This window comes from Campylobacter sp. JH23 (assembly GCF_017846595.1).
GTDB lineage: Bacteria > Campylobacterota > Campylobacteria > Campylobacterales > Campylobacteraceae > Campylobacter_D > Campylobacter_D coli.
This window is the reverse complement of the sequence record NZ_JAEQBP010000007.1, coordinates 57672-111699: the sequence shown is the minus strand read 5'-3', so window position 1 is coordinate 111699 and position 54028 is coordinate 57672. Positions and strand designations below refer to the sequence as shown.

The following is a 54028-nucleotide window of genomic DNA, read 5'->3' as shown; positions in this document are numbered from 1 at the left end:
CTTAAATTTCGCTCTTTGGGCGCTACAGCTTTAAGCATTGCTTATGCTCCATATTTTAGCTTTGTTTTAGTTTTAGGAAAAACTCGAATCTTTGATACTGCAGGAGCTTTGATATTGTGTAAAAATTTATATATAGAAAACAATGAAAATTTCCTTCTCATAAGTAAAGATAAGAAAATTTTTGATATAATCTTGGAATTTTTAAAATAATTAGGTGAATTATTATGAATTTTGCAGATATTTTTTCAAAAATCAGAAGACAACAACCTAGCACCAAAGAGGCTCCAAATCATTGGGTAAAATGCCAGAGTTGCCATGCTTTAATGTATTATAAAGAAATAGAATCTTGTTTTAATGTATGCCCTAAATGCTCTTATCATATGAGAATTTCTCCTATGGATAGAATCAAGCTTTTAAGTGATGAAAATACCTTTGTTGAGTATGATGCAAATTTAGAAGCCATAGATCCGCTCAAATTTGTTGACAGCAAGTCTTATAAAAAACGCTTGAGCGAAGGCGAAAGCAAAACCGGTAGAAAGTCTGCAGTCATTAGCGGAGAATGTCTTATAGATGGACTTAAAATTCAGCTTGTGGTGTTTGATTTTTCTTTCATGGGAGGATCTTTAGGCTCTGTAGAAGGCGAAAAAATCGTTAGGGCAATCCAAAGAGCTATCACAGATAAAACTCCTGTTGTTATCGTAAGTGCAAGCGGTGGAGCTAGAATGCAAGAAAGTACTTATTCTTTGATGCAAATGAGTAAAACAAGCGCTGCTTTAAAACTTTTAAGCAAAGAAAAACTCCCTTATATCAGCGTATTAACCGATCCTACTATGGGAGGCGTGAGCGCTTCTTTCGCTTGGCTTGGAGATTTAATCATCGCTGAACCAGGCGCTTTGGTGGGTTTTGCAGGAGCAAGAGTGATTAAACAAACCATAGGTGCAGATTTACCCGAAGGCTTCCAAAAAGCTGAATTTCTACTCGAACATGGACTCATAGATGCAATAGTAGAGCGTTCAGATATGAAAAAATACCTTAGCGATACTCTTAAATTCTTTTGTGGAAAATAACTTGCAAGTTAATATTTTTCACATACAAAAAAACGATGAATTTAAAATTTGGGGTGAGAAGTACGCAAAACTTATCTCCAAATTTGCAGATCTTAAAGAACACAATCTCTTTAATAAAAAAATAGCTGCTGCGCAAAATTTAAATGCACAAGCTGCTAAATTAAGCTATGAAGAGGCATTTGCTCCTTATACAAAAGGCTTTTGCATAGTTCTTGATGAAAGAGGCAAGGAGCTTACAAGCGTAGAATTTGCAAAACTCATAGCAGATAAAAATAATTTAAATTTTTTTATAGGTGGTGCTTATGGCCTAAGGGATGAATTCAGCCAGAGTTTAGATTTTAGACTTTCATTAAGCAAACTCACCTTAGCACATCAATTTGTAAAAATTTTACTTTTAGAACAAATTTATCGTGCTTTTTGTATCAACTCAAATCATCCTTATCACAAATAAAAGGTTAAACAATGAAAAAGAATGAAATACAAGTTTTTAAAACTATCTTAGAAAATAGAAAAAAAACTATATTGGAAAATTTGCAAAGCAATTCTAAAGAAATTGAAGCCTTACATAATAGCGTCCCAAGTGATAGTGTGGATTTTTCTGTTATTGAAACAGGATCGCAAATTGATTTTGCTATCAGTGCTAATTTAAAACAAGAATTAGAAGAAATAGAAGATTCTTTAGAAAAAATCAAAGATGGCACTTATGGAATATGCGAATCTTGCGATGAAGAAATCACCATAGAAAGACTTAAAATCAAACCTCATGCAAAATACTGCATCGTATGCCGCGAAAATTTAGAAAAAGGAGAGTTATGAGAATTAGATTATTTTTTATAGCAAGCTTTATTTATATAGCTCTTATATTTGCTCTTGCTTGGTATTTAGAATTAGGAAATTATACTTTAAATTTCAATACATATAGCTTCGAGCTACCTATAATGATATGGCTTATTTTACCTTTGATACCTTTAGTGTTTTTTGCCATCATTCATATGGGTTTTTATTATTTTTTACTCACTTTAAAATTTAAGCATTTTTTCAAAGATTCTACCAAATTTGAAAATTTTACCCGCGACCTTCTTTTGGAAAAAGAATCAAATATCAGCTTTCAAACAAAGGAATTTAGACAAGTAGCACAGCTAGCTAAAACCCTAAAAACACATGAAAAAATCCCTAATGCAAACAAAATCAATGAAATTTTAGATCTTATAGACGGCATTAAAAAAGAAGAATACTTCAATCTTAACAAATTTAAACTCGAAAATAATAATATCTTATTTCTAGAAAATGAAAAAAATCATATCAAAAATGATATAAATTATGCTTATTCCAAAATCAAAAACCTTAGTCAAACTCAAGACGAATTCCAAGATCTGGCTTTTGAAAGTTTGATAAAAAAAGGAACTTATGAGCAAATTAAAAATATCAAAATCACAAAAAAACCTTGTCATATCCTTACACTCATCAAGCGTTTTAAAGAAGGAAATTTAGAGCTTAATGCTGCTGAATATGAAGTTTTACTTTCTCACAATATCCTTAGTGAAAAAGACTATCTTGATATAGCAAAACTAAGCATCAAGCTTTTAAATCCTGACGCAGTTATAGGAATTTTTAACAAAATCAAAAATGAAAAAAGTGAAGCTTTAAGAGCGTATTTATATCTTTTAGCTGAATTTGGACTTTTAGATGAACTCAGAGAACAAATTCATAATGATGACAAAAAATTCAATGATTTTAAAGCCTTTTTAGCCTTGCGTGAAAAAAATATCAAAATCGATTTAAATCAGCTTATACAATGATAGATTTTAGCAAAAAGCCTTTATTTTTAGCTCCTATGGCGGGTTTTTCAGACCTGCCTTTTCGCAATGTGGTAAAAAAATTTGGTGCAGATATCACAATAAGTGAAATGATAAGTTCCAATGCTTTAGTTTATGAAAGCTCTAAAACCTTACATATGCTAGAAAGAGCTGAATTAGAAAATCCCTATATAGTCCAAATTGCAGGGGGTGATAAAGAAGTGCTTAAAAAAGCAGTTCAAATGCTTAATGAAATGGATTTTGTAGATGGCATTGACTTTAATTGTGGTTGTCCTGTAAATAAAGTCGTCAAACAATGTGCAGGAAGTGCTCTGCTAGAAAATTTAGAGCTTTTTAAAAGCCTTGTGGGAGTGATTAAAGAAAACAATAAAAAAAGCCTTACAAGTGTTAAATTTCGCTTAGGCTTTAATGAAAAATATCCCGAAAAAATGGCTAAAATTTGCGAAAGCTTGGGGGTGGATTTTGTAAGTATTCATGGACGCACAAGAAAACAGCTTTATAGTGGAAAAGCGGATTATGAATCCATTGCCAATGCTAAAGCAAGCGTGAAAATTCCTGTGATCGCAAATGGTGATATCAATGCTCAAAATGCTAAAGAGGTTTATGAGATCACAAAATGTGATGGACTTATGATAGGGCGTGCAAGTGTGGGAAATCCTTGGATATTTTATGAAATCAAAAGTGGTAAAAATGTAGATGAAAAACTCAAAAAAGAAATCATACTCACTCATTTTGACGAAATGATAAAACACTATAAAGATCAAGGTGTGAGTATATTTCGTAAACATTTACACGAGTATTCCAAAGGCCATAAAGATGCTTCAGCCTTTAGAGATAGTGTTAATCGCATCGACAATGTCGAAGAAATGCGAAAAAAAATAGAAGAATTTTTTTAGTTTAACTTGATTTTTATAATTTAAAAAATCTTAAGCCTTAATATCTATAATTTTTGCCGAAGTGTTTTGAGAAAGAAATTTATTAAATTCTCCTATATCATCATCGCTAAATTTCATACCAAAAAGAAGTTCTAGCTCATCGCTTGTGCCAAATTTAGTTTCTAAAAGCTTTTTTACAAGCTCATTCATTTTATTATCATCTTTGTAAGTTTCGCTTTTACTTTCTGCTTGTATAGGTTTAAAAGGCTTTTCTTTGCCTTCTTCTGAAGTTTCTTGCGATGAAACAACTTCTTTTTTGTTTGCTATCTCGGTTTGATATACTTCTCCCATTTTATCACTTTTGGCTTTCATTTCTAGCCATTGTTTTTTAAATTCATCTATATCAGTTATTGTATTTCTAAGTTTGGTTATATATACACTATCTGCAAATACATCTCCTGTTATACTCCATTCGATAGGATTTTGATTTATAAATTCGTTTAAATCTTCCACTTGACTTTGGCTCATATTTTTATCATAGCCAAGAAGCTTTCCCTCTATAGTTCTTTCACCTTCTATAAGAGGATTTTGTCCTGACATACCTGCAAAGAATGCCATTAAAACACCACCTTTGCTTATAGTGCCATTATCATTTTTATAAAATGATGCTCCGATATTTATATGAGAGCTTGGATCAAATATATCGCTATTTTTTTTAATATAATCAGCAGGAGCTTTTTCTTTCCAGCTTGGGAAACTTAGGGTTAATTGCTTAGGATTTTGATAGATTTTTAAGTCATCTTCAAAACTTAAAGCACTCTCAAAATCTTTTTCGGAATAATAAATATTTGTTACTTGAAAACTTTTTTTATTATAAGAAAATCCCAAAGGGATTTTGCTTAAATCTTCAGTAGTAAAATTTCCACTCGGTTCATCAATAAGCTGTGAAAAAACCTTATAAGCATTACCTAAACTTTTGGCAATATCTATATTGGTAAAAGATTTAAAATTAAGGTTAGTGATATAATTAACAAAATTTTCAGCACCTTTAGCATAAATCTTATAATCTTTTGGAATTCCTGCTGCTTTATTAAATTCACTTGTAAAAAAGCCATCTTTATCTACTTCATAACCTAAGACTTTATTGCTTGTTTTAGTAGCGTCTTGGGTGTCTTGTAAATTTTTTACATTAGTATTTGAATTTAAGGAAGAGTTGTTATTGTTTTTAATATTAAGATTGACAAAGGAGTTATTGAAAGTTGAGTTGATACCTATCATTTTTAATCCTTTTTATAATTTAAATTTTTATATTTTTAAGCCTTAATATCTACGCTTTTTGGTGCAGAATTTAAAGAAAGAATTTTATTAAATTCCCCTGCATCATCATCGCTAAATTTCATACCAAAAAGAATTTCTAGCTCATCACTTGTGCCAAATTTAGTTTCTAGTAGTTTTCTTAAAAGCTCATTCATTTTATTATCATCTTTGTAGGTTTCGCTTTTACTTTCTGCTTGTATAGGCTTAAAAGGCTTTTCTTTGTCTTCTTCTGAAGTTTCTTGCAGTTTTTTCTGTGATGAATCAATATTGTTAAAATCAACAAAATATTTTTTTTGAAGCTTAAGATATTTTTCTTTAAATTCATCTATACTTTTGCTTGTGTGAAAAATTTTAACATAAGCTTCATCATAACTCACCCCATCAATATGCATCCAACGAGGGTGTTTGGAATTTTCATCCATCCATTTAAATAAACTTTTAACTTCTGATTCTGGTAATTCATTGTTTCTAAGTTTATCTTCTATTGAACCCTCGACTAATTCTATTTTATCGCTGAATTTTTTAGAAATCTTATACAAATCTATCAAATCATTACCTAATTCTTCTCTTTGTTTTTTTGCAAGCTCAGGATTTCCATTTTCAATACTTTCATCTCTTATTTTGGTAAGTGTTTGCAAAGGATTGTTTCCAAAATATCTATTAAAAGAGCTTAGAGGAAATACTATCATCTTTATCACCTTGGAATAGATTTTATTCTAAAGTAAATCGGCAAAAAATGATTTTTTTAATATTTTTACTCATATATTTAAAATATAAAGCGCAAGTCTTCTAGCCCTTGAAAAAATCTTACTTAATCTTCCAAAGTCCTTATAATCAAACTTTTGGGCAAATTAAAGTGTTCTATAAGTTCTTTTTCTTTTTCTCTCATTTCTCCATTATCTACCTCATGATCAAATCCAAGCAAATGAAGCATGGCATGGATAAAAAGCAAGCTTACTTCCTCTTCAAAACTATGTCCTAACTCTTTAGCCTTCTGCTTTGCCAAATCTATATTAATCACAACAGAACCCAAAGGCAAGCTCTCATCGATATTTTCAAGTGGAAAAGAAAGCACATCGGTGGTTTTATCTTGCTTTCTTTGCTCTAAGTTAATCTCTTGCATTTCCTTACTTTCTACAAAAACAAGTTCCACATCCTTAGAGCTTAAAAAACTTACTATAGGCTCTAAAAATTCGCATTTTTCATCACTTAATATCATAAACCCTCCTTGATCAATTGATACAAATTCCCTATTTCTTCATCACCAAAAATCGCACAATTTTTACTTTCATAAAAATTTTTTAATTTCTGCTTTTCAAATGCATAACCTAAAGCACAAGTGTGATGCGAAGGTAAAAAAGCACGAATTAAAGTGATGGGATTTTCTATGCTTTCATCACAAGCAAAACATCTAAATTCTTGATGGAGTCTTCCCTCAAATTCTAAAATCTTAAGATAAGCGTCCACAATCACGCGCTTGGGATTTTGCTTTTCAAAACGCTTTACACATTCATCTAAAAGCTCAAAATAAAAACTTTCAAGTACTTGAGCATCTTTTAAATGATGATACAGAAGACGGATAAATTCCTGCCAAATCAGCATTTTTTCACGATCCATAATCCATACAAAACCCAAATGCAAAACATCCTTAAGTCTTGGCAAAAAGCTAGGATTTTCATCTAAAGCAAAATCAATTTTATAACCATTTAAAATACTAGAATGTCTAAGCCCATAAAAACGATACGCCTTGATAAGCTCTTTAGGGCTTAAAATATAAACAATCAAATCCTCATCTTTTACTTTTTGCGTATGAAGTATAAAGCCTTGCATTAAAGTATTTCAATGCCATAAGCTCTAAGTAGATCAAAAGCGGATTTTTCTAAATTTTCATCAAAACTTGCACTTAAATTTTGATGGAGTATAAGTCTTGAATTTGGCTTCGCGCTAAAAGCTAAAATGATATTACAAAAGACGCAAATATGGGAAACAAGTCCTGCAAAATGGATTTCTTCGTATTCACTTTTTGCGATAAAATTTGCAAATTCTAAACTTCCAAAAGTATTTTTATGAAAAACCTTATGAGCTTTTTGCAAAAAGGGAGTAAAATCTTTAGGCATTTGCCAACCCGAGCTATCTTTTATACAATGTTCGATAGGCAAATTTAACCCTTCCTTGCTCTTTAAATAATCCTCATCATGAGTATCATAAGTAAGAAGCAAATGCGTGTTATTAAAATCGATTTGATTTAAGGCTTTAAGAATATTTTCTTTGATCTTTAAAGCCTTATCAAAACCTAAACTTCCATCAATAAAATCATTTTGATAATCCACTAAAACAAAAGCTTTTTTCATATTTTTGTCCTTTCTAGCCAAAAACTTTCTGTGTGTAAATTTGTAAAAGCAGTTTTTAAGCTTGTAAAAAGCTTAGGATGATCTTTTTCTAAATTAGCTAAAAGTTGCTTTGCTTCTTCTCTTGCATGTGGAAATTTTACATTTTTTTCGCTTAGCTTCATACCAGGGCAAAATTCATTTCCTATAACCTGAAGTTCATTTTGTGTAGCATTATCCCTAAGTTGTCTTTCGCGCACAAAAATCAAAGGGCGTATAACCGTAATACCTCGTTTGCTTTGATAAATAGGCGCTAAAGTTCTTAAAGCTCCATTATGGATAAAATTCATAAAAAAGCTCTCAGCTGCATCATCTAAATGGTGTGCGATAGCTAATTTGTTAAAACCTTTTTCAAGAGCATAAGTATACAAAGCACCTCGGCGCATTCTTGAAAAATAACTACAAAAGCTTGAATTTTGTCTTATCGTATCGCCTGAAACTTCATAGATATTTGAATCAATCACGCTGTGTTTAATCCCATGCTCCTCACAATGTGCATGAAGCCCTGAGTAATCCTCACCCATACCATAGCTTAAAGTCGCTGCTTCAAGCTCGAATTTAAAAGGTGCGTGAGCTTGCATTCTTTTTAAAAGATGTGCTAAAGCTAAAGAATCTTTTCCGCCGCTAAGCCCTAAAAGAACCTTATCTCCATCTTTAATGAGTCCAAATTTAGCATTAGCTTGTGCAACTTGACGGATCAGTTTTTTACTAAGATTTATCATAATTTCTCGCACATTTTAAGCACAAAATTGGCTGAAATTTTAGCTGAATTGATCACAAATTCATCAAAATCAAATTCAGCCTTTTCCCCTGCTTTATCACTCATAGCTCTTAAGATAAAACAAGGCACCTTTAAAGCATCACAAACCAAAGCCACACTTGCGCCTTCCATTTCACAAGCATCAGCATTAAAAATCTCTCTGATTTTTGCTTTCTTTGCCTCATCACAAATAAATTCATCACCCGTTGCGATAATACCTGCACGAAGTTTGATATTTAATTCTTTTGCGACTTCTAAAGCAAGATTGTTTAATTTATCGTCTGTCTTTATAAAAATTTCATTTCCTGGAACAAAACCCAATGGATGTCCAAAAGCAGTGATATCAAGATCATATTGTGCTAATTTCGTCGCATAAAGCAAGTCACCAATCTCAAGCTCAGGATTAAACGCTCCTGCAACACCTGTAAAAAGTAAAACTTGCGCGCCAAATTTTTCTATCATTACGCTAGCACTTAGGGTAGAATTTACCTTGCCTATCTTAGAATAAGCAAGAATAAGCTCATGATTTTTATAGTTTGCAAAATAATAAGTATTATTAGCGTGTTCTATTTTTGTATAATTTTTAAGTGTTTCAAGCAAAGGAGTGATTTCTTCACTCATTGCACCTAAAATTGCTATTTTCATTTATATTACCTTTAAAAATTCTTCTATATCATTCATATTTGTTAAAGCATAAGTTTCTTTTGAAGTGATTTTTTTATTCAAACCTTTAAGCACACTAGCGCCAAATTCTATAAAACAATCTGCTTCATTTTCACAAGCCTTAATGCTTTGTTTATAAAGCACAGAAGCTACAAGTTGGGTTTTTAAAAGCTCAAGAGCTTCTTGTTTGCTCGTATAAGCTTTAGCTGTAGCATTAGAAATTACAGCTTTAAAAGTAGGCTCTAGTATTTTTTCAAGCTCTATGCAAAGTTTATTAGACGCGTTTTCTAAAAGCGGACAATGGCTTGCCACGCTCATATTTAAAAGCATAGCTCTTTTAGCGCCTGCTTCTTTAAATGTGCTTTCATAGCTTGCTAAATCAGGTTTTAAACCTGCAACAACGATTTGCCCATCGCAGTTATAATTAGCTGCAAAAATTTTTTTATCCTCATCTCTAGCTTTTTGACAAAGCTCTTCCACTTTTTTATCATCAAGCCCTAAAATTACCATCATACCCGCTTCAACTTTTGCACAATCTTCTTGCATAAAAAGTCCTCTTTTATGCACAAGCATAGTTGCTTCTAAAAAGCTAAAAGCACCATTGATCGCCAAAGCTGAAAATTCACCCAAGGAATGACCCAAAGCAAATTTAGCCTTAATATCAGGTTTTAATTCACTCAAAGCACTATAAGCCATTAAAGAATTTAAGAGTATAGCAGGTTGTGTAAATTCACTTTTGTTTAAATCATCATTTTCGTTAAACAATAAATTTTTAAAATCAATTTTACAAAAATCGCTGGCATTTTCTAGAAGTTCTTTTGCGGTTTTGGAGTTTTCATAAAAATCTTTACCCATGCCAAGACTTTGAGAGCCTTGACCTGGAAAAATAAATACAGCATTCATCTTAGTGGCAACCACATCCGCCGCCACCGCCACCGCAGCATCCGCCACCGCCATGCCCGTGATGATCATGTCCATGCCCATGTCCGCTTCCACAACCACAACTATGGCTTCCTGCTATAATGCCTGTAAGAAGCTCATCTTCACTTGCTGCTCTGGCATCTACTATATTTAAAGAAAAAAGCAAATCACGACCTGCATAAGGATGATTGTAATCAATAGTTACATCATTATCGCTGATTTCTTTAATAGTTACGCGAACGGTTTCTCCGTTTTCACCCTCGCCAAAAAGCTCCATACCTATTTTTAAATCAATGCCTGCAAATTGCTCTTTTGGTAAAACTTGCACTGCATTTTCATCGTATTCGCCCAAGCCTTTATCTTTTTTAATCACGACATCAGCATTGCTAGGGCAATCAAGCTTCATCACTTCTTCTTCTAAAGCTTCTAAAATTTGCCCTTTGCCTAAGATAAAAGAAATCGGTTGAGCATATAAATTTGATTCTAAAACTTCATTTGTATTTGCATCTTTTAGTTCATAAAACATTGAAACTACGCTATTTTTTTCTATAGCCATTTTTTCTCCTTGATATTATTTTCTATTGGGGGAAGCTTTTGCTTCCGGTGAATTAGGATAATTTGTCTTTAAAGCCTTATAAAACCCATTAGCTGTTTTTGGATCTCCTATCTTATCAAGAGAAATCGCTGTGTGATATAAAAGCTTTGGAAAATAATCCCCTTTGGTGCTCAAAGCAGAACTTTTTTTATAATAAGCAATAGCATTATTGTATTTCTTTTGCTTATACTCAATTTCTCCTAACCAAAAATTTGCCCTTGCAGGTTTGTATTGTTTTGATATGAGATAGTTTAACTTAATTTTGCTATTCTCATAAGAATTATTATTTAAATCTTTGATAGCCAAGTCTAAAATTTCGTTATTTTTTTTCTTTTTCCAAGAATCATCTATTTGTTTAACTTCTTTTTCTTGCACTGGAGCAACACTGGCATTGTTTTCATCGCTAGAAGTTATGTTTTTATCATCGATCGATAGAGGTACAACAACTGTATTTTTGATACTTAAATTCGTACTATTTAAGTCATCTTTAGACACATAATTTGCGTTAATAGAATCAACCAAAGAACTTAATTCGGTTAAAATTTTCTTAATTTGCTTATTGTTAGTATCTTGAATTTTTCTACTTTCTTCAACATAAGCTTTTAAATTTTGAAGTTCTGTGCTTAAATTATTTTCCATAGCTTCAAAACGGGTTTCAAGTTGCGTTAATCTAGAATTGGATTTGGCATACTGCGAATTTATACCCTCTAAAGTACTTTGCAATCCTTCAACTCTTTGTTCAATCTCATTAATTCTAGAATTTGCTTGAACATTATTATTGCTTAAAGTATCTAATTTTTCCTTGAGTAATTTTTCACTTGATGTTAAACCATAGGGGGAATTACTGGTTAAATCTCCTGCACCAAAAGCAGAGCTTTCTGCATAAAGTAAAGTAGCTCCGATAAGAGCTACTGAGAATATTTTTTTCATCAATTATCTTGATAGTTTAAATTCTGCACGACGATTTTGAGCATCGCAAGCTTTTGTTTTTTCTGTGCATACTGGATTTGTTTCACCATAGCTTTTAACAGCAATTCTGTCAGAATTTACACCTTGAGCAATTAAAGCTTCTTTAACTGCTTTTGCTCTTTTTAAACCTAAAGCTTGATTATACTCATCTGTTCCCCACTCATCGCAATTACCTTCAACAGTAATGCTTACACCGCTTACTTCATTGTTGAAGATATTAGCATTTGTATTAACAACATTTTGCATATCTGGGCGGATATTAAATTTATCAAAATCAAAATATACTTTTCCTAAAGTATCATTAAGTTGAGAAATTTTTGAATCAATATCCCAACCATCACTACCACCTGTTCCACGATTCGAATCTACACTTGTATCACCACTTACGCTAGTGCTTTTTGTGCTACAACCACTGATAACCAATGCAAATGCTGCAATAGAACTAAAAAGAATTTTTTTCATTTATGACCTTTCAAAGTTAATAAATTGTTAGCATTATATCTAAAATTAATTAAATTTAACCAAAAATTACAAATTTTTACCAATCAATAGACTGAATTTTCCCAACTTTTAATGGAAAATAAAAAGTCTTGTTTGCATTAACACGAATAACACCTAAAGCACTCTGTGCTCCGAGATATTTGATAAAAACTATACTACCACCATCACTTGAAAATCTAGGAAATAAATTCTTTCCATTTGCGGTAAATTGACGAATACCTGTGCTATTGATTGACATTAAATAAATATTAAAAACACCTACTTGATTTGGCTCACGACTAGAATATACTAAAAAATCTTTATAGGTTGAAACTGCAGAATTATTTTTACCATGAAAAACTGCTTGTTCGGCAGATCCATTATTGAGATTTTGTATAAAAATATTAGGATAACCCAAGCGATCGCTAACAAAAACAAATTTACTATCATCTACGCCTATAAAGTTTCCATTTACATCTATGCCTGAATAATTCGTAAGTTGAGTTAAATTTTTAGAATTTAAATCATACAAATAAACATCAGGTTGATCTTTTGGAGCCATAGTCACAAGTAACTTACTACCATCTAAGCTTACATCGCTTGCTACAACCATACCTCCACTTGCTAAAATTTTACTTGCTTTATTAGTTCTTAAGTCATAGCGATAAAGCGTTGGTCTATCATGATCGTATGCGGTATAGTAAAAAATACTTTGCTCTTTATTTCCCCATTTAGGAAATAAATTCAATCCTCCATCAATGATTACTTTTTGATATGTTAAAGTATAATCGGCCATGATAATTTGACTTTTTTTAGAGCTTGAATTTCTGGCAATTAAAATTTTATGATCCATCCATTCAACAGGAGCAAGTCCTAATGCATTTACCGAAGCTTTTACGCTTTTGTGGGCCAAAAAAGGATACTGCTCTACACTATTTAAAGCATAGGTTTGACTTGATTTTTCCAAGCCTCCTGCTTTGATCTTAACATGCAAATTTAAAGCATTGCCATTTTTACTCAAATCGTATTCAAAAGTGTAATTTGCAGCTTCTGAACTTGCATCACTTACAACTTCAAAATTTGAACTTACTTTCAAGTCATTTACAATGATATTATAAAAACTACGCTTTAAATTAATATCACTTAAATTCGAATTGTCTTTAACAATGATTTTTGGTAAGACTACGCCTGAATTTACGACATCAATCACAGGATCTTCTGCCCAAAGTATTCCTAAAAAAATTAAAAATACTGTTACAATTTTTTTCATTTTTACTCCTCAATTATTTTTGAATTTGCGCCTCATCTTTTAAATTCATAGTAATACTTATGCTTTTATTTTGAGGTGGATAGGCTATAAATTTACCTTTTTGGTTTTCTAAAAATTCGGCTACTTTTGCGTCGTATAAAGAATTTCCGCTTTTTTCGACTGAAGTATAGCCAAAATTTCCATTTTCATCAATAAAAATTTTTACCTTGACTGAAATATTTTCACTATTAGGATGATATTGTCTCCATCTTTGGGTGATGGTGCGCACCACCTTTCCCAAAAACTCATCATAAATCCCTGTCTTTTGATTTTTAATACTTTCGCCTTGATTGATACTTTCTTCTTCAAGTAAGCTATCGTTTAATTGCTTTACAAGCTCTGAAGCTTGAGTTTTTGAACTGCTTGTTGTTTCTGATTTAGCGCTTGATTGTATTTTAGTAGTTTTTTCCTCTTGTATCTCTTTGATACTACCAAAAAGCTCATTAAAATTGCTGGCTTTTTGATCCACATCTTCAGTTTTTACTGCTTTGTTTGTAGTTTGTGCAAAAAGTTTTTCAATATCAAGCTCTTGGGCAGGTTTTTGAATATCTTTAGGAGCGCTTTGCTCATTTACGACTTTTTTTGAGGGTTCCATAAGCTCTATGTCGATAAAACTATCTTGAATATCCGTATATTGGATTGCAGGTTGTATGTGGGTTACGAGTCTAAAAAAAATAAGAATTATAATAAAAACATAAACCGCAACAGCAAGCAAAAATGAATTTATCTTGCCTAGACCATATTCTTTCATAGCTTATTCTGTTTGCAAGGCGACTTTATTAAAGCCCAAATTTTTAATACTTTTTAAAACAAAAATAACATCATCGTATTTTAAACTCTTATCAGCCCTAATAAATACCGGTTCGTCGGTATTAAATTGTGCTTTTTTTTGCGCAAGATTATCTGCAAAGCTTACAAAACTATATTTTTCTTGATTTAAAAATATCTCTTTTTTAGCATTAATACTAACAATTAAGCTTTTAACACTAGGAGCACTTGTGGATTTTTGACTTCCTTGAGGAAGATTGATTTTTTCTTCATAAGTAATGCTTGGAGCTGTTACCATTAAAATAGCCAATAAAACAAGCATGATATCAACCAAAGGAGTTATATTAAGCTCTGGCTTCTCATCGTCAAATGGCATATCTTAAATCCTATTTGTTAGAACTAATAACTTTAATCTCACTATCAATTATACTTAAGAGCTCAAAAGCCTTTCTTTTAATAATAAGATGAAAAGTATAAGCAGGAATAGCAACCAAAATACCACAGCCTGTGGCAACTAAAGCTTCACTGATCTTAGGTGCAATAATACTTAAAGAATTTTGCGTCCCTAAACCACCAAAAGTCTCAAGTATAGAAATAACAGTCCCAAAAAGTCCTATAAATGGAGAGGTTGAAGCTACTATACTAAGCCAAGTAAGCCCATTGGATGCGCGACGACTTGCTAAATTTTTGTAAATCTCAAGATGTGATAAACTAGTATCTGTGCACTTTCTTAAAATAGAACGCGTTCTACTCAAATCTTTTTCTCCCAAGAGTAGAGCTTCTAAACTTTCTTTTTCTTTATTTTTCCAAGCTGCCAAATAAGTCACTCTTGAAAAAAGTATAAAAAAAGAAAGTATAAAATATAAGGAAAGCCAAGCTAAGACTATATAAGTAATTATGCTTGAACTTCCAAAAAACTGAAATATCGCTTCAAAATTCATCTACCTAACCTTTGCATTGTCAAGCTTTGAAAAGGTAGCAGCTAAAGCTGTATTGTCTGAACTCATAGATTTGATTAATTCTTTAGCGCTTTCAAGATTTTTTTCGATTTCGCTTTCGCTAGAACCTGAAATCCAAACCGCGCCCTTAGCCAAAACACTGATCTTATCTTCATCTACCTTAGCATGACCTGCATCAATTGCGATTAATTCATGATTTAAATCAGCTTTTTCTATATCAATTACACCAGATTTTAAAGATGAAACTAAAGCAGCATGTCCTTTAAGTACTCCAAATTCTCCTTCACTTCCTGGCAAGGTAACTGATTTTACCTCCCCTTGATAAATCACACCCATAGGTGTAACTATTTCAAAACTGATTAAATTGTCCATAAATTAACCTTTCAGTTTATCTGCTTTTGCAATAGCTTCGTCAATATTACCCACCATATAGAAAGCATTTTCTGGTAAGTGATCGTATTTACCTTCTAAAATTCCCTTAAAGCCTGCAATGGTTTCCTCAAGAGAAATATATTTTCCAGGGCTACCCGTAAATACTTCTGCAACGAAGAATGGTTGTGATAAGAATTTTTCAATTTTTCTTGCTCTTTCAACGATCAATTTATCTTCTTCGCTTAATTCATCCATACCCAAAATTGCAATGATATCTTGCAAATCTTTATATTTTTGAAGTACAGATTGAACACCACGCGCAACTTTATAGTGCTCTTCGCCAATAATTTGAGGATCAAGCATTCTTGAAGTTGAGTCAAGTGGATCAACCGCAGGATAAATACCTTTTTCAGCAATAGATCTATTTAAAACAGTTGTAGCATCTAAGTGAGCAAAAACAGTTGCTGGAGCTGGGTCTGTTAAGTCATCTGCTGGAACATAAACTGCTTGAACTGAAGTAATTGATCCTTTTTTAGTTGAAGTAATTCTTTCTTGGAATTTACCCATTTCACTTGCTAGGGTTGGTTGATAACCCACAGCTGATGGAATTCTTCCTAAAAGTGCTGACATTTCAGAACCTGATTGTGAAAATCTAAAGATATTATCAATAAACATAAGCACATCAAGACCCATTTCATCTCTAAAATACTCAGCCATTGTTAAACCTGTTAAAGCAATACGATTTCTTGCCCCTGGTGGTTCATTCATTTGTCCATAACATAGAGCAACTTTGTCTAAAACATTACTTTCTTTCATTTCATTATAAAGGTCATTTCCTTCACGAGTTCTCTCACCTACACCTGCAAATACAGAATAGCCGCTATGTTTAAATGCAACATTGTGAATAAGCTCCATAATAATAACAGTTTTACCAACACCTGCACCACCAAAAAGACCTACTTTACCACCTTTTGCATAAGGAGCAAGTAAATCCACAACTTTAATCCCTGTTTCAAAAATCTCACTTTTTGTGCTTTGATCTTCAAAAACTGGTGGATCTCTATGAATTGCCCATTTTTTATCAAAAGAAATTTCTTCACCTTCATCGATCAAATCTCCCGTAACATTAAAAATTCTTCCTAAAACTTTTTCACCCACAGGAACGCTAATAGGAGCACCCAAAGCTTCTGCTTTAAGTCCTCTTACCAAGCCATCTGTCATATCCATAGCAATAGTTCTAACTCTATTATCGCCCAAGTGTGCTGCTACTTCTAAAACAAGTTTTTGTTTTTTGCCTTCACTTTCAAAATTTACAACAATGGCTTCATTAATTTGAGGCAAATAGTCGTTAAAATCTACATCAACAACTGGACCTAATACTTGTGAAATAAATCCTTGCATTATTTATACTCTCCTTAAAAATTTTACTATTTCATTGACTCAACACCACTGATAATTTCAATAAGTTCAGTAGTGATAGATTCTTGTCTTGCTTTATTGTAAGCTAAATTAAGCTGTTTAACCCTAGCTTTTGCATTATTGGTGGCATTATCCATAGCCTGCATTCTCGCACTATGTTCTGCAGCCAAAGAATCAATTAATGCATAATACATATTGTATTCAAAATATGTTTTCATCAAATCTCCCAAGAGATCTGTATCTTCAGGTTCAAGTTCTAAAAGCGAATTCGAGTTTCCTTCAATTTGCTTTGGCTCTACTGGGATTAGATGAGAAATTTTTAATTCTTGTGTGATCATATTTTTATATCCATTATGCACTAGAACAACTTCATCAGTTATTCCATTTAAATAATCATCTACAGCAGCTTGAATAACAGAGCAAGCTTTATCATAATCAGGACTTGAGCTCAAGCCAAGATATTTTTCTAAAAGCTCTATTTTTTGAAAATTAAAATACTCAATTCCTGTTTTTCCAATAGCTCTTAAGCGAACATTGATATTTTTTTCTTCATATTCTTTTAAAAGTTCGCTTACAGCCTTTAGGGTTTTGATATTAAAACCGCCACAAAGTCCTTTATCTGCTGTTATAAAGATCAGATCTACATTTTTGATTTGATTTTTCTTATGAAATAAAACAAATCTTGAATCCTCTTCATTGTGAACAATCTTATTGACTTGAAAAGAAATTTCACTTAAAATCTCATCGATTTTTTGCGCATAAACTCTAGATCTTTTTGCTGCTTCTTCTGCCTTTTTTAATTTGGCAGTAGAAACAAGCTTCATCGCATTGGTTGTTTTTTGCGTATTATGGACGCTTTTTATTTTTCTTTTAATTTCTTTTAAATTAGACATAAAAGAACCTTATAAATGGTTTGCTTTAAACTCGTTTATTGCTTTAGCTAATTTCTCTTCTAACTCTGCATCTAAAGCTTTTTTCGAACGAATTTGCTCAAAAAGATCTGGATATTTTGCTTCTATAAATGGATAAATTCCATCTTCAAATTCTCTGATTTTTGAAACAGCTACATCATCCAAATAACCTTTTGTTCCCGCAAAAATTAAAACCACTTGTTTTTCAACACTAAGTGGAGAATAAGGAGGTTGTTTTAATAACTCAACCATTCTTTGTCCGCGTTCAAGTTGTTTTCTACTTGCCTCATCCAAATCACTTGCAAATTGAGCAAAAGCTTGGAGTTCTCTATATTGTGCAAGATCAAGTCTTAGAGTTCCTGAAACTTGTTTAGTTGCTTTAATTTGAGCCGCACCACCCACACGAGAAACCGATAGACCCACATTGATAGCTGGACGAATTCCTGAGTTAAATAAATCAGTTTCTAAGAAAATTTGTCCATCAGTGATCGAAATAACATTGGTTGGAATATAAGCTGAAACATCGCCCGCTTGAGTTTCGATGATTGGTAAAGCTGTTAAAGAACCCGCACCTAACTCATCATTTAATTTACTAGCTCTTTCTAAAAGTCTTGAGTGAAGATAGAAAACATCACCAGGATAAGCCTCGCGACCTGGAGGACGGCGTAAAATCAAAGACATTTCACGATAAGCCACAGCATGCTTACTCAAATCATCATAAACAATTAAAGCGTGTTTTGCATTATCTCTAAAAAACTCACCCATAGTTACACCTGTATAAGGTGCTAGGTATTGAAGTGCTGCTGGATCCGAAGCACCCGCATTTACAACTATAGTATAATCCATAGCTCCATGCTCTTCAAGTCTTTTTACAACTTGAGCCACTGTGCTTTGCTTTTGTCCTATGGCTACATAAATACAAACAACTCCTTGTCCTTTTTGAGAAATGATAGTATCTACAGCTACAGTAGTTTTACCTGTTTGTCTATCGCCTATGATGAGCTCTCTTTGGCCACGACCAATTGGCACCAATGCATCTATAGCTTTAATCCCTGTATGTAAAGGTTCATGTACACTTTTTCTAGCCATGATACCTTTAGCTTTTTCTTCTACAAATCTAAATTCATTACTATTGATAACACCTTTAGCGTCAATTGGTTCACCAAGTGCATTCACCACACGACCGATAAGAGCTTCCCCTACTGGAACTTTAAGAAGTTTTTTAAGGCGTTTTACAGAAGTACCTTCTTTTAAGCCTTCTCCTTTTCCAAGTATAACTATACCCACGCTACTTTCTTCAAGGTTTAATGCCATACCTTTATCGCCATTGTCAAATTCTACCATTTCACCGGCCATAATATTTTTAAGACCATAAACCTTAGCCACACCATCAGCTACTGAAATAATTTTTCCTGTTTCTTCAATCTCTAAATTTAAATCAAAATTTTCGATTCTTTCTTTTATGATAGAACTGATTTCATCAGCTTTAAATTTCATTACACATTCTCCTTAAATAATTTTGAGTATATATTCGCTCATCTTGTTTTGAAGAGCTTTCATTGAAAAAGAAATTTCATAACCTAATTCTTCTAGTGAAATTTTCACACCTTCATTTAAACCTACTTTATTTTGTAGTTTAATTTTAACACCAAACTTAGTACTAAGTCTATTTTCAAGCTCTTTGATATTATCTTCGCTTAATACTTCTTTAGAATAAACAGTCCCTAAAAAAATATTTTCTTTAAAAGATTTTTGTCTTTCAAGCTCTTTAGCAATTTGAGGAATGCAAGAAAGTCTTGAATTTTCTGCTAATAGTTTTAAAAAGTTGTTAAAACTAGGACTAGCTTTTTCTATTAAAGAAATAACAAATTCTAATTTTTTTTCTTTTTGAATTTGATTTGATTCTATGATATTTTTAAATTTAGGCGAAGCAAAAGCCGAACTTAAAACAAACAAATTATCATAAAATTCTGAAATATCTGCTCTTAAGGCTATAGCTTTTGCGTATCTTTTAGCTATTAGATCATTCATTAAGACACCTTCTTCATCATAATATCAATGATTTCATTCTGTTTTAAAGCAATATTTGAATCTTCAAAAATCTCTTTAAGAGTTAAAGACACAACCTCTTTTTCCATTTTTCTAAATTCATAGTCTTTTTGCTCTTCAAAATGCTTCTCAAGTAAAGCAAGCTCATTTTGAGTTTCTTCTTTAATTTTTTGAGCAAGCACCTCTGCTTCTTTTTTTGCCACAACTAAAGCTGCTGCTGCATTTGCTTTAGCTTCTTCAAGCTTTTTCATTGTGTCAAGTTTTTTTGCCTTGCTTTCCAAAAGCTTCTTTTGAATTTCGTCTAATTTTAAAGAAATTCTTAAAATTCTGTTTTTATAAAAAGCTTTAAAAGGATTTGCTACAAAATAATACAATATAGCTACAAAAATTAAGAAATTTATTGTTCTTGGAACAATATCATACTCTCCGCTACCATTAGATGCACCAAAGGCACATAAAGGCAGTAAAAAAATAAAGTAAAATAGCTTTTTCATCTTTCTCCTTAATTAGTGCTGTTTAATATTATTTTGCAAAGCTTGTTTAAGGTCAGGCAAGTGTGCTGACAAATGATCTTGAAGTTCTTTTTTTTGAGATACTAATTCAGTATAGAAGTTAGCCATTTTACGCTCTAACTCTTCCTTTTTAGCTTTTATAGCTTGTTGAGCTTCCTCTTTGGCTGCATTGATGGCATTTTGTTTGATTTTATGGATTTCTTCTCTTGTACTCACATGAATTGCCTCAACCTCGTCGTTTGCTCCTAACATTTCTTGTGAATTTTCTTTGACTTTGTTTTCGTCGTTTTTTATAGAATCATTTCTTTCATCCATAAATTTCAAAAGGGGCCTGTATAGCATAGTGTTTAAAATCACTATCATAGCTAAAAAAATAGCCATAGTAGCAAGCATTATGGAAGGATGCATATCTTCAAACATAGATCTCCTTTGGGGTATTATAAGTCTTTTATTGTAACAAATAAAAACTAATACTTTGTTAAAATTTATTGAGAATTTCAGTCAGTTTTTTAATTTTTTCAATATTGTCCAAACGAATAATGAGTTCCTTTTTATTGTTTTTAGATGCAAATCCTAATTTATTTAAAGTCTGTTTTAAACTTTGCATAGAATTTTCAAATTCTACATCTTCTGTGTTTTCTTTATTCTTAACCTTTTGAACAAGTCTTTCCGTGTCTCTTACGCTGAGTTTTTGCCCCAAAATACTGTCTACAAGTACTTTTTCATCTTCTTTATCTAAGCCTACTAAAACCTTAGCGTGTCCTTGTGAAATTTTACCACTTGCTATGAGATCTTGAGTTTTAGGATCTAAATTTAAAAGTCTTAAAGTATTTGTGATTTGGGTTCTGCTTTTATGGATAAGTTCGGCTAAATTTTCTTGAGTGATATTATAAACCTCTATTAAGTCTTTGTAAGAATTTGCAAGTTCGATAGGATTTAAATTTTCTCTTTGTATATTTTCTATGAGTGCTAATTCTCTAAGCTTGCTCTCATCGCTGTCTGACACAAAGGCCAGTATATTTTCTTTGCCTAAAATTTGAGTAGCTCTAAGCCTTCTTTCACCGGCTACCAAGATAAAACTATCATTTTTTTTAAGTACGATTATAGGTTGTATTAATCCATGCTCTTTTATAGAATTTGCAAGTTCATTTAAAGCTGCTTCATCAAAAGTTTTTCTTGGCTGAAAAGGATTTGGAGTAATTTTTGAAATTTCTACAAGACTCACTTGGTTTTTATCAAGACCTAGTTCTCTACTATAAACTTCTCCTACATCCCCCATTAAGGTGCTCAAACCTCTATTTTTATTAAGACCCATTGTTTTATCCTAAAATCGAATATGCTAAATTTTGATAAGCCAAAGAACCAGGAGATTTGATATCATAAAGTATGATAGGCTTTCCAAAGCTTGGGCTTTCAGCTAGTTTTACATTACGAGGGATAACAATAAAATCATCTTCATTGCCATTTATGGTAAAAAGTTGCTTTTTAAAATTTTGCTTTAAATCCTCTACAACATCTTTAGAAAGATTATTTTGCGAGCTATACATAGTCGGTAAAAATCCTCGCACTTTTAATTTGGGGTTGATAGTTTTTTTAATAATTTTAATCGTATTTAAAACCATTGCCACACCTTCAAGCGCATAAAACTCGCATTGTATAGGTATGATAACACTATCGCTAGCAACAAAAGCATTGATAGTGATACTTCCAAGTGCGGGCGGAGAATCGATGATAATAAAATCATACTCATCAAGTACTTCTTGAATTTGGTTTTTGAGTATCATTTTTTTTTCGTTATTTTCGCCTTTTGCAAGTTCTTGCTCTATGCCTACAAGACCTATATTTGAAGGAGCTAGATGAAGTTGGGGTAATTCTGTTTTTAAAATAATATCAGAAAGTTTTTTTCTACCTATAAAAACATGATAAATATTATATTCATAATTATTGCGATTAAAACCCAAGCCTGTTGTAGCATTTGCTTGTGGATCCACATCAATTAAAAGAACTTTTTTTTCAGCTACCGCCAAAGATGCCGCTAAATTCACAGCTGTTGTAGTTTTACCTACTCCACCTTTTTGATTTGCTATAGTAATAATCTCACTCATCTTAAACTATACACCCTTTTATCGCCTAGTAAAATTGATCCATCCTCATATAAAAAAGCATTTTCAAGTGAAAATACCTTACCTTCATAATGGACACTAAATTGTCTTGATTTTTCAAATTCTAACATATACTTGCTAAAAATATGCTTCCATAAAAATTTTTTCTCTAGTCTTTGTAAAAACTCTTGTATCAAATCTTTAAGCAAAATTTCAACATCACACAAAGCTGCATCATGGGGAGCAAATTTTAAATTTAAACCCATGCCGCCCACTATAAAATCTGAAATTTTAGTGCTTATTACCCCTCCCACTTTTTTATCATCTAAATATAAATCATTGGGCCATTTAAGCCAAATTCTAGAACCTTTTTCTTGTAAAATTTCCTTTAACAAATAAGCAAAATAAATACTCACAGAAGCCAAGGGCAAATCGCTTGGCAAATCGCCTTCTTTAATGCAAAAAGAAAGATGTAAATTTCCGCTAGAACTTTGCCATGAATTTTCTCTACTACCCACACCCTTTGTCTGATTTAAGGCATAAAGGGCAAAATTTTCATTGATTTTGCCACTGCGAATTTGCTCGCATAAAAAAAGATGGGTAGAATCAATACTTTCAACACAAGCTATCTGCACTTTTAAGCCTTTTTCCATTTAAATAAGTTCTGCCATCAAGAGCTTTTTTTCCACTTTCTTGAAGTTTTTTAATGCGTAAAATTCCTTGTTTGCAAGCAAGTAAAAAGCTTTCCTTTTCAAGTTCTAAAATTTCGCCCATTTTGGCATTTTGCTTCAACTCATCCACAAGCTCAAGTTCTATAAATTTCAAACCATTTTCTAAAAAAACCCCGGGCCAAGGTGTAAAAGCTAGATATTTTTGATAAATTTCTCTTGCATTATCTAAACTCACAAGCCCATCTTCTTTTTTGATCTTTTTACAATGTGTAGCTAAGCTTTCATCTTGTTTTTTTGGAAGGAGTTTTTCATAATTTAAAAGAGTAGAAAGAGTAAGCTTTGCTGCTAAATTTGCTAAAATTTCAAAAACTTCATTTACATTTTTATCTCTTATATCGCATTCTACGCTCTCAAGCACAGCTCCTGTATCTAGTCCTTCTTCCATAAGCATCGTGCAAACCCCGCTTTTTTCATCAGCATTTAAAATCGCGCTTTGTATTGGACTAGCGCCTCGGTATTTAGGCAAAAGCGAAGCGTGTAGATTGATACAAGGAGCTATATCTAAAATAGCCTTAGGTAAAATTTTTCCATAAGCAGCAACTACTATAAAATCAGGCTTTAAAGCACAAATTTGCTCTATAACGCTCTCATCCTTTAAAGAATTTGGGGTAAAAATAGGAATTTGTGGAGCTTTTTGAAGCAAAAATGCTTTAGTATCACTTGGTGTTAAAATCTGCTTTCTACCCACAGCTTTATCAGGCTGAGTAAAAAGCGCTAAAAGCTCAAAATTTTCATCTTCTAAAAGAGCTTTTAAAATACAAGTTGCATAGCTTGGTGTGCCCATAAAAATAATTTTTTTCATCATTTCGCTTTATATAAAATTCAAGGTTTTGATTATAACAAATTTGATTTTAAAGCTAACTCAATCCAGTCAAAACGGGGTGAATCTTTATAAAAATTTTGTAAGGTTAAATGCGGAAATTGCCGAATTTTTTAAGGGAATTTAGGCCTTAAGATCTGTTTTAAAGAAATTTTGTGTAAATTCTTTTTGCAAATCTTGTTTTTGATGATCTTGATAATTGTGTGTGATTCTTTGCTGATTTTTAAGTTTTAAAAGTTTTTCTTTTGTAATATTGGGATTGTTTTGTATCAAAGCTCTAAATTCAGGAAATTCATTAAGCAATTGCTCTTTTTCATTTTCTAAATCATTACTTGGTAAAATTCTTGGTTCTTCAATCACTATATTTAAAAAACCAGAAGCAGAAGTTCCACTCGTCGCTCTAAAAGGATTATCATAGTAAGCCTTAACCTCATTTAATGTTTTGCCTGCATACGAATGCCAAATTTTGCTTGTAGGATCGACAACTAAATGAATTTTTGGCTTTATCGCTATCATCTAAAATATCATTTAAAGCATCTATAGCCCAATTCGTATAGCCTTGCATATCTGTACCGCCTTTAGCAGAATACTCAAGCCTCGTAATAATCCCATCAAAATTTCTATCACTTTTTATACTTTCATCTATAAGTGCTTCTATACTTAAGCTTTTATCGCTAATTGTATTTTCAACATAGCCTGTTGTACTTTGAGTCATTCTTAAAACAACTGCCCCAAAATTCTTACTTAAATCTTGATTTTTTGCGACATCTTCTACTGAATTTTTTAAAGATAAATGCTCGTTATTTTCTATTCTGCCATTTTTATCCCTATCGGCATTTAAAAAATTTCTATTTATCATAATATCTTTATACCAGCCTTCTACAAAAGCGGCTGCTTTTCCGCTTAAGCCTATATTTCCATTAGAAAGTTTTAAAAAATCATTTGCGCTAAAATGATTTGTCAAAAGTTCCATGCTTTCATTGCTTAAATTCAAAGAAATTTCTTTATCATCACTAAAAAAATACACGGAATTTTTTGTATTATTATCAGTATTAAAATCTGCGACATTTCTTTTTATATTTTCACTTTTAGAAGCTGAAAATACAGCTTCATTTTTAGTAGAATAAAAAGTATCTACAGCATTTACTAAAATAGACATTAATAATACTCCACACAAACAGGCTCGCCATTTACTCTAACATTAGGTAAAGCCTAGCAAGCATACTCATCATTAGGCACTAAATTAGGATTGCAGCTACCTGGATTAATTAAATTTTGCAAAGAGCAAGTATAAGGATCGTATGCAAAAGTAGCAACTGAAAGAAGTATTTTTACTGACTTTTTCATCATTTCTTCTTAATATTATGAATTATGCGCATAATTTATTTTACTCTTCAAAACTTAAGGAAAAATAAAAATTTATAATCACTCAAATAAAGTTCCGCCTATTTGTTTATTTTCTAGCAAAAATGCCTTTGCAACACTTAAATCAAAACCACTTGCTAAAAACATTTTTTTATGATTTTCTAATAAAAATTTAGCTGCTTTTAGCTTAGTAACTATACCGCCTGTTCCGTGCTCGCTTCCTGTTTTAACACTCACATTAAGCCATTCTTCTTTGATAAATTCAACCCTTTCCAAACGCTTTGCATCGCTAAATTCACTAGGATTTTTATCATAAAAACCGTCAATATCACTTAAAATCACAAGCAAATCAGCTTCAAAAAAATGCGTCGCATAGGCACTTAAACTATCATTATCACCAAAAACAATCTCTTCAATAGCTGTGGCATCATTTTCATTAATAATAGGCAAAATTCCTAAATCAATCATCGCATCAATAGCATTTTTAGCATGCTTAGTCGCCTTTCTTGAATCAAAATCTTTTCCTGTAAGCAAAATTTGTCCACCCATTTTGCCAAATTTGGCTAAAAATTCATTATAAACGCTGATTAAAAAAGGTTGTCCTATCGCAGCTAAAACTTGTTTATTAATTAAATTTTTTCTATCTATATGAAGCTTGGTACATCCTGCTGAAATAGCAGCTGAAGTAACTAAAATAACTTCATATTTTTGCATTAATTTGGTCAAAAAAGCCACCAAATTCTCAAAGCGCTTTAAATTTAAAAGATTCTCATCGCTGATCACATGAGAGCCTACTTTTACAACTATTCTTTGCATACTTTTCTCTTTAATTTTATATGGTATTGAAATTTTTAAATTAAAAATTCATTTTATAAACTTAAAAAATTTTATCAAATTTTTTAATAAAAATGATTAATTTTCTAAAAATCGAAATAAAATTTAAAACAAAATGAAATTTTTTATTTTGTAAAGAAAAAGACGATTGCGCTAATTTAAGGGAGATATAATTTTAAATTGTGGTGCGGATGAAAGGACTTGAACCTTCACGCATTGCTGCACCAGATCCTAAGTCTGGCGTGTCTGCCAATTTCACCACATCCGCTAGTATGGTACGCTCAAGAGGATTCGAACCTCTGACCTACGGCTTAGAAGGCCGTTGCTCTATCCAGCTGAGCTATGAACGCATATAAAAATTTGGTGGTGCGCCCGATAGGAATTGAACCCATAACCTACAGATCCGAAGTCTGTTGCTCTATCCAGTTGAGCTACGAACGCTTAGTGGGGTGAGTGATGGGAATTGAACCCACGACCCTCAGGACCACAATCTGATGCTCTAACCGACTGAGCTACACTCACCATTTTGTATAAATTTATAAAAAATGGTCGGGGTGAAAGGATTCGAACCTTCGGCCCCTTGGTCCCAAACCAAGTGCGCTAACCAGACTGCGCTACACCCCGAAAAAAGTAGGTATTATATCAGAAAAAGAAAACAAAGTCAAGAATTTTAATCCCTTATGCGTAAAAAAACTGGAAAACGCGGTAAGGAATTTTTAGTCAACCCATTAAATTTATAAGTAACAATAGAGCCTATTTTAGGTGGATTTTCCCTATCTTTATCTTTTAAACCACTGCCTATTCTAATCACCCTATCATTTGGCATTTGACAGAGTAAAGCGCCGATTTTACCTTGGAATTTACCCTTACCTTCAGTATAACCTATGACTTTACATTCAGCATCTTCATAAGGTTTTAATTTAAAAGCGTTTTTACTTCTGCCTTTTTCATAAGGAGCAAGATCCTTGCGTATAACTACACCTTCGCCCTTATTTAAGACAATATCTTTATAAAATTCTTTTAAATGCTCTTGATCTTTTATAGGAATTTGCTTTATGATTTTTATATAAGGATTGGGATTTTGTTGCAAATACTGCTCTAAAACCTTAAGGCGGTTGCTTAAAGTACAAGAAGTGAGTTTAAATTCTTCACAAGCATTGGGTACATCAAAAACATTATAAGTAACACTTTTCCAAAGGCTTGAGTCTAGATTATCGCCACGAATTAAAGCTGACACCTCATCAAATTTAGCCCTAGCTATCCAAAGCTCCCCATCAAGCTTAAAGCTAGGAAAATTATAAGTAAAATAAGAAGGAGTATAAATTGGATTATCTTGGCGGGTTTTAAATTTTCCCACTTCCCAAATTCCTCTGACTCCATCAAGCTTTTCACTCATTAAACAGCCATTAAAATTCTTATTTTGAATTTCTTGTTCACTTATCTTGCTTAAAAGTAAAATATCGCTAGCAAAAGCAAAACTAACACACCATAAAAAAACAAAAATTCTCATCACAATAGATTGATCATATATCCTGTAGCATCTTTTTGGATATTGTAATTATAATTTCCATCCAAATATATCACAAGTCTATAATACCCCTTATGAGAGCCAAAATCTATACGCTTAAAAAGAGAATTACTAATGCGTATGTTTTTAGTAGGATTTACTAGATCTGATTTAAAATCCACTACAATTTTACTAGGATTACCTATGGAAAAATCACTAATAAGCTCATCACTAGTATTGAGTTTGATTTTATTTTTATACACTGCATAAGATATAAAATCATAAATTTTATCAACTTGTAGCGGTATTTCTATATTTGCTGTACCATTGGATTCTTTTTTAGAATCATTACGTTCAGGTATAGTTACTGAAACATCAAAAACTTTTGAAGGATCTGGGCTCTTAGTACGGACAAGAGTATAAGTATCGTGCCAATCTATGCTTTTATTAATATCAACATTTAATACTTCTTCACTTCCATCAAGATTAATATAATTAAAACTTACGCTTTTTAAAACTCTTGCATTAGAATTAAATTTAATATCCTCTTTTTGAAAATCAGGTGGCATAATCATACTCATGTTTTGCTCTGATTTGAAAGGATTTTCCTCAGCATTTAATAAAGAAATAAAAATTAAAAATATTCCTAAAATTTTAGTTTTCATTGGGGTATAATCCTTGTAATTCAAAATAATCTTTTTGTGCTTTGGCGTTTTGCTCTTTGAGAAAAGATATTTTTTTATTCAATTCTTCTTTGGTTGCTTCAAGTGAAAGCAAGGTATCTAAAGAATACTGCCCAAAAAGCATATTTCCAAAATAAATAGCTCCTATAATGACAAGAAAAGCCCAAAAAACCATCTTTATAAGATGGGCATAAAAGCTCTTTTTCTTGGTGCTTTCGTCATATTCTTTGAGTAAATCACTCAGAGTTTTTCTCCTAAATATTCATCACTTTCAAGCTCAATTTCAAGCAAGCGATTGTATTTTGCAGTTCTTTCGCCTCTTGCCAAAGCCCCTGTTTTGATTTGTCCTGTATTTAAAGCTACAGCAAAATCTGCTATGAAAACATCTTCACTCTCGCCACTTCTATGGCTCATCACACACTTATAATTGTTTCTTTGTGCTAAACGAACAGTTCTCATAGTTTGAGTAATAGTTCCGATTTGATTTGGTTTAATAAGCACAGCATTTGCCATTTTTTTGATAATGCCTTCTCTTAAGATATCTTCATTTGTTACAAATAAATCATCGCCCACAAGCTGAATTTTATTGCCTAATTTTTCAGTAAGCTTGATCCAGCCCTCAAAATCATTTTCAGCTAAACCATCTTCAATGCTGCAAATTGGATATTTTGCGCAAAGCTCCACATAGCGTTCAATTAAGTCTTCACTTGAAAAAGCTTTGCCCTCCATGTGGTATTTACCTTCTTTAAAAAATTCAGTACTTGCCACATCAAGAGCGATTTTAACACGATTTTCATAACCTGCTTTTTTAATACAAGTCATTAAAAGATCAATAGGCTCTGTATTGTTAGCCAAATTTGGAGCAAAGCCTCCTTCATCGCCCAAAGCTGTAGAATGTCCTAAATTTGCAAGCTCTTTTTTTAAGATCGCATAAATTTCACAAACTGAACGCAAAGCTTCTTTAAAGCTTGTAAAACCAAAAGGCATGATCATAAATTCTTGAAAGTCTATATTATTGCTTGCGTGGGCGCCACCATTGATGATGTTGCACATTGGCACAGGCAAAATACTCGCATTTGCACCCCCTAAATAACGATACAAAGGCACTCCTAAAGCATTTGCCGCCGCACGCGCTGTTGCCATAGATACTCCCAAGGTCGCATTTGCGCCTAATTTTGAGTAATTATTTGTACCATCAAGCTCACGCAAAGTATCATCAAGCTGAGCTTGATTTAAAGCATCAAGTCCTAAAATTTCATCAGCTATAGTTTCATTTACATTAGAAACTGCTTTTAAAACACCCTTTCCACCAAATCTTTCATCATTATCACGAAGTTCTAAAGCCTCCTTAGAACCTGTACTTGCACCACTTGGAACTATAGCTGCACCCATACTCCCATCACTAAGTACAACTTCTGCTTTTACAGTTGGATTTCCTCTACTATCAAGCACTTCATATGCCCTAACATCTTCAATTACTAACATTATTCTTCTCCTTCTTCATCTTCGCTACTGCTAATCATGCCTTCTATACCCATAGAATTTTGAATTTCTTTGGTAATTTCATCAGCTATTTCTGGATTTTCTTTTAAGAAAGCTTTTGAATTTTCTCTACCTTGACCCAATTTTTTATCTTTATAAGAAAACCAAGCACCACTTTTATCTACTATATCAAGTTTTACACCATAATCGATCAATTCACCCTCACGGCTTAAACCCTCTCCAAACATTACATCAAATTCAGCTTGTCTAAATGGAGGTGCTACTTTATTTTTTACTACTTTAACTTTAACACGGTTACCAATAGGCTCTTCATTTTGTTTTAAAGTCGCTACTTTTCTAACATCTAAACGCACTGAAGCATAAAATTTGAGTGCATTTCCTCCTGTTGTTGTTTCAGGAGTTCCATAACCCATAGCGCCAATTTTCATACGAATTTGGTTGATAAAAATCACGGTTGTATTCATTTTATGGACAATTCCTGTAAGCTTTCTTAATGCTTGAGACATAAGTCTTGCTTGAAGCCCTACATGCTGATCTCCCATATCGCCTTCGATTTCAGCTTTTGGAGTAAGTGCTGCAACGCTATCTACAACTATCAAATCTATAGCCCCACTTCGTGCTATGGTTTCAACGATCTCTAAAGCCTGCTCACCAAAATCGGGTTGAGAAATATAAAGATTATCTGTATCTACGCCCAAATTTTTAGCATATTTTACATCCAAAGCATGCTCAGCATCGATAAAGGCACAAACCCCACCCGCTTTTTGACACTCTGCTATAATATGCAAAGTTAAAGTTGTTTTACCTGAACTTTCAGGCCCATAAATTTCAATAATTCTTCCTTTTGGAATTCCGCCTATACCAAGTGCAAGATCAAGTCCTACAGAACCTGTTCCTATGCTATCAATCTGCTCTACTTCCTTATCTCCAAGCCTTAAAATAGTGCCCTTGCCAAAAGCTTTATCGAGCGATTTTAAGGCGGCATCAAGCGATTTTTTCTTATTATCGTCCATTATTTTCCTTAAAAATTGCAAATTTTTAGCTAGAATTTTAACAAAATAAAATTAAATAATAGTTTATTTTGATAGAATAAAAATTATTTCATTAAAAATTAGGAAAGCTATGAAAAAAACAATTACAATCGCACATTCACCCGATGCGGATGATATTTTTATGTATATGGCAATTAAACTAGGATGGATAGGGAATGATTTTGACTATAAAAATACGGCTTTAGATATACAAACTTTAAATGATTTAGCCTTAAAAAATGAATTTGATGCTACAGCGATCTCGTTTGGACTTTATCCTTTAATTGCTAAAGAATACGCTCTTTTGCGCACCGCAGTAAGTTTTGGTGAGGGTTATGGGCCAAAACTTATCAAAAAACAAAATACACATTTAAAAAGAAATTTTAAAGTTGCATTAAGTGGCGCAAACACTACCAACGCTCTAATTTTTCGTATGAAATATCCAGAAGCTAGAATCATTTATAAAAATTTCTTAGAAATTGAAAATGCAGTTTTAAGCGGCGAAGTGGATGCAGGGGTTTTAATCCATGAAAGCATTTTAGAATTTGACAGTAGTCTTTGTGTGGAAGCTGAAATTTGGGATATATGGCTAGAACTTGCACAAGAAAATTTACCTCTACCTTTGGGTGGAATGGCTTTGCGTCGCTCTTTGCCGCTTAGCGATGCTATCAAGATAGAAAGAGATCTTACAAATGCTGTAAAAATAGCAAATTCTAATCGCCGCATTTTGGCCCCTATGCTAATGGAAAGAAATTTAATCCGCGTTAATGAGGAAAAACTTGATACTTATTTGAATTTATATGCCAATAAAAACTCCATTTGCATGAGCGAAACGCAATTTAAAGCAGCGGATGTGCTTTTTAAACTGGGATATGATTATAAATTTTATGATAAAATCATACATGCTAAGGATTATCTTATCCCGAGCGAGTATGAAGAATTTAGAAATTCTTAAAAAGGATTAAAATGGATGAAAGCACCTTGGTTGCTCTTGGAGTGCAAACCTTTAAAATCACACTTTTGCTTTCTTTGCCCATGCTTTTAGCGGGGCTTATCGCAGGGCTTATTATCAGTATCTTTCAGGCTACAACACAGATTAATGAAATGACGCTTTCTTTTGTGCCTAAAATCATCTTAGTAGTAATAGTCATCATCTTTTTAATGCCTTGGATGACTACAACAATGATTGATTTTACCGAAAATATTTTAAATCAAATTCCAACTTTTATCAAATGATTATCGATTTTAAGAAATATTCATCTGTAAAGATTGGAGGCGAATTTGAGGTCGAAGTTTTAGAACAAATTCGCGAATTTGATGGCTTTTTAATAGGCGGTGCGAACAATCTCCTTATAAGCCCTAAGCCTAAAAATATAGGAATTTTAAGCGATAATTTTAATTTTATTGAAATTTTAGAGCAAAATAAAGACTTTTTACATCTTCGCATAGGTTGTAAGACAAAAGCAAGTCAAATGTATCGTTTTTCCAAAGAAAATAATCTTTATGGTTTTGAATACCTTAGCAAAATTCCTGGTACGCTTGGTGGACTTTTAAAAATGAATGCGGGGCTTAAAGATGAGTGCATCAGTCAGAATTTAGTCAAAATTGCCACTTCAAAAGGTGAAATTTTACGCGAAAATATTGATTTTAGTTACCGCTTTTGCCCTTTAAATATGCCTTTTTTTTGGGCTGAATTTAAACTCGGTTTTGGTTTTGATAAGATAAAAGATGAGAATTTAAAAAATGCAAGAAACAATCAACCTAGCGGAGCAAGCTTTGGCTCTATCTTTAAAAATCCAAAAGGAGATTTTGCAGGAAGACTCATTGAGGCTGTAGGACTTAAAGGCTTTAGCAAAGGAGATGCGATGTTAAGCGACAAGCATGCAAATTTTTTGATCAATAAAAAAAATGCAAGTTTTGATGATGCTATTTTTCTTATCGAACTTGCTAAAAAAAAGGTTTTTGAGGAATTTGGCATAAAATTAGAAGAAGAAGTGATTATCATTTAAATTAAATTTCTACTTCTTTCTTTAATATATGTTTTTAAAAAGATAGCATTTTTTAATCAAATTCACGCTACAATCAGACAATTTTTTCTTACGATAAAAGGATAATTCATGCAAATAAATATCAACCTAGAAGAAATGACTAAATGGCAAATCACTTACGAGCTTAAAAGAATTTTATCAAGTCTTGATCCTATAACTGCGCATGAAATCGCAAAGGAATTAAGACAAGAATTTTTAAGCATAGAAGAGCTACAAGATCGCATTAGGCAAATCAACGATTAAATTTTTATTGCACTGTTAAATTTAATTTTTCTAACTCTTTGTTTATAACTTCAGCAAGCATATTTGGCATTTGATTTACAAGTTTTTGATAATTTACCCTAGGATCTTGTGCATGAAGTGCAAAATTTAATCTTACATTTTTTGATGTGAGTATTTTACCATTACTTGTAGAAACAACTTTGAAGTTAATATTAGCTACTGCATTTTTGGTTATTGCAACAAAATAATTTGTGATATTTACATAAAAATCATCTAAATTTACCACCACAAGATAGTCTGTAAATTTGGCATAAATTTGACTTTTGTCTTTTTCTTTTTTTAAAAAAGGAGATACATTAAGCAATTTAGAGTCTTTAGGACTAAAACGAGCTAAAGTTCTTAAATCTTGATAAACACCGTTTGCAGCTGAATTTACAAAATTTAATCTTAAATTATCCACTAAATTTTTAGCAAAAAGAGTAGAAAATTCTTTAGCACTTATGTTAAAACCATCCAAAGCATAGCCAAAATTTTGCCTAAAACTCATAGCTATAGCAAAATCAACATCATTATCTTTACGAATGCTTTCTTTCTTACTCATCAAACTAGAGCTATCAAAAATCCCTTTTTGCTGATCTAAGTTTTGTTTTTCAACATTTTGTTGAAGATCTATGATTTCAAAACTTTCTTGCTGTTCTAGTTTAATGATTTTTTTTTGCGAAAAATTATTTGCAAAAAGACTAGAATTTAACAAAATACTCATAAATAAAATAAGAAAAATTTTCATTTTTATCCTTTAAGATTTTAAAATTATATGCTGTTTTTATGTATATATATTTAAAAAACTTTTTTTAGAAACACAAATAAAAGGCTCGCACTTATAATTTAAAGGGGAATATAAAATCATTTCCTTAGAAAAGGTTCCCATAAAACCACCCTTTTGATTGACTAAAAAATCTCCAGCTGCAATATCCCAACTATTTAACTTCTCAAAACGCTTATAAACCCCTGCTCTACCTTCCAAAATAGCACAAAATTTAAGCCCTGATCCTATGTTAATAGGTGTCAAATTGTGTTTTTTAGCAAAATTTTCATCCTCTTTACTAAGATGATTAACACTTAAAAGAGCTTTAGATTGATTGTCTATAAAATCTTGTTCGCTTATATCTAAAATTTTATCATTTTTATAAACTCTAGTATTTTGATGAGCGTAAAAAATATCGCCTTTTGAAGGATTTTTTATAAGAGCTAAAATAGGTCTATCTTCATGAATCAAACTGATCATAATGCAAAATTCATCACTACCTTTTAAAAACCCACTTGTACCATCAAGCGGATCAATAAGCCAATAACTTTGCAAATTTTTACTTTCTTCCTGACTTAGCAAACCTTCTTCAGATAAAATTTTAATATCTGTTTTTCCTAAAATATCGTTTAAAATTTCATTTGAAGCAAGATCGGCTGATGTTAAGGGGCTTTGATCTTGTTTTTGCCAAATTTGTAGGTTTTTTCTTTCTTTTAAAATAGCTTTAGAGGCTTCATTACTGGCATCTATGGCGGTTTTTAGTAAATTATCGAGTTTAAACATTGTAAGACTTTCAAAATATTCTTTTGAAATTATATAAGAAGTTTGTGTGAAAAAGTTAATTTCACACAATCATTTAAATTTTACTGGTTTCTCCAAGGTAAAGCTGTCTTGGACGAACAATTTTTAGTGTTTCTTGCTCTTTTTGCTCTATCCATTGTGCTATCCAGCCTGGTGTACGTCCGATCACGAAAAGCGTTGCAAACATTTCATTTGGAATTCCTAGAGCTTTTAAAATTAAGCCGCTATGAAAATCTACATTTGGATAAAGATTTCTTTGTACAAAATAATCATCTTGCAAGGCAATCTCTTCTATACGAGTTGCCACCTTAATCAAATTCGTATCAATACCTAACTCATCGATTAATTGATCACGAAGCTTTTTAAGTACTTTTGCACGCGGATCAAAATTTTTATAAACCCTATGCCCAAAGCCCATCAAGCGGAATGGGTCATTTTTATCTTTTGCTCTTTTTATAAATTCATCCACCCTATCAACAGTAGCTATTTCCTCAAGCATTCTAATAACGCCTTCATTTGCACCTCCATGAGCATGACCCCAAAGCGCTCCAATACCTGCTGAAATACATGCATAAGGATGCGCATGAGTAGAACCTACGGCACGAACAGTAGAAGTAGAAGCATTTTGTTCATGATCTGCATGAAGCATAAATACAGTATCGAGTGCTTTTACTTCTATAGGTTTAAGCTCAACATGATCATAAGGATAGGTTCTTAACATATATAAAAAGTTCTCAGTAAATCCACGATCTAAATTAGGATAAGCCATAGGAAAACCATTTTTATAACGATAAGCAGCGGCTACTATAGTAGGAATTTTTGCTACAACTCTAGCAGCCATTTCCATGTACTCTTCTCTAACATTCATATTTAAATGATCAGGATAAAAAGCACTAAGAGATGAAACAGCGCCTTGTAAAACGGCCATAGGGTGAGCATTATCAGGGAAAGAATCAAAAAGACGATGCATACCCTCATGTATATAAGAGCGTTTTTTAAGCTCATATCTAAATGCTTCAAGTCTTTCATTGCTTGGAAGTTCTTTATAGAGTAAAAGATGCACTACATCTAAAAAAAGTTTATTTTCAGCAAGCCATTCTATAGGATAGCCACGGTGCATTAAAACACCCTCTTCACCATCAATATAAGTAATTTTTGATTTACAAGTAGCTGTAGAAGTTAAACCTTCATCATAAGCAAACATTCCTGTTTGTTTATAAAAACTCCCCATATCCACAACACTTGGACCAGTAGTACCATCATATATAGGGAATTCGTAGCTTTTACCATTTCTATTGTCAGTTACAGTAACAGAATTTGACATTTTTGCTCCTTTTTTAATCTTTACTTTTAGTAATTCTAGCTAAAAAAGGCGATTTTCAACTTTTTCATTGTCAATAATTTTAAAATTCATTAACCTTTTTGAGTAAAAAAGTAACCTGTGTTATTTAGATTACTTTTTAATATTTGAAATAAATTTAATCGCACTCATCACAACAATAGCTTCAAATAAAGCTGTTAAAATTAGCGCCGAATAAAGTTCTTCGCTGATAACTTTTCCTGAATATCCTAGCGTAGCAGTAGCGATAAGAAGAGTCAAAGGCATAGAGTGACTCAGTCCAAATAAAACCATATTTTGAAAGCCAATTTTTTTCCAAAAAACACTGGCACACAAAATTCTCAAACCTACCATCACAAACATCAGCAAAATAGCATCAAATACGATTTCATATTCTAAAATCATTTTAAGATCGAAAGTAGTTCCTATATGGATAAAAAAAATCGGAATTAAAAAACCATGCCCAAAACTAGAAAGTTTATGCTCTAAATCCTTTTTATGGTCAAAAAAAGTTGCGATAAAAGAACCTGCAATAAAAGAGCCTAAAACGATTTCAAGCTTTGTAATAATCATAGCCACGATAATCAAAATAAAAATTGCCATACAAAATCTTATATCTTTTTCATTTTTATCTTCCCAAGGCATCAGCACGACTTTAAGTTGGGGATACCACCAAAAAAGCACACCTAAAACTTTAAAACCAAGCAAACAAAGCCCTAAAAATATATTAAGATATAAAATGCTTTGTACTACATCGATAATATTTGTCCCCTCGCGTAAAAAAGCTCCAGCTATGGTTAAAAGCACTATGGAAACAACCTCAGCTAATGTTGCTACTATCATAGCTGTATTAAGCCAGTAACACTCTTTACCAAAGTCCTTATAAAGCAAGGATAAAAGCCCCACGCTCATAACCGGAATAATCAAAACAAACACGAAAGAAAGTTCAAAAACCCATACTATAGCCGATGAAAAAGAATAAAGCAATATGATATAAAAAAAGCTTTTTTTGGCAATTTCTTTATCCATATTAAAAAAAGCGCGCAAATTGACTTCCATACCCGCTATAAACATAAGATAATAAAAACCCACATTAGCTAAAATAGTAAAATTTTCACTCTTACCTATAAAACCAAAATACGCCATAAGTGCGCCCAAAATGATTTCAGTAGCTGAAATCGGTAAGCGCAAAATTTTAGCTATATGCGGAGAAAATAGTAAACATAAAGCTATAACAATAAGAATTTGTAGATCAATTAAACCCTGTGAATCAATGACACTCGGATGCAAAAGTAAATCCCATTTCTTTAAGTTTTACTATATCACGACTTGGTTCTTCACCTTTTGTAGTAAGATAATCTCCTATTACAATAGCACCTGCACCTGCTTTAAAAATTTCATATTGTCTTTCTTGCAATACCACCTCACGACCTCCTGCTACCATAACCACAGTATTAGGCAAAGCTTCTTTAGTATCACTTATAATTTTTAAAGCCTCATCAGCACTTAATTTTGGAACTTGTAGTTTTAAATTTTCATTGGCTATAAAAAAATTAATAGGCGTTGAAAAAGGTTGCAATTCTTGCAAAGATTTTCTAAAACTTAGTCTATCCTCTTCACTCTCACCCATACCATAAATTCCACCACAACAAAGCATAAGTCCTGCTTCTTTGGCATTTAAATTGGTTTGAAATCTACTTTCCCAAGTATGAGTGGTGCAAATTTGTGGAAAAAATTCTTTTGAAGCTTCAAGATTGTGATTATAAGAAAAAATTCCTGCTTTTTTAAGCTCTTTTAATTGCTCCACGCTTGCCATACCATTACAGGCTATAAGAAGTAAATTAGGCACTTCTTTTTGTACTGCATGTGCTGCTTTGCAAACATATTCGAGTTTTTCATCATCAAGTCCAAGGCCTGCCGTAACCAAACAAAAACCCAAAGCTTCATTTTTCTTAGCTATCTTGGCCTCTAAAACAATTTGTGAAATTTCTTTTTGACGGTATTTTTGTATATTTGTTTTTACATAAGCACTTTGGGTGCAGTATTTGCAATCTTCAGAACAATTTCCACTGGCTATATTTGAAATAGCACAAAGCATGATTTGCATGATTAATCCTTTATTTCTTTTTTAATTTTGCATTTTAAACATTCTAAGAATGTGCCTTTTTTTAGCTCTTTTATCACTAAATTTTCTCCACATTCCTCACATTTTTCATCGCTTGGTTTATATTTACTTATAAAATTACATTTTGGATAAGCACTACAACCATAAAATTTACCGCGTTTTGAAAGGCGCTCTACTATCTCACCCTCTTTGCAACTTGGACAAGTAATGCCTATGCCCTTTGCTTTAGCCTTGCTAGCACTTACTTCAGCTTCATTCTTGCTTTCATTTTTTAAATTTCTTGAGTATTTGCATTTTGGAAAATTTAAACAAGCTACGAATTCTCCAAAACGCCCTTTTCTAATCGCAAGTTCACCACCACAATCAGGGCAATTTTCACCCAATTTAGTCACCGTTTTTTGGCTTGCAATTTTTGTTTTTCCTTCTTCAACCTTCCTCATAAAGGGATAATAAAATTCTTTCAAAGTTTCTTGCCAATTAGCTTTATCTTCTGCAATCTCATCTAAAGTATTTTCAAGATTTGAAGTAAATTTACTATCTACTATATCACTGAAATTCTTTTCAAGCACTTCAGTTACACTAAAAGCGACTTCACTAGGAATGAGTTGTTTTTTATCGATTTTTACATAATCACGGCTTGTAAGTATAGAAATAGTCGGCGCATAAGTAGAAGGGCGACCTATGCCTAAGCTTTCAAGTTTTTTTACAAGTCCTGCTTCGGAATATCTTGAAGGTGGTTCGGTAAAATGTGAGTTCATTTCTAAATTTTGTATTTTTAAATTTTCACCTATTTTAAAATTGGGTAAAATTTTATCCTTATCCATATCACCATAAACTTTATAATATCCATCAAAAAGGATTTTTCTACCGCTTATTTTAAAAACTGCTCTATCATTTTTTACAAATACATTTTGAGTTTGAGAGATAGCAGGACTCATCTGACAGGCTAAAAAGCGATTATAAATAAGTGTGTAAAGTTTTAACTCATCTTTGTCTAAAAATTTAGCCGCAATTTCTGGAGTAAAACTTAAATTTGTAGGGCGTATAGCTTCATGAGCTTCTTGAGCGCCTTTAGTCTTTGTAGTATATACATTTGCTTTGCTTGGAAGATAGTCTTTGCCAAAATTTGCTTGTATGAATTTTCTTGCATTTTCTACTGCTTCTTTGGCTAAATTTAAACTATCGGTTCTCATATAAGTAATAACCCCCATCACGCCTTCATGGGTATTTACTCCTTCATAGAGCTTTTGAGCTATCATCATGGTTTTTTTAGGGTTAAAACCAAGGCGATTGCTGGCACTTTGTTGTAAGGTTGAAGTCATAAAAGGAGGCGGCGGAGCGATTTTTCTTTCTTTGCTTTCTATATCGCTTATAGCATAATTTTCATTTTTACACGCTTCAAAAACAAGCTTTGCACGATCTTTATTTGTAAGAGTAAGCTTTTCTATCTTTGCTTTATCAAATTCGACAAGTTCTGTATTTAAATCCTTTTGAAATATCATATCTATACTAAAATATTCTAAAGGAACAAAAGCACGAATTTCTTTCTCACGATCGACTATGATCTTTAAAGCCGCACTTTGAACACGCCCAGCACTAAGTCCTCTTTGAATTTTTTGTCCTAATAAAGGGCTGAGCTTATACCCTACAATGCGATCTAAAAGACGTCTGGTTTGCTGAGCATTTACAGAGTGCATGTTTAATTTTCTTGGATTTTTTAAAGCATTTTCTATAGCGCTTTTAGTGATTTCATGAAAAACAATGCGTGGTAAGGTGTTTTCATCTTTTCCTATAGCTTTTGCAATATGATAGGCTATAGCCTCTCCTTCTCTATCTTCATCCGTTGCAAGATAGACTTCTTTGGCATCTTTAGCTTTGCTTTTAAGTTCTTTAACTAAGGCGCTATGATCACTTGTGATTCTATACTCAGGGATAAATTCATCATTTTCTATTTTTATACCAAAACTTGATTTAGGTAAATCTCTTATATGCCCTTTAGAAGCTATGACTTCATATTCTTTGCCCAAAAAATTGCCTATAGTTTTTGCTTTTGCAGGAGATTCGACTATGATCAAATTTTTTTTCATTTGCTACTGCCTTTGTAAATTTCATTAAAAATACTATTAATAATTAAAGATAAATAATTTCTATAAAAAATTAAAAGCTGAATTTAGCTAAAAATTTTTGAAATTCTACTTATAATGAAAGATATTTTATCTATACAAATGAAAAACAGGAGTATAAATTACAAATAGAAGTAATTTTAAATACAAAAGAAAATTTTTTGAGTATAATAAAACTAAAAAGGTTCAAATATGAAGAAAAAATCTTATAAATTTCACCCCAATGATACAAAATTAGATAAAAAAATGGTTGAGATCACAGAAAAATCAGGCTTTAAAATCGCAGTATTTTCCATGGCGGCAATGACTATGCTAGGAAGCGTGGTAATCTCATCAGCACTGCCTGCAATCAATAGACATTTTGAAGATATTTTAATCCAATCAGGTGCAAATATGCAAACAAATTTTACCCTAGCACATCTTGATATTTTAGTGCGTTTAGTATTAACCCTACCTGCTATTTTCGTTGTGATTTTATCTCCTTTTGCAGGAATTTTAATGGATAAACTGGGTAAATTAAAATTTGTTTTTCCTGCAATGATTGCTTGGACACTTGCTGGAGTAAGTGGCTTTTTCTTAAATGATATTTATGCTATACTGACTTCAAGAGCTATTTTTGGTATGGCAACGGCTTTTATAATGACGGGTGCTTCGGCTTTGCTGGGAGATTATTATAGTCGTGGTGGCTTTAACCGTAGAGAAAATGCTTTAAGTCTTCAAGGATTTTTTTGTGCGGTAGGTGGTGCAGTGTTTATCTCTATAGCGGGCTTTGTTTCGAGTTATTCTTGGCGTTATCCTTTTTTGGTTTATGGGCTTGGAATTTTAATCACCCTCATAGCCATGATTTATCTTTTTGAGCCAAGAAAATTTAAATTTTACAATCATACAAAGATAGAAGAAAAAACTAATTACTGGAAATTTTTTCCTATTTATTTTATAGGATTTTTTATCATGGTGGTTTATTATATATCCCCTACACAACTTCCTTATTATATAGAAGAGCATCTAGGCTTAGATCCTAAATTTATAGGGATTTCAATGTCAATTTCTGCACTTTGTTATGGTATTTTTTCTCTAAGTTACAAATATATCATGCGTTTTTTAAGTATTAAAATGATTTATATTGCTACTTTATTCATTGTGGGCTGTTCTTTTTTGATACTCTTTTTGATCGATGATTTTATCGCTGTTTTATTTGCTTTAGCCTTGCTTGGAATGGGTGGAGGTATCATGCTTGTAAATAACACTGCTTATCTTTTTTCAATCTGTCCTGAAAATGCACGAGCTAGAGCTTATGGAATTTTAGCTAGTTGTATATTTTTAGGGCAATTCTTAAGCCCGATTATCTCTCAGCCTATAGTAAGACAATTAGGACTTGTTGATGCGTTTTTAATATGGGCTATTTTAAATTTTATAGTTTGTATTGTATTTTTATTTTTAAAACAAAGATGAAAAATCGCTTTTTATAGAAAGTATAAAACACAAGGAGATATCTCCTCCTTGTGTTAAAAGTTTATAAACCTATTGCATTTAAGGTTTGGTATTTATTCATATAAATTTGAGCTTCAATTTTTCTCATTGTATCCAATGCAACTTGAACTACAATCAATACAGAAGTACCTCCAAAATTAAAAGGTACACCCATGAATTTAACCAAAACCCAAGGCAAGGTTGCTACAAGTCCTAAATAAATAGAACCCGATAAAGTAAGACGAGAAGCTACTTCATTAAGATAATTTGCTGTCCCTTCGCCTGGACGAATTCCAGGGATAAAACCCCCTTGTTTTTTAAGATTTTCCGCTATATCCTTAGCGTTAAATACTATAGAAGCATAAAAATACGCAAAGAAAATCACAAACAAGAAAGTCAAAACATGAAATAAATAACCATTTGGATTCAAAAAGTCATTGATAGCTTGCAAATACGGATTTGTACTTGTTTGCAAAATAGTCGTAGGAAACATTAAAATAGCGCTAGCAAAAATCGGCGGAATAACTCCACTTAAATTGATTTTAATTGGAATATAGTTCATAATACGCTTATTTTGATTTTGCATTACTACTTTACGCGAGTAAGAAATAGGAATTCTTCTTTCTCCAAGCTCTACATATATAATCACGCCAATAGTGATTAAAATCAAAGCAAGGATAACAAAAGCGGTTAAGAAATTCATTTCGCCTGAATTTATCTGTCCTACTGTACCCGAAATAGCTCTTGGAATTCCTGAAACAATACCTGCAAAAATAATCAAAGAAATACCATTTCCTATACCTCTTTGTGTGATTTGTTCACCTATCCACATCAAAAGCATAGTTCCCGCGAGCATAGAAATTGCACAAAGCGCAATAAACATATTTAAATTTTCTATCATTATAGCGCCTGCTCCACCTCTTCCATGTAAACTTTGAAGTCCTATAGCCACACCGATACTTTGAACTAAAGTGATTACTATAGTTGCATAACGGATAATTTGCATATATTTTTGCATACCATCGCGTTCTTTTTTCATTTTACCGATATTTGGGAAAGTAGCTGCTAAAAGCTCCATGATAATCGAAGCAGTAATATAAGGCATAATACCTAAAGAAATGATAGAAAAGCGTTCTGCTGCCCCACCACTAAAAACATTAAATAAACCCAAAGCATTGTTTTGATTATTGTTAAAAAATTCCGCAATCACATCAGCATTGACGCCAGGAACTGGCACATAAGCCAGAACCCTATAAGCAAACAAGAAAGCTAAGGTGATTAAAATCTTATTCGTCAATGCCTTATTCATTATTTTGATCCGGTGACGCTGATATTCTCGTCTTTAATTTTTGATGCTAAGTCTTTTGCACTTGCACCGATTAATTTAATTTTAGTAACAGACTTTGAAATTTTATGAACGCTTTTGATGCTTTCAATTGTAATTTCATTAAGCTCTTTTACGGCTGTGATTTTTTCAACATTAATCACATAAGGTTTTGCGATTTTAGAAGTAAAACCAACTTTTGGTAATCTTCTTTGAAGAGGTTGCTGACCTCCTTCAAAACCTCTTTTTTCATTATAACCCTTTCTAGCGGTTTGACCTTTGCCCCCTTTAGTGGCGGTTTTACCCATTCCACTTCCTTGGCCACGGCCTATTCTTTTGGTTTTATGCGTTGATCCCGCTGCTTTTGTCAAATTCATCTTCTTATCCTTTTAGCATTGTTAAAGCTTTGATTGTAGCACGAACCACGTTAGCTGAGTTATTTGAACCTAAAGACTTAGTTAAGATATCTTTAATACCCGCAAGCTCTACGATAGGACGAGTAGAACCACCCGCGATAACTCCCGTACCTTCGCTAGCTGGTTTAAGTAAAATTCTACTTGCATTGTATTTTACTTCAACATCGTGAGCAATAGTTGATCCTTTAGTTTTTACTTCAACGATATTTTTAAATGCATCATCAACTGCTTTGCGAATAGCATCAGGAACTTCTTTAGCCTTGCCATAACCAACACCTACTAAACCTTTGCGGTTTCCAACAATAACTAAAGCAGTAAATCTAAATCTTCTACCACCTTTAACAACCTTAGTAACTCTGCCGATATCGACGATTACTTCTTCAAATTCTTCTCTATTATATTTTTCCATCGATTTACCCCTTATAGCCTAATACCATTTTCTCTTAAAGATTCAGCTAATGCTGCAATTACTCCGTGATATACATAACCATTTCTATCAAACACAGCTTGTTCTATTTGCTTAGCTTTTAAAACTTTAGCAAATTCAGTAGCGATTTTTTTAGCACCTTCTTTGTTTGCTTTAACGCCAAGTTTGCGTCCATCTACTGCTGCTAAAGTTACAGCTTTAACATCATCAATCGCTTGGATATAAAGAGTTCTATTTGATTTAAAAACAGAAATTCTTGGGAAGTTTTCACATCCTGAAATTTTTGCTCTAATTCTTTTTTTTCTTTTAATTCTTAAAGTTAGTTTTCTTTTTAGTACATTTGCTCTCATTGCCTATCCTTACTTTTTAGATGTCTTACCAGCTTTGCGGATAATGCGTTCATCAGAATACTTAACGCCTTTTCCTTTATATGGCTCAGGTGGTCTAAATTCACGAATTTGAGCAGCAACTTGTCCTACTACTTGTTTATCGCTTCCTTTAATGATAACATTGTTTTTATCCACAGTGATTTCAATTCCTTCTGGAATATCATAGTTGATAGGATGTGAAAAACCAAGGCTTAATTCTAAAACTTTGCCTTTTAAAGCAGCTTTATAACCCACTCCGTTGATTTCAAGAGTTTTTGAAAAACCTTGAGTTAAGCCTACAACGATATTGTAAGCTAAAGCTCTATAAGTTCCCCAATATGCTCTACTTTGTCTATCTTCACCTTTAGGAGAGAAAAGAATGTTATTATCTTTAATCTCAACATTTACATTTGCTTTTGTATCAAGCTCTTTTGCTAAATTTCCTTTTTTAAATTTAAGCAAATTTCCTTCTAGTTTAACCTCTACTCCACTAGGGATAGCGATTGGTTGTTTACCTATACGAGACATATTTTTCCTTTTTATTTGTCTAGGATATTTCTACTTTTTTAAAAGAATGGATACCCAATGCCATAAAAAGCAGATTTTTACCAAATGGTACATAAAATTTCGCCGCCAACACCTGCTTTATAAGCTTCATCATTTGCTAAAACGCCACGACTTGTGCTAACTACGATAGTACCGTAACCGTTTTTAAATCTTTTAATTTCTTCTTTACCCTTATAAACACGACGACCTGGTTTAGAAACTCTTTTAAGTTCGTTAATAACGCTTTTACCTTTTTCATCGTATTTTAAAACTACATTGATAAATTTCTTTTTATCTTCTTCGATAACATTAAAACTTTCAATATACCCTTTAGCTTGGAAAATTCCAACTAAAGCTTCTACAACTTTAGAATGTAAAAGCTTGGTTGTTTCAAGCTTTCTCATTCCGGCATTGCGAATTCTTGTTAGTGAATCTGAAATTATATCATTTATCATTTTATTTCCTTACCAGCTTGCTTTTTTAAGACCTGGAATCAAGCCTTCATTACCCATTTTTCTTAGGCAAACTCTACAAATTCCAAAATCTCTATAAACCGAATGCGGACGCCCACAAATTTGGCATCTTGTATAGCCTCTTACTTTGAATTTAGGTTTGCGTGCCGCTTTTGCAATCATTGATTTTTTAGCCATCTTACTTTCCTTTTGTAAATGGCACACCGATAAGTTCTAACAACTTTTGTGCCTCTTTATCGTTTTGTGCTGTTGTAACTATAGAAATGTTCATACCATGAGTTCTTAAAATTTTATCATACTCAACTTCTGGGAACATCAACTGCTCATCAAGACCGAAATTGTAATTTCCTCTTCCATCAAAACCATCTCTACTTAAACCTCTAAAGTCTTTCACTCTTGGTAAAGCAATAGAAATTAATTTATCAAGAAAAGCAAACATATTTTCTTTTCTTAAAGTTACCATTACACCTACAGGAAAACCTTCACGCACTTTAAATCCTGCAACTGATTTTTTAGCTTTAGTAATCACAGCCTTTTGTCCTGCTATCAAAGAAATAGTATCTGCAACATTTTGCAATACTTTTTGATCTTTAGCAAGCTCACCCGCACCTACGCTAATAACGATTTTTTCTATCGCAGGGATAAGCATAGGATTTTTAATATCAAATTCTTTTACCAAAGCAGGTTTGATGCTTTGATCGTATTTTTCTTTCAATCTCATCATCGCTTACTCCTGAACTTTTGCCACATTGGAAATATCCATTGGCATTTCTTTATTGATAAAACCACCATTTGGGTTTTTCTCGCTAGGTTTTATAGCTTTTTTAGCAATCTTACATCCCTCAACAACTACTTTAAGTGTTTTTGGATATACTGCTAACACTTTACCTGTCTTACCTTTGTCATCACCTGTGATAACTTTAACGCTATCACCTTTTTTGATTTTTAATTTAACCGCCATTATAATACCTCCGGTGCTAGTGAAACAATTTTCATAAAGCCACCATATCTAACTTCTCTACCCACTGGCCCAAAGATACGAGTTCCGATAGGTTCTCTTTTGTTATCAAGAATAACTGCAGCATTTTCATCAAAACGAATCAAAGAACCATTATCTCTATGAATTTCTTTTTTAGTTCTAACGATAACTGCTTTTACTACTTGACCTTTTTTTACCTTACCATTTGGTAAAGCTTTTTTTACAGATGCAACAATTACATCGCCTACAGTAGCATATCTTCTTTTACTACCACCTAAAACTTTAATACACATTAATTCTTTTGCACCGCTATTGTCAGCAACTGCAAGTCTTGTAAAACTTTGAATCATTACTCAACTCCTGTAGCTAATACAGATTTTAAGCGAAATGATTTTCTTTTAGAAAGTGGTCTACATTCAACCGCCACAACGGTATCTCCCACTTTAACTTCATTTCTCTCATCATGAATTAGATATTTTTTAAAGCGTTTAACAATTTTTCTATATCTTGGATGAACCACTTTTCTTTCAACCAAAATACTCGCTGTTTTCTCACCTGCGATTTTCACAACAACGCCTTGTATTTCTCTTTTAAATGCCATTTTTTATCCTTATTTTAAAGCGTTAATTGCTGTATTGATTCTAGCAATGTCTTTTCTAACTTCGCTAATCTCTTTTGGATTAGTAAGTTGCATTGTTTTTAGCTTTTGTTTTAAAGTGAATAAAAGCACCTTTTTTTCTTTTAGCATTGTTGCAAGCTCAGCTGCTGTTTTGTCTTTAATCTCAGTATATTTCATTTTGGCTCTCTCTTGTAACAAACTTAGTTTTAAATGGTAGTTTATGCATAGCCAAAGTCAATGCTTCTCTAGCCATTTCTTCGCTCACACCTGCCATTTCATAAATAATACGACCTGGCTTGATATTCATTACCCATTCCTCAACTGCACCTTTACCTTTACCCATACGAGTTTCTAAAGGTTTTTTAGTTAAAGGTTTATCTGGAAAAACTCTAATCCAAGTTTTACCTTGTCTTTTAACAAAACGAGTTAATGCGATACGAGCTGCTTCAATTTGGCGTGAATTAATGCGTCCTGCTTCAGTTGCTTTTAATGCAAATTCACCAAAAGTAAATTCAGTTCCACGATTAGCATAACCTCTGTTACGCCCTTTCATCATTTTGCGATATTTAGTTCTTTTTGGCATTAACATGATTATTTACTCCTTCTTGTGCGTCTTTGCTTTTTAGCTGGAGCACTTTCTTCTGTTTTTTCAGTTTGTAAGCCTTTTTGCAATACTTCACCTTTAAAGATCCAAACTTTAACACCTATGTTTCCATAAGTAGTTCTAGCTTCTGCAAAACCGTAATCGATTTTTGCTCTTAAAGTATGAAGTGGCACACGACCTTCAAGATACCATTCAGTTCTTGCCATTTCAGCACCGCCTAAACGACCAGAAACTGAAACTTTAATCCCTTTAGCACCTGCTTTTTGTGCGCCTTGAATTACTTTTTTCATTGCTCTTCTAAAAGCGATTCTTTTTTCAAGTTGAGTTGCAACGCTTTCAGCAGCAAGTTGAGCTGAAGCACCCGCTTTTCTTTCTTCTTTGATGTTGATATTTACATCTTTACCGATTAAATCTTGCAATTCTTTTCTTAAATTATCAACATCGCTACCTTTTTTACCAATGATAATACCTGGTCTTGCAGCTACAACAGTTACGCGAAGCTTTTTAGCAGTTCTTTCTACTAAAATTTGGCTGATTCCCGCATAATAAAGTTTTCTTTTTAAGAAAGCTCTGATTTTGTAATCTTCACCGATATTTTCCACTAAATTTGCCTTAGTTGGAAACCATCTTGATTCCCAGTTTCTATTAATTCCTAGTCTTAGACCGATTGGATTTACTTTTTGTCCCATTAGCTTTCCTTTTCTGCCGTTACTTTTTTAGTACTTGTTTTTTTAACAGGAGTTTTTTTAGCTACTGCTTTTTTTGCTTCAGTTTTAACTTCCGCTTTCGCTACTTCTACTAAGATATGTGAAGTAGGTTTTCTAATACGGCTTGCACTTCCTCTAGCACGTGGTCTAAATCTTTTTAATACAGCACCAGCATCTACACGACAACTTTTTACCACTACTTCGTTCGCTTCAAAACCGCCGTTTGCTACTGCACTTGAAATTGCATTTGCGATATATTTGGCACCCTTGTTTGGCATAAATTTTAAACTAGCCATAGCTAATTCTGCATTCATCCCCTGAACTTCTCTAGCAATCAATCTTGCTTTAGTTGGAGATAATCTTATGAATTTAATTAATGCTTTACTCATATCTTATCCCTTACTTACCAATTTTCTTTTGCACAGAACCTTTATGGCCTTTAAATGTGCGTGTTGGAGCAAATTCGCCAAGTTTATAACCGATATGATTTTCAGTGATATAAACGGGAATAAAACTTTTGCCATTATGAACATTGAAAGTTAAACCTATCATATCAGGAATGATAGTACTTCTTCTAGACCAAGTTTTAATAGGTTTATTATCATTAGCCTTTTTAGCAGCGATGACTTTTTTCATTACATGATCATCAACAAAAGGACCTTTTTTTAGTGATCTAGCCATCTTACTTTCCTTTTCTTCTTGAAATTATTAGCTTATCGCTAGCTTTTTTACGACGAGTTTTCGCACCTTTGGTTGGTTTACCCCATGGAGTTACTGGATGACGGCCTGAATTTTTCTTACCTTCACCCCCACCGTGCGGGTGATCTACTGGGTTCATAGCTGAACCACGAGTTTGTGGGCGGATACCTCTATGGCGATTTCTACCTGCTTTACCGATAGTCACATTTGCCCATTCTTCGTTACCTACTTCGCCTATACTTGCCATACATTCAGCTAGAACTTGTCTCATTTCACCGCTTGCAAGTCTTAAGATAACATATTTTTCTTCTTTACCCATAAGTTGCGCATAAGCTCCTGCTGAGCGGATCATTTGACCACCTTTGCCTGGCTTTAACTCAACATTATGAACAATAGTACCCACAGGAATGTTTTTAAGTTTCATTGCATTACCTGGTTTTATATCAAGTCCACTTTCAGCAGCTGCAACGATATCACCAACACTGAGTCCGCGTGGTTGAAGAATATATCTTTTTTCACCATCTTTATAAGAAATCAAAGCAATTCTACAATTTCTATATGGATCGTATTCGATCGCTTCTACTTTTCCTTCTATACCAAATTTGCGACGTTTAAAATCGATAATTCTGTAAAGTTTTTTCGCTCCTGCTTCTTTATGACGACTTGTAATTCTTCCGTAGCTATTGCGTCCTGCGTGTGCTGGAAGTTTCACAAGTAAAGAGCGTACACTTGGTTTTGCTGTAATATCTTCAGAGCTTAAACCTGTAATATATCTTCTACTTGGAGTATATGGTTTATAAGTTTTAATTGCCATCTTAAGCCTCCATACTTTCTAAGCTAACACCTTCAGGTAGCTTAACATAGAATTTTTTATAATCGTTTCTTTGACCTAAACGACCTCTAAAACGCTTAACTTTTCCATCCATTCTTAAAGAATTGATGCTTTTTGGAGTTACACCAAAATACTCTTTTAAAACCGCTTTTAAGCCTGTTTTAGTCATTTTTGGCGAAGTTTGAATAACTACGACACCTTGCTCTTGCAAATTCAAACTTTTTTCTGTGTAAAGTATAGTCTTTATATCAGTAATATCTGCCATAATTATCCCTCTTTTGTAATAGATTCTAACGCTGATTTTTCCATAATAACAGCATTAAATACAGATACTAAATAAGCATTTACTTCAGTTACATCAACTACATAGCAATTTGCTAAATTTCTGTAAGCTAAAAGTGTTTTTTCATCTAGTAAATCTTTAACGATTAAAGCATCTTTGACGCCAAGTTTTTTAATCACAGCGTTTGCATCTTTTGTTTTACCACTTTCAATAGCCAAAGAATCAGCAGTAAATAACACACCTTTAGCTGCTTTATCTGCTAAAGCTCTTTCAAGCGCCAATCTTTTTTGTTTTTTATTTACTTTTTGGAAGTAGTTTCTTTCATTTGTTGGACCAAAAGCAACCGCACCGCCTACCCAAACGTTAGTTCTTGTTGAACCCGCTCTAGCACCGCCACGACCTTTTTGTCTCCAAGGTTTTTTACCACCACCACTTACATCACTTCTACCTTTAGTATGAGCTGTATTTGCTCTTAAACTTGCAAGGTAAGATTTTACATACAAGTAAAGATTGTGTGGATTTACTTCCGCATATTTTGAAGGTAAATCAAGTTCACCTGCTTTTTCTAATTTATCATTTAAAACAACTACTTTACTCATTTTGCAATCCTTATTTTACCCATAGCACCATTATAACCTGGTACTGCACCTTTAACTACTAAAATTTTATTTTCAGCATCATAAGATACAACTTCGTTTTTAACGGTCACTTTAGTATTTCCATAGTGTCCTGCCATTTTCATACCTGGTTGAACACGACCTGGCCATTCTCTATTACCAATAGATCCATGGCGTCTGTGAAATCTAGAACCGTGACTTGCTGGACCCCCTGCGAAGTTATGTCTCTTCATAACACCGCTATAACCTCTACCTTTAGTGTTAAAGCTTACTTTTAAAATTTTTGCTTCATTTAATGGAGTTTCATCTAAATCTCCTGCTTCAGTATTTGCTACTTCTAAAGTCGCAAATCTATTGTATTCTGCAGAAAGATTGTATTTTTTTTGTTGTCCTGCGACACATTTATTACTTGCTTTACCTTTTGGATATGCTACTAAAGCCTTTCCACCTTCAACTTCACATACTTTTGCATTTACAACTCTTAGTAAAGTTACAGCGATACTTGGATTAGTAATTGTTCTGCTCATTCCAATTTTTTCTACAATATATTCCATATCTTATCCTTACTTACCCATAGCTCTTACTTCAACGCTTACTTCTGGCGCTAAATCAAGCTTCGTTAAAGAATCAACTGTATCTGGAGTCGCTGCCACTATATCTAGCATACGCGCGTGAATTCTTATTTCAAACTGCTCACGAGAATCTTTGTTAATGTGTGGAGATTTTAAAACTGTATAGCGTTTGATTTTAGTAGGCATTGGTATCGGACCTCTAATATCCGCACCTGTTCTTTTAACAGCTTCTACGATTGCTGCAACTGTTCTGTCTAGTACTCGATGGTCATAAGCTTTTAGCTTAAGCCTAATTCTTTCCATAATATTTCCTTTAAAAAGAACTCGTTAGTTAAAAACTAACCAATTTATAAAAATTGAAATGAGAGTATATAAAATCTTGTTTTCAAAGTCAAGGAATTTGATGAAATTTTTCTATTATTTTCCTTTTAAAAAGGATAAAAATAGAATTTTTAGAATTTAAAAATTATCATTATTTTTTAAATTTTTGCATATAATGGTCAATATCTTATTTCATTAAATTTTAAAAAATCTCTTAATTTTTCATATTCGCCATTTTCTAAATAACGATGTTTTCCCGCCTTCAACATACCAAGATCTAAAGCCCCAAAAGCAACACGCTTAAGATCCATGACTTCAAGATCAAAATGTCCAAAAAAGCGTCTAAGCTCTCTATTTTTACCTTCATTTATAACCACTCTAAGCTTAGTATAGCCTCCACTTGATCCAAAAATTTCAAAGTCTATAAAAGGAGCAAAACTCATAGAGGTAATTTTAGTTTTTGCATGTGCGCCTTTTTTTTCATTTTTAATCTCAAGTCCATTTTGCATGGCTTCGATGACTTGTTTGCTCACCGTGCCTTTAACTTTAAGGTAGTATTCTCTTTCTAAATCGCTATGCATTAAAGCATCGGCAATCACAGGAGAATCTGTAAGCAAAAGTAAGCCTTCACTTGCATAATCCAGCCTACCTACGCTAAGCCAAGTACTAAATTGTCTTGGCAAGGTATCATATATAGTTTTTCTTCCACGATCGTCTTTTTTACTGACAATTTCACCTTTTTGTTTATGGTAGATTATCACGCTAAATTGCGTTCTTTTTTGTACTCTTTTACCTTTAACAAAAACTTTATCATCAAATTTAACTTCATCGCTTAAAAGAGCAATTTTGTTGTTTATTTTTACTAAGCCTTGTTTGATAAGTTCATCGGCTTCACGGCGTGAATAGCGGGTGTTATGGGATATAAATTTATTAATTCTCATTTGATCTTCCTTAAAAAGGGCGTTTTTGCCCTTTTTTACATTACAAAAATAGTTGGAACTATGGTTGGGTATTTTTTAATCTTTCTAAAGATATGTTTTCTTAAAACTTGGCGGATTTGATTTTCTAAAAATCTTGGATCATTGAGTACTTCATCTTTAACATTGATGAAAAATTGTCCTAAAACTTCAGCCATATCTTTGCTAAAAGTATGATCGTGTTTGTCAGCTACTAGCCCATAGCTAAATACTCTTGGTTTGTTGATCAGTGTTTTTGTAGCTTTGTCAATTTGTGCGATAATAACTACTATACCACTATCTGCAAGTTTTTGGCGATCTATAACTACATCATCGGCGATTTGTTTGTTGATTTGATTATCTACAAAAACTTTACCTGTTTTTACGGTTTTTATGCGTTTGACATATTTTTGGCAAAGTTCTACTTGATCGCCATCACTCATAAGATAAATATTTCTTTCAGGGATACCGCACTTCATCGCTGTTTCTTTGTGTTTGGTGATGTGATTGTATTCTCCATGAACTGGTAGGAAAAATTTAGGCTTAGTAAGGGTTAGCATAAGCTTTTGCTCTTCTATACTAGCGTGTCCGCTTACATGAATTTCACTAAATTCTTGATACGCTACTTTAGCTCCTGCTTTTAAAAGATAGTCAAGCACCGCAGAAACACTTGCTTCATTTCCTGGTATGGCTTTAGCTGAAATAATCACTTGATCTGTAGGTTTGATTTTTATAAATTTATGCTCATCAGTTGCCATTCTATAAAGCGCACTCATGGTTTCGCCTTGACTTCCTGTAGTTACGATAAGCACTTCATTGTCTTTATATTTGCTTACTTCATCAGCATCGATGAAAATTTTTCTATCAAGTTTGATGTAGCCTAATTCCATAGTGGTATAAAGATTTCTTTCCATAGAACGACCGATCACACAAACTTTTCTACCGTATTTTAAACCATAAGTGATAGCTTGATAAACGCGGTGGATATTAGAACTAAAAGTACTCATGATCACCCTGCCTTTGGTACGTGCAAAGATTTGATCAAAAGTTGGCCCTACGGAGCTTTCACTTTTTGTATAACCTTCTTTGTACGAATTTGTACTATCGCTTAAAAGACATAAAACCCCTTCTTCTCCATAATGTGCCAAACGTCCTAAGTCTGTTGGATAGCCATCGATTGGAGTTTGATCAATTTTAAAATCACCTGTGTGGATAATCGTTCCTGCTTTTGTTTTGATCGCAAGTGCTGAAGCATCAATGATAGAATGCGTGATGTGGATCCACTCTATATCAAATTCGCCTATCTCATAAACACGGCGTTTTTCTACAGGGCGAAACCATTTGCGTTCTGCTTTTAAGCCATGTTCTTCAAATTTGTTTGAAATCATTCCTAAAGCCAAAGGTGTAGCGTAGATAGGAAATTGGAATTCTTTAAAGAAATAAGGCACTGCACCGATATGATCTTCGTGTGCATGAGTGATCACTATACCACGAATTTTATCTTTAATTTTTCTTACATAGTCAAAATCAGGGATGATAATATCTACCCCATGCATAGTTCCATCAGGAAAACTCATACCTATATCTACTATAATTGCATCTTTATTGGTTTCAAAAACACTGATA

General features: G+C 32.7%; 75 protein-coding genes and 5 tRNA genes (2 of these 80 only partly in view). 11 read left to right on the top strand and 69 right to left on the bottom strand.

Annotation, left to right across the window (positions count from 1 at the left end; genetic code table 11):
* The 6 genes in view from KAR88_RS07970 to KAR88_RS07945 are tightly spaced (at most 14 nt apart) and all read left to right on the top strand, a layout consistent with a single transcriptional unit that may run on beyond the window.
* A protein-coding gene (locus tag KAR88_RS07970; RefSeq protein WP_052781009.1) for an inositol monophosphatase family protein crosses the window boundary here: on the top strand, positions 1–210 show its 3' end. Its footprint begins 507 nt before the window's first position; only the last 210 of its 717 coding nucleotides appear in the window; the start codon falls outside the window, past its left edge; the stop codon is at positions 208–210.
* Positions 211–224: 14 nt separating this feature from the next.
* Positions 225–1067 (top strand): acetyl-CoA carboxylase, carboxyltransferase subunit beta, encoded by an 843-nt coding sequence (gene accD, locus KAR88_RS07965; RefSeq protein WP_002778671.1) that lies wholly within the window; start codon positions 225–227, stop codon positions 1065–1067.
* A gap of 1 nt (position 1068) precedes the next feature.
* Complete coding sequence (locus KAR88_RS07960; RefSeq protein ID WP_002780129.1) at positions 1069–1518, top strand: 23S rRNA (pseudouridine(1915)-N(3))-methyltransferase RlmH; 450 nt, start codon at positions 1069–1071, stop codon at positions 1516–1518.
* 11 nt (positions 1519–1529) lie between these two features.
* Positions 1530–1883 carry an RNA polymerase-binding protein DksA gene (dksA, locus tag KAR88_RS07955; protein ID WP_002778675.1) on the top strand — a complete coding sequence of 118 codons (354 nt, stop codon included), beginning with the start codon at positions 1530–1532 and terminating at the stop codon, positions 1881–1883.
* Complete coding sequence (locus KAR88_RS07950) at positions 1880–2866, top strand: hypothetical protein (protein WP_052781008.1); 987 nt, start codon at positions 1880–1882, stop codon at positions 2864–2866. Before dksA ends, KAR88_RS07950 begins: the two co-directional genes overlap by 4 nt.
* Positions 2863–3780 (top strand): tRNA-dihydrouridine synthase, encoded by a 918-nt coding sequence (locus KAR88_RS07945; RefSeq protein ID WP_002785111.1) that lies wholly within the window; start codon positions 2863–2865, stop codon positions 3778–3780. Before KAR88_RS07950 ends, KAR88_RS07945 begins: the two co-directional genes overlap by 4 nt.
* A 30-nt stretch (positions 3781–3810) precedes the next feature.
* Here KAR88_RS07945 and KAR88_RS07940 read toward each other — a convergent pair whose 3' ends face one another.
* The 40 genes from KAR88_RS07940 to recA all read right to left on the bottom strand — a co-directional run bounded on the left by KAR88_RS07940 (position 3811) and on the right by recA (position 30708).
* Entirely contained in the window at positions 3811–5037 is a 1227-nt protein-coding gene (locus KAR88_RS07940; RefSeq protein ID WP_079460049.1) for a hypothetical protein, read from the bottom strand.
* A gap of 35 nt (positions 5038–5072) precedes the next feature.
* Positions 5073–5765, bottom strand: a complete 693-nt coding sequence (locus tag KAR88_RS07935) for a hypothetical protein (RefSeq protein WP_038852288.1) — start codon at positions 5763–5765, stop codon at positions 5073–5075.
* 122 nt (positions 5766–5887) lie between these two features.
* Positions 5888–6295, bottom strand: a complete 408-nt coding sequence (ybeY, locus tag KAR88_RS07930; protein ID WP_002785061.1) for an rRNA maturation RNase YbeY — start codon at positions 6293–6295, stop codon at positions 5888–5890.
* A complete protein-coding gene (gene recO / locus KAR88_RS07925) occupies positions 6292–6906 on the bottom strand; it encodes a recombination protein RecO (RefSeq protein ID WP_002782374.1) in 615 nt (204 codons plus the stop codon). The genes ybeY and recO overlap by 4 nt, the downstream gene beginning before the upstream one ends.
* Positions 6906–7427 carry a cysteine hydrolase family protein gene (locus KAR88_RS07920; protein ID WP_002790500.1) on the bottom strand — a complete coding sequence of 174 codons (522 nt, stop codon included), beginning with the start codon at positions 7425–7427 and terminating at the stop codon, positions 6906–6908. The genes recO and KAR88_RS07920 overlap by 1 nt, the downstream gene beginning before the upstream one ends.
* Positions 7424–8185 (bottom strand): tRNA 2-thiocytidine biosynthesis TtcA family protein, encoded by a 762-nt coding sequence (locus KAR88_RS07915; protein WP_192801373.1) that lies wholly within the window; start codon positions 8183–8185, stop codon positions 7424–7426. Before KAR88_RS07915 ends, KAR88_RS07920 begins: the two co-directional genes overlap by 4 nt.
* Entirely contained in the window at positions 8182–8868 is a 687-nt protein-coding gene (pfs, locus tag KAR88_RS07910; RefSeq protein WP_002778692.1) for an aminodeoxyfutalosine nucleosidase, read from the bottom strand. Before pfs ends, KAR88_RS07915 begins: the two co-directional genes overlap by 4 nt.
* Positions 8869–9789, bottom strand: a complete 921-nt coding sequence (gene fabD / locus KAR88_RS07905) for an ACP S-malonyltransferase (RefSeq protein ID WP_192801271.1) — start codon at positions 9787–9789, stop codon at positions 8869–8871.
* 1 nt (position 9790) lies between these two features.
* Complete coding sequence (locus KAR88_RS07900) at positions 9791–10363, bottom strand: peptidylprolyl isomerase (RefSeq protein WP_002785049.1); 573 nt, start codon at positions 10361–10363, stop codon at positions 9791–9793.
* A 15-nt stretch (positions 10364–10378) separates the two neighbouring features.
* Complete coding sequence (locus tag KAR88_RS07895) at positions 10379–11332, bottom strand: tetratricopeptide repeat protein (protein ID WP_002785046.1); 954 nt, start codon at positions 11330–11332, stop codon at positions 10379–10381.
* A gap of 3 nt (positions 11333–11335) precedes the next feature.
* Positions 11336–11833: a peptidoglycan-associated lipoprotein Pal gene (gene pal, locus KAR88_RS07890; RefSeq protein WP_002778702.1), complete on the bottom strand. Its 498-nt coding sequence runs from the start codon at positions 11831–11833 to the stop codon at positions 11336–11338.
* A gap of 76 nt (positions 11834–11909) precedes the next feature.
* Positions 11910–13121 (bottom strand): Tol-Pal system protein TolB, encoded by a 1212-nt coding sequence (gene tolB / locus KAR88_RS07885; protein ID WP_002787467.1) that lies wholly within the window; start codon positions 13119–13121, stop codon positions 11910–11912.
* A gap of 13 nt (positions 13122–13134) precedes the next feature.
* Positions 13135–13911, bottom strand: coding sequence for a TonB C-terminal domain-containing protein (locus KAR88_RS07880; protein ID WP_002786249.1), 777 nt, complete (start codon positions 13909–13911; stop codon positions 13135–13137).
* Positions 13912–13914: 3 nt separating this feature from the next.
* Entirely contained in the window at positions 13915–14304 is a 390-nt protein-coding gene (locus KAR88_RS07875; RefSeq protein WP_002782354.1) for an ExbD/TolR family protein, read from the bottom strand.
* 10 nt (positions 14305–14314) lie between these two features.
* Complete coding sequence (locus KAR88_RS07870) at positions 14315–14869, bottom strand: MotA/TolQ/ExbB proton channel family protein (protein ID WP_002779394.1); 555 nt, start codon at positions 14867–14869, stop codon at positions 14315–14317.
* Positions 14870–15259, bottom strand: a complete 390-nt coding sequence (gene atpC, locus KAR88_RS07865) for an ATP synthase F1 subunit epsilon (RefSeq protein ID WP_002779395.1) — start codon at positions 15257–15259, stop codon at positions 14870–14872. It lies immediately after the preceding gene.
* A gap of 3 nt (positions 15260–15262) precedes the next feature.
* The gene (gene atpD, locus KAR88_RS07860; protein WP_002782352.1) at positions 15263–16660 is read right to left on the bottom strand and encodes a F0F1 ATP synthase subunit beta; all 1398 of its coding nucleotides are present in this window, start codon (positions 16658–16660) and stop codon (positions 15263–15265) included.
* A gap of 26 nt (positions 16661–16686) precedes the next feature.
* Positions 16687–17571 (bottom strand): ATP synthase F1 subunit gamma, encoded by an 885-nt coding sequence (gene atpG, locus KAR88_RS07855; protein WP_002779397.1) that lies wholly within the window; start codon positions 17569–17571, stop codon positions 16687–16689.
* 9 nt (positions 17572–17580) lie between these two features.
* Entirely contained in the window at positions 17581–19086 is a 1506-nt protein-coding gene (gene atpA, locus KAR88_RS07850) for a F0F1 ATP synthase subunit alpha (protein ID WP_002779398.1), read from the bottom strand.
* A 12-nt stretch (positions 19087–19098) separates the two neighbouring features.
* A complete protein-coding gene (locus KAR88_RS07845; protein ID WP_002799215.1) occupies positions 19099–19620 on the bottom strand; it encodes a F0F1 ATP synthase subunit delta in 522 nt (173 codons plus the stop codon).
* Positions 19620–20132 (bottom strand): F0F1 ATP synthase subunit B, encoded by a 513-nt coding sequence (locus KAR88_RS07840; protein WP_002786245.1) that lies wholly within the window; start codon positions 20130–20132, stop codon positions 19620–19622. Before KAR88_RS07840 ends, KAR88_RS07845 begins: the two co-directional genes overlap by 1 nt.
* A 12-nt stretch (positions 20133–20144) precedes the next feature.
* Positions 20145–20570 carry a FoF1 ATP synthase subunit B' gene (locus KAR88_RS07835; RefSeq protein ID WP_002779401.1) on the bottom strand — a complete coding sequence of 142 codons (426 nt, stop codon included), beginning with the start codon at positions 20568–20570 and terminating at the stop codon, positions 20145–20147.
* Between the two features lie 58 nt (positions 20571–20628).
* The gene (locus KAR88_RS07830) at positions 20629–21465 is read right to left on the bottom strand and encodes a ParB/RepB/Spo0J family partition protein (RefSeq protein WP_002779402.1); all 837 of its coding nucleotides are present in this window, start codon (positions 21463–21465) and stop codon (positions 20629–20631) included.
* 4 nt (positions 21466–21469) lie between these two features.
* On the bottom strand, positions 21470–22255 hold the full coding sequence (locus KAR88_RS07825; protein WP_002779403.1) for an AAA family ATPase: 786 nt from the start codon (positions 22253–22255) through the stop codon (positions 21470–21472).
* Positions 22252–22905, bottom strand: a complete 654-nt coding sequence (locus KAR88_RS07820; RefSeq protein WP_002779404.1) for a biotin--[acetyl-CoA-carboxylase] ligase — start codon at positions 22903–22905, stop codon at positions 22252–22254. Before KAR88_RS07820 ends, KAR88_RS07825 begins: the two co-directional genes overlap by 4 nt.
* A complete protein-coding gene (gene fmt / locus KAR88_RS07815) occupies positions 22868–23785 on the bottom strand; it encodes a methionyl-tRNA formyltransferase (RefSeq protein ID WP_002779405.1) in 918 nt (305 codons plus the stop codon). The genes KAR88_RS07820 and fmt overlap by 38 nt, the downstream gene beginning before the upstream one ends.
* Positions 23786–23926: 141 nt before the next feature.
* Positions 23927–24319 (bottom strand): hypothetical protein, encoded by a 393-nt coding sequence (locus KAR88_RS07810; protein WP_002779406.1) that lies wholly within the window; start codon positions 24317–24319, stop codon positions 23927–23929.
* Complete coding sequence (locus tag KAR88_RS07805) at positions 24234–24962, bottom strand: hypothetical protein (protein WP_002779407.1); 729 nt, start codon at positions 24960–24962, stop codon at positions 24234–24236. Before KAR88_RS07805 ends, KAR88_RS07810 begins: the two co-directional genes overlap by 86 nt.
* A 53-nt stretch (positions 24963–25015) precedes the next feature.
* Positions 25016–25150 carry a hypothetical protein gene (locus KAR88_RS08980; protein ID WP_002779408.1) on the bottom strand — a complete coding sequence of 45 codons (135 nt, stop codon included), beginning with the start codon at positions 25148–25150 and terminating at the stop codon, positions 25016–25018.
* Positions 25151–25228: 78 nt separating this feature from the next.
* Positions 25229–25984 carry a glutamate 5-kinase gene (gene proB, locus KAR88_RS07800; protein ID WP_002779409.1) on the bottom strand — a complete coding sequence of 252 codons (756 nt, stop codon included), beginning with the start codon at positions 25982–25984 and terminating at the stop codon, positions 25229–25231.
* A 201-nt stretch (positions 25985–26185) separates the two neighbouring features.
* Positions 26186–26270: transfer RNA gene (locus KAR88_RS07795), tRNA-Leu, on the bottom strand.
* Positions 26271–26275: 5 nt separating this feature from the next.
* Positions 26276–26352, bottom strand: a tRNA-Arg gene (locus tag KAR88_RS07790).
* A gap of 14 nt (positions 26353–26366) precedes the next feature.
* A tRNA-Arg gene (locus KAR88_RS07785) sits at positions 26367–26443 on the bottom strand.
* A 4-nt stretch (positions 26444–26447) separates the two neighbouring features.
* A tRNA-His gene (locus KAR88_RS07780) sits at positions 26448–26524 on the bottom strand.
* 24 nt (positions 26525–26548) lie between these two features.
* A tRNA-Pro gene (locus KAR88_RS07775) sits at positions 26549–26626 on the bottom strand.
* A gap of 46 nt (positions 26627–26672) precedes the next feature.
* Positions 26673–27512 (bottom strand): DNA ligase, encoded by an 840-nt coding sequence (locus KAR88_RS07770; RefSeq protein WP_002829325.1) that lies wholly within the window; start codon positions 27510–27512, stop codon positions 26673–26675.
* Positions 27512–28174, bottom strand: coding sequence for an AMIN domain-containing protein (locus KAR88_RS07765; protein WP_002780014.1), 663 nt, complete (start codon positions 28172–28174; stop codon positions 27512–27514). The genes KAR88_RS07770 and KAR88_RS07765 overlap by 1 nt, the downstream gene beginning before the upstream one ends.
* Positions 28164–28367, bottom strand: a complete 204-nt coding sequence (locus tag KAR88_RS07760; RefSeq protein WP_002779412.1) for a hypothetical protein — start codon at positions 28365–28367, stop codon at positions 28164–28166. Before KAR88_RS07760 ends, KAR88_RS07765 begins: the two co-directional genes overlap by 11 nt.
* A gap of 65 nt (positions 28368–28432) precedes the next feature.
* Positions 28433–29677, bottom strand: coding sequence for a phosphopyruvate hydratase (eno, locus tag KAR88_RS07755; RefSeq protein WP_002779413.1), 1245 nt, complete (start codon positions 29675–29677; stop codon positions 28433–28435).
* Positions 29677–30708: a recombinase RecA gene (recA, locus tag KAR88_RS07750; RefSeq protein WP_002779414.1), complete on the bottom strand. Its 1032-nt coding sequence runs from the start codon at positions 30706–30708 to the stop codon at positions 29677–29679. Before recA ends, eno begins: the two co-directional genes overlap by 1 nt.
* A gap of 109 nt (positions 30709–30817) precedes the next feature.
* Here recA and KAR88_RS07745 point away from each other — a divergent pair, with 109 nt between their 5' ends.
* The 4 genes from KAR88_RS07745 to KAR88_RS07730 all read left to right on the top strand — a co-directional run bounded on the left by KAR88_RS07745 (position 30818) and on the right by KAR88_RS07730 (position 33017).
* Positions 30818–31681: a menaquinone biosynthesis family protein gene (locus tag KAR88_RS07745; protein ID WP_002779415.1), complete on the top strand. Its 864-nt coding sequence runs from the start codon at positions 30818–30820 to the stop codon at positions 31679–31681.
* An 11-nt stretch (positions 31682–31692) separates the two neighbouring features.
* A complete protein-coding gene (fliQ, locus tag KAR88_RS07740; protein ID WP_002779416.1) occupies positions 31693–31962 on the top strand; it encodes a flagellar biosynthesis protein FliQ in 270 nt (89 codons plus the stop codon).
* Entirely contained in the window at positions 31959–32735 is a 777-nt protein-coding gene (locus KAR88_RS07735) for a UDP-N-acetylmuramate dehydrogenase (RefSeq protein WP_002779417.1), read from the top strand. Before fliQ ends, KAR88_RS07735 begins: the two co-directional genes overlap by 4 nt.
* 108 nt (positions 32736–32843) lie before the next feature.
* Positions 32844–33017, top strand: coding sequence for a hypothetical protein (locus tag KAR88_RS07730; protein ID WP_002779418.1), 174 nt, complete (start codon positions 32844–32846; stop codon positions 33015–33017).
* Between the two features lie 4 nt (positions 33018–33021).
* Here the strand turns inward: KAR88_RS07730 and KAR88_RS07725 are convergent, their stop codons facing one another.
* The 6 genes from KAR88_RS07725 to topA all read right to left on the bottom strand — a co-directional run bounded on the left by KAR88_RS07725 (position 33022) and on the right by topA (position 40153).
* Positions 33022–33783: a hypothetical protein gene (locus KAR88_RS07725; RefSeq protein WP_002779419.1), complete on the bottom strand. Its 762-nt coding sequence runs from the start codon at positions 33781–33783 to the stop codon at positions 33022–33024.
* 36 nt (positions 33784–33819) lie between these two features.
* Positions 33820–34584 (bottom strand): inositol monophosphatase family protein, encoded by a 765-nt coding sequence (locus tag KAR88_RS07720; protein ID WP_002780009.1) that lies wholly within the window; start codon positions 34582–34584, stop codon positions 33820–33822.
* Between the two features lie 73 nt (positions 34585–34657).
* Complete coding sequence (locus tag KAR88_RS07715; RefSeq protein ID WP_002779421.1) at positions 34658–35926, bottom strand: citrate synthase; 1269 nt, start codon at positions 35924–35926, stop codon at positions 34658–34660.
* 129 nt (positions 35927–36055) lie between these two features.
* Entirely contained in the window at positions 36056–37231 is a 1176-nt protein-coding gene (locus KAR88_RS07710; RefSeq protein ID WP_002780007.1) for a cation:proton antiporter, read from the bottom strand.
* Entirely contained in the window at positions 37212–38048 is an 837-nt protein-coding gene (locus KAR88_RS07705) for a biotin synthase (RefSeq protein ID WP_002779423.1), read from the bottom strand. The genes KAR88_RS07710 and KAR88_RS07705 overlap by 20 nt, the downstream gene beginning before the upstream one ends.
* Before the next feature lie 2 nt (positions 38049–38050).
* On the bottom strand, positions 38051–40153 hold the full coding sequence (gene topA / locus KAR88_RS07700) for a type I DNA topoisomerase (protein ID WP_002789823.1): 2103 nt from the start codon (positions 40151–40153) through the stop codon (positions 38051–38053).
* 228 nt (positions 40154–40381) lie between these two features.
* Here topA and KAR88_RS07695 point away from each other — a divergent pair, with 228 nt between their 5' ends.
* A complete protein-coding gene (locus KAR88_RS07695) occupies positions 40382–41641 on the top strand; it encodes an MFS transporter (RefSeq protein WP_002789821.1) in 1260 nt (419 codons plus the stop codon).
* Between the two features lie 61 nt (positions 41642–41702).
* Here the strand turns inward: KAR88_RS07695 and secY are convergent, their stop codons facing one another.
* The 23 genes from secY to KAR88_RS07580 form a co-directional block, all read right to left on the bottom strand.
* Positions 41703–42968: a preprotein translocase subunit SecY gene (gene secY / locus KAR88_RS07690; protein WP_002779426.1), complete on the bottom strand. Its 1266-nt coding sequence runs from the start codon at positions 42966–42968 to the stop codon at positions 41703–41705.
* Positions 42968–43360, bottom strand: coding sequence for a 50S ribosomal protein L15 (rplO, locus tag KAR88_RS07685; protein WP_002783551.1), 393 nt, complete (start codon positions 43358–43360; stop codon positions 42968–42970). The genes secY and rplO overlap by 1 nt, the downstream gene beginning before the upstream one ends.
* Before the next feature lie 4 nt (positions 43361–43364).
* A complete protein-coding gene (gene rpsE / locus KAR88_RS07680; protein ID WP_002779428.1) occupies positions 43365–43808 on the bottom strand; it encodes a 30S ribosomal protein S5 in 444 nt (147 codons plus the stop codon).
* 11 nt (positions 43809–43819) lie between these two features.
* Positions 43820–44176 carry a 50S ribosomal protein L18 gene (gene rplR, locus KAR88_RS07675; RefSeq protein ID WP_002779429.1) on the bottom strand — a complete coding sequence of 119 codons (357 nt, stop codon included), beginning with the start codon at positions 44174–44176 and terminating at the stop codon, positions 43820–43822.
* A 9-nt stretch (positions 44177–44185) separates the two neighbouring features.
* Positions 44186–44722: a 50S ribosomal protein L6 gene (gene rplF / locus KAR88_RS07670; protein ID WP_002779430.1), complete on the bottom strand. Its 537-nt coding sequence runs from the start codon at positions 44720–44722 to the stop codon at positions 44186–44188.
* A gap of 77 nt (positions 44723–44799) precedes the next feature.
* Positions 44800–45195: a 30S ribosomal protein S8 gene (rpsH, locus tag KAR88_RS07665; RefSeq protein WP_002779432.1), complete on the bottom strand. Its 396-nt coding sequence runs from the start codon at positions 45193–45195 to the stop codon at positions 44800–44802.
* Between the two features lie 9 nt (positions 45196–45204).
* Entirely contained in the window at positions 45205–45390 is a 186-nt protein-coding gene (locus KAR88_RS07660) for a type Z 30S ribosomal protein S14 (RefSeq protein ID WP_002779433.1), read from the bottom strand.
* Position 45391: 1 nt separating this feature from the next.
* Positions 45392–45937 (bottom strand): 50S ribosomal protein L5, encoded by a 546-nt coding sequence (gene rplE / locus KAR88_RS07655; protein ID WP_002779435.1) that lies wholly within the window; start codon positions 45935–45937, stop codon positions 45392–45394.
* A gap of 3 nt (positions 45938–45940) precedes the next feature.
* Positions 45941–46174, bottom strand: coding sequence for a 50S ribosomal protein L24 (gene rplX, locus KAR88_RS07650; RefSeq protein WP_002779437.1), 234 nt, complete (start codon positions 46172–46174; stop codon positions 45941–45943).
* Positions 46174–46542 (bottom strand): 50S ribosomal protein L14, encoded by a 369-nt coding sequence (rplN, locus tag KAR88_RS07645; protein ID WP_002779438.1) that lies wholly within the window; start codon positions 46540–46542, stop codon positions 46174–46176. The genes rplX and rplN overlap by 1 nt, the downstream gene beginning before the upstream one ends.
* Positions 46542–46793, bottom strand: coding sequence for a 30S ribosomal protein S17 (gene rpsQ, locus KAR88_RS07640; RefSeq protein WP_002779439.1), 252 nt, complete (start codon positions 46791–46793; stop codon positions 46542–46544). Before rpsQ ends, rplN begins: the two co-directional genes overlap by 1 nt.
* Before the next feature lie 9 nt (positions 46794–46802).
* The gene (gene rpmC, locus KAR88_RS07635) at positions 46803–46988 is read right to left on the bottom strand and encodes a 50S ribosomal protein L29 (RefSeq protein WP_002779440.1); all 186 of its coding nucleotides are present in this window, start codon (positions 46986–46988) and stop codon (positions 46803–46805) included.
* Positions 46975–47400: a 50S ribosomal protein L16 gene (gene rplP, locus KAR88_RS07630; protein ID WP_002779441.1), complete on the bottom strand. Its 426-nt coding sequence runs from the start codon at positions 47398–47400 to the stop codon at positions 46975–46977. The genes rpmC and rplP overlap by 14 nt, the downstream gene beginning before the upstream one ends.
* A gap of 2 nt (positions 47401–47402) precedes the next feature.
* Positions 47403–48104 (bottom strand): 30S ribosomal protein S3, encoded by a 702-nt coding sequence (rpsC, locus tag KAR88_RS07625; protein ID WP_002779442.1) that lies wholly within the window; start codon positions 48102–48104, stop codon positions 47403–47405.
* Complete coding sequence (gene rplV, locus KAR88_RS07620; RefSeq protein ID WP_002779996.1) at positions 48104–48511, bottom strand: 50S ribosomal protein L22; 408 nt, start codon at positions 48509–48511, stop codon at positions 48104–48106. Before rplV ends, rpsC begins: the two co-directional genes overlap by 1 nt.
* Before the next feature lie 10 nt (positions 48512–48521).
* Positions 48522–48803, bottom strand: coding sequence for a 30S ribosomal protein S19 (gene rpsS, locus KAR88_RS07615; RefSeq protein ID WP_002779444.1), 282 nt, complete (start codon positions 48801–48803; stop codon positions 48522–48524).
* Position 48804: 1 nt separating this feature from the next.
* The gene (gene rplB / locus KAR88_RS07610; protein WP_002779445.1) at positions 48805–49635 is read right to left on the bottom strand and encodes a 50S ribosomal protein L2; all 831 of its coding nucleotides are present in this window, start codon (positions 49633–49635) and stop codon (positions 48805–48807) included.
* A gap of 1 nt (position 49636) precedes the next feature.
* Entirely contained in the window at positions 49637–49918 is a 282-nt protein-coding gene (locus KAR88_RS07605; protein ID WP_002779990.1) for a 50S ribosomal protein L23, read from the bottom strand.
* Positions 49919–49920: 2 nt separating this feature from the next.
* Positions 49921–50535, bottom strand: coding sequence for a 50S ribosomal protein L4 (gene rplD, locus KAR88_RS07600; RefSeq protein WP_002783544.1), 615 nt, complete (start codon positions 50533–50535; stop codon positions 49921–49923).
* Positions 50532–51107, bottom strand: a complete 576-nt coding sequence (gene rplC, locus KAR88_RS07595; protein WP_002779987.1) for a 50S ribosomal protein L3 — start codon at positions 51105–51107, stop codon at positions 50532–50534. The genes rplD and rplC overlap by 4 nt, the downstream gene beginning before the upstream one ends.
* A 9-nt stretch (positions 51108–51116) precedes the next feature.
* Complete coding sequence (gene rpsJ / locus KAR88_RS07590; protein ID WP_002779353.1) at positions 51117–51428, bottom strand: 30S ribosomal protein S10; 312 nt, start codon at positions 51426–51428, stop codon at positions 51117–51119.
* 197 nt (positions 51429–51625) lie between these two features.
* A complete protein-coding gene (locus tag KAR88_RS07585) occupies positions 51626–52387 on the bottom strand; it encodes a pseudouridine synthase (RefSeq protein WP_002853086.1) in 762 nt (253 codons plus the stop codon).
* Between the two features lie 35 nt (positions 52388–52422).
* Positions 52423–54028, bottom strand: partial view of a ribonuclease J gene (locus KAR88_RS07580; RefSeq protein WP_079264581.1) — the 3' portion only. Its footprint extends 389 nt past the window's final position; 1606 of the gene's 1995 nt are visible here — the last part of the coding sequence; its start codon lies off the right edge, out of view — the gene reads right to left on this strand; the stop codon is at positions 52423–52425.

Coding starts and splice junctions, on each gene's coding strand:
- accD (WP_002778671.1), top strand. CDS start 225: ATGAATTTTGCAGATATTTTTTCAAAAATCAGAAGACAACAACCTAGC.
- dksA (WP_002778675.1), top strand. CDS start 1,530: ATGAAAAAGAATGAAATACAAGTTTTTAAAACTATCTTAGAAAATAGA.
- KAR88_RS07950 (WP_052781008.1), top strand. CDS start 1,880: ATGAGAATTAGATTATTTTTTATAGCAAGCTTTATTTATATAGCTCTT.
- KAR88_RS07945 (WP_002785111.1), top strand. CDS start 2,863: ATGATAGATTTTAGCAAAAAGCCTTTATTTTTAGCTCCTATGGCGGGT.
- KAR88_RS07940 (WP_079460049.1), bottom strand. CDS start 5,037: ATGATAGGTATCAACTCAACTTTCAATAACTCCTTTGTCAATCTTAAT.
- KAR88_RS07935 (WP_038852288.1), bottom strand. CDS start 5,765: ATGATAGTATTTCCTCTAAGCTCTTTTAATAGATATTTTGGAAACAAT.
- ybeY (WP_002785061.1), bottom strand. CDS start 6,295: ATGATATTAAGTGATGAAAAATGCGAATTTTTAGAGCCTATAGTAAGT.
- recO (WP_002782374.1), bottom strand. CDS start 6,906: ATGCAAGGCTTTATACTTCATACGCAAAAAGTAAAAGATGAGGATTTG.
- KAR88_RS07920 (WP_002790500.1), bottom strand. CDS start 7,427: ATGAAAAAAGCTTTTGTTTTAGTGGATTATCAAAATGATTTTATTGAT.
- KAR88_RS07915 (WP_192801373.1), bottom strand. CDS start 8,185: ATGATAAATCTTAGTAAAAAACTGATCCGTCAAGTTGCACAAGCTAAT.
- pfs (WP_002778692.1), bottom strand. CDS start 8,868: ATGAAAATAGCAATTTTAGGTGCAATGAGTGAAGAAATCACTCCTTTG.
- fabD (WP_192801271.1), bottom strand. CDS start 9,789: ATGAATGCTGTATTTATTTTTCCAGGTCAAGGCTCTCAAAGTCTTGGC.
- KAR88_RS07900 (WP_002785049.1), bottom strand. CDS start 10,363: ATGGCTATAGAAAAAAATAGCGTAGTTTCAATGTTTTATGAACTAAAA.
- KAR88_RS07895 (WP_002785046.1), bottom strand. CDS start 11,332: ATGAAAAAAATATTCTCAGTAGCTCTTATCGGAGCTACTTTACTTTAT.
- pal (WP_002778702.1), bottom strand. CDS start 11,833: ATGAAAAAAATTCTTTTTAGTTCTATTGCAGCATTTGCATTGGTTATC.
- tolB (WP_002787467.1), bottom strand. CDS start 13,121: ATGAAAAAAATTGTAACAGTATTTTTAATTTTTTTAGGAATACTTTGG.
- KAR88_RS07880 (WP_002786249.1), bottom strand. CDS start 13,911: ATGAAAGAATATGGTCTAGGCAAGATAAATTCATTTTTGCTTGCTGTT.
- KAR88_RS07875 (WP_002782354.1), bottom strand. CDS start 14,304: ATGCCATTTGACGATGAGAAGCCAGAGCTTAATATAACTCCTTTGGTT.
- KAR88_RS07870 (WP_002779394.1), bottom strand. CDS start 14,869: ATGAATTTTGAAGCGATATTTCAGTTTTTTGGAAGTTCAAGCATAATT.
- atpC (WP_002779395.1), bottom strand. CDS start 15,259: ATGGACAATTTAATCAGTTTTGAAATAGTTACACCTATGGGTGTGATT.
- atpD (WP_002782352.1), bottom strand. CDS start 16,660: ATGCAAGGATTTATTTCACAAGTATTAGGTCCAGTTGTTGATGTAGAT.
- atpG (WP_002779397.1), bottom strand. CDS start 17,571: ATGTCTAATTTAAAAGAAATTAAAAGAAAAATAAAAAGCGTCCATAAT.
- atpA (WP_002779398.1), bottom strand. CDS start 19,086: ATGAAATTTAAAGCTGATGAAATCAGTTCTATCATAAAAGAAAGAATC.
- KAR88_RS07845 (WP_002799215.1), bottom strand. CDS start 19,620: ATGAATGATCTAATAGCTAAAAGATACGCAAAAGCTATAGCCTTAAGA.
- KAR88_RS07840 (WP_002786245.1), bottom strand. CDS start 20,132: ATGAAAAAGCTATTTTACTTTATTTTTTTACTGCCTTTATGTGCCTTT.
- KAR88_RS07835 (WP_002779401.1), bottom strand. CDS start 20,570: ATGTTTGAAGATATGCATCCTTCCATAATGCTTGCTACTATGGCTATT.
- KAR88_RS07830 (WP_002779402.1), bottom strand. CDS start 21,465: ATGGGTCTTAATAAAAATAGAGGTTTGAGCACCTTAATGGGGGATGTA.
- KAR88_RS07825 (WP_002779403.1), bottom strand. CDS start 22,255: ATGAGTGAGATTATTACTATAGCAAATCAAAAAGGTGGAGTAGGTAAA.
- KAR88_RS07820 (WP_002779404.1), bottom strand. CDS start 22,905: ATGGAAAAAGGCTTAAAAGTGCAGATAGCTTGTGTTGAAAGTATTGAT.
- fmt (WP_002779405.1), bottom strand. CDS start 23,785: ATGAAAAAAATTATTTTTATGGGCACACCAAGCTATGCAACTTGTATT.
- KAR88_RS07810 (WP_002779406.1), bottom strand. CDS start 24,319: ATGATAGCGATAAAGCCAAAAATTCATTTAGTTGTCGATCCTACAAGC.
- KAR88_RS07805 (WP_002779407.1), bottom strand. CDS start 24,962: ATGTCTATTTTAGTAAATGCTGTAGATACTTTTTATTCTACTAAAAAT.
- KAR88_RS08980 (WP_002779408.1), bottom strand. CDS start 25,150: ATGAAAAAGTCAGTAAAAATACTTCTTTCAGTTGCTACTTTTGCATAC.
- proB (WP_002779409.1), bottom strand. CDS start 25,984: ATGCAAAGAATAGTTGTAAAAGTAGGCTCTCATGTGATCAGCGATGAG.
- KAR88_RS07770 (WP_002829325.1), bottom strand. CDS start 27,512: ATGAGAATTTTTGTTTTTTTATGGTGTGTTAGTTTTGCTTTTGCTAGC.
- KAR88_RS07765 (WP_002780014.1), bottom strand. CDS start 28,174: ATGAAAACTAAAATTTTAGGAATATTTTTAATTTTTATTTCTTTATTA.
- KAR88_RS07760 (WP_002779412.1), bottom strand. CDS start 28,367: ATGGTTTTTTGGGCTTTTCTTGTCATTATAGGAGCTATTTATTTTGGA.
- eno (WP_002779413.1), bottom strand. CDS start 29,677: ATGTTAGTAATTGAAGATGTTAGGGCATATGAAGTGCTTGATAGTAGA.
- recA (WP_002779414.1), bottom strand. CDS start 30,708: ATGGACGATAATAAGAAAAAATCGCTTGATGCCGCCTTAAAATCGCTC.
- KAR88_RS07745 (WP_002779415.1), top strand. CDS start 30,818: ATGAAAAAAACAATTACAATCGCACATTCACCCGATGCGGATGATATT.
- fliQ (WP_002779416.1), top strand. CDS start 31,693: ATGGATGAAAGCACCTTGGTTGCTCTTGGAGTGCAAACCTTTAAAATC.
- KAR88_RS07735 (WP_002779417.1), top strand. CDS start 31,959: ATGATTATCGATTTTAAGAAATATTCATCTGTAAAGATTGGAGGCGAA.
- KAR88_RS07730 (WP_002779418.1), top strand. CDS start 32,844: ATGCAAATAAATATCAACCTAGAAGAAATGACTAAATGGCAAATCACT.
- KAR88_RS07725 (WP_002779419.1), bottom strand. CDS start 33,783: ATGAAAATTTTTCTTATTTTATTTATGAGTATTTTGTTAAATTCTAGT.
- KAR88_RS07720 (WP_002780009.1), bottom strand. CDS start 34,584: ATGTTTAAACTCGATAATTTACTAAAAACCGCCATAGATGCCAGTAAT.
- KAR88_RS07715 (WP_002779421.1), bottom strand. CDS start 35,926: ATGTCAAATTCTGTTACTGTAACTGACAATAGAAATGGTAAAAGCTAC.
- KAR88_RS07705 (WP_002779423.1), bottom strand. CDS start 38,048: ATGCAAATCATGCTTTGTGCTATTTCAAATATAGCCAGTGGAAATTGT.
- topA (WP_002789823.1), bottom strand. CDS start 40,153: ATGAAAAAAAATTTGATCATAGTCGAATCTCCTGCAAAAGCAAAAACT.
- KAR88_RS07695 (WP_002789821.1), top strand. CDS start 40,382: ATGAAGAAAAAATCTTATAAATTTCACCCCAATGATACAAAATTAGAT.
- secY (WP_002779426.1), bottom strand. CDS start 42,968: ATGAATAAGGCATTGACGAATAAGATTTTAATCACCTTAGCTTTCTTG.
- rplO (WP_002783551.1), bottom strand. CDS start 43,360: ATGAATTTGACAAAAGCAGCGGGATCAACGCATAAAACCAAAAGAATA.
- rpsE (WP_002779428.1), bottom strand. CDS start 43,808: ATGGAAAAATATAATAGAGAAGAATTTGAAGAAGTAATCGTCGATATC.
- rplR (WP_002779429.1), bottom strand. CDS start 44,176: ATGAGAGCAAATGTACTAAAAAGAAAACTAACTTTAAGAATTAAAAGA.
- rplF (WP_002779430.1), bottom strand. CDS start 44,722: ATGTCTCGTATAGGTAAACAACCAATCGCTATCCCTAGTGGAGTAGAG.
- rpsH (WP_002779432.1), bottom strand. CDS start 45,195: ATGATAAATGATATAATTTCAGATTCACTAACAAGAATTCGCAATGCC.
- KAR88_RS07660 (WP_002779433.1), bottom strand. CDS start 45,390: ATGGCTAAAAAATCAATGATTGCAAAAGCGGCACGCAAACCTAAATTC.
- rplE (WP_002779435.1), bottom strand. CDS start 45,937: ATGATGAGATTGAAAGAAAAATACGATCAAAGCATCAAACCTGCTTTG.
- rplX (WP_002779437.1), bottom strand. CDS start 46,174: ATGGCGGTTAAATTAAAAATCAAAAAAGGTGATAGCGTTAAAGTTATC.
- rplN (WP_002779438.1), bottom strand. CDS start 46,542: ATGATTCAAAGTTTTACAAGACTTGCAGTTGCTGACAATAGCGGTGCA.
- rpsQ (WP_002779439.1), bottom strand. CDS start 46,793: ATGGCATTTAAAAGAGAAATACAAGGCGTTGTTGTGAAAATCGCAGGT.
- rpmC (WP_002779440.1), bottom strand. CDS start 46,988: ATGAAATATACTGAGATTAAAGACAAAACAGCAGCTGAGCTTGCAACA.
- rplP (WP_002779441.1), bottom strand. CDS start 47,400: ATGTTAATGCCAAAAAGAACTAAATATCGCAAAATGATGAAAGGGCGT.
- rpsC (WP_002779442.1), bottom strand. CDS start 48,104: ATGGGACAAAAAGTAAATCCAATCGGTCTAAGACTAGGAATTAATAGA.
- rplV (WP_002779996.1), bottom strand. CDS start 48,511: ATGAGTAAAGCATTAATTAAATTCATAAGATTATCTCCAACTAAAGCA.
- rpsS (WP_002779444.1), bottom strand. CDS start 48,803: ATGGCTAGATCACTAAAAAAAGGTCCTTTTGTTGATGATCATGTAATG.
- rplB (WP_002779445.1), bottom strand. CDS start 49,635: ATGGCAATTAAAACTTATAAACCATATACTCCAAGTAGAAGATATATT.
- KAR88_RS07605 (WP_002779990.1), bottom strand. CDS start 49,918: ATGGCAGATATTACTGATATAAAGACTATACTTTACACAGAAAAAAGT.
- rplD (WP_002783544.1), bottom strand. CDS start 50,535: ATGAGTAAAGTAGTTGTTTTAAATGATAAATTAGAAAAAGCAGGTGAA.
- rplC (WP_002779987.1), bottom strand. CDS start 51,107: ATGGAATATATTGTAGAAAAAATTGGAATGAGCAGAACAATTACTAAT.
- rpsJ (WP_002779353.1), bottom strand. CDS start 51,428: ATGGAAAGAATTAGGCTTAAGCTAAAAGCTTATGACCATCGAGTACTA.
- KAR88_RS07585 (WP_002853086.1), bottom strand. CDS start 52,387: ATGAGAATTAATAAATTTATATCCCATAACACCCGCTATTCACGCCGT.